Below are 56,597 nucleotides of genomic sequence, written 5' to 3' on the forward strand. Positions count from 1 at the left end.
AAGAGGAGAGAAAAAAAGAAGAAGAAGAAGAAGAAAAAAAGAAGGAGAAGAAAAAATGTAAATAAAGAAGAAGAAGGAAAAAGAGAAAAGGGAAGGTAAGGTGGGATAGGAGATGTGAATAAGAGCGCCGCCGCGGGGGTGGGCAGCGAACCGGAGACCGCCGGCAAGGACGACGAGTCCGATCTGGAGCCCTCGGCGGGTCTGCCCGAGCCCGGTGCGGCCGGCGCCGACCTGCTCTCGCCGATGGCGGATCTGCCCGGCGGGGCGACGTTCGGCTCGCTGGTGCACGCGGTGTTGGAGACCGCCGACCCGCTGGCCGCCGATCTGGCCGGTGAGCTCACCGAGCAGGTGCGCCGGCACGCGGCGTGGTGGCCCGTGGACGCGCCCGCCGAGCAGATCGGGACCGGGCTGGTACCCCTGCACGACACCCCGCTGGGGCCGCTGGCCGACGGGCTCACCCTGCGCGCGATCGGTCTGGCCGACCGCCTGTGCGAACTCGACTTCGAGATGCCTCTGGCCGGAGGCGATCTCGATGACGCGGGTTCGGTCACCCTGGCCGAGGTCGGGGCCCTGCTGGCCGGGCACCTGCCGGCCGACGACCCCCTGCGCCCCTACGCCGAGCGGCTGCGTGGCCCGGGTCTGGGGGCCTCGACGCTGCGCGGGTATCTGTCCGGATCGATCGACGCGGTGTTGCGCATCCCCGACGGGGACGGGCACCGCTACCTGGTGGTCGACTACAAGACCAACCGGCTCGGTGACACCGGCCGGCCCGCGGTGGCCGCCGACTACGGCCGACGGCAGCTGGCCGAGGCGATGATGCACTCCGACTATCCACTGCAGGCACTGCTGTATCTGGTGGTGCTGCACCGCTATCTGCGCTGGCGCCAGCCGGGCTACGATCCGGGCCGGCACCTGGGCGGGGTGCTCTATCTGTTCCTGCGCGGGATGTGCGGACCGCACACGCCGGTGCTCGATGGCCACCCCGCCGGCGTCTTCGACTGGCGTCCCCCCGCCGGGCTGGTGGTGGCGCTCTCGGAGCTGCTGGACGGAAAGGTCGTCGCGCCGTGACCGGGGCAGTGGATCGGACCGGACGGTCCGGGCTCGAGGATCCGGCCGATCGGCGGATCGCGCTGGGCGCGGGCGGTGTGCTGGGGGCGTTCAACCGGGCCGGGGTGCTGGAGGCCGCCGACGTGCACGTGGCCGCGCGGATCACCGACCGGGCCGGGGAGCCCGACGCCACGGTCGCGCTGGCGGTCGCCCTGGCGGTGCGGGCGCTGCGTGGCGGGTCGGTGTGCGTGGACCTCACGACGGTGCGTGACGAGCTGGCCTCGGGGGAGGTGGCCGGGGAGGACACGGCGGAGGCGGACGACGAGCGGCTGCGCGCGCTGCCGTGGCCCGAGCCCGGCGCCTGGCTGGACGCGCTGCGGCGCAGCCCGCTGCTGGGCTCGCCGGCGGTGCTGCGCCTCTACCGGGACCGGCTGCTCTACCTCGACCGGTACTGGCGTGAGGAACAGCAGGTCTGTGCGGATCTGTTGGGCCGCAACGTCGGTGTGGCGCCGGTGGACGAGCCGGTGCTCGAGGACGGGCTGCGGCGGGTGTTCCACCGTCCCGGATCGGAGGAGCAGCGCTCGGCCGCCCGGATCGCGGTGGCGCAGAACACCACCGTGCTGACCGGTGGCCCGGGAACGGGCAAGACGACCACCGTGGCGGGGCTGCTGGCGTTGCTGGCCGAACAGGCCGAGCTCGCCGGCCGGCGCCGGCCCCGGATCGCGCTGGCCGCGCCCACCGGCAAGGCGGCGGCGCGGCTGGGCGAGGCGGTGCACCGCGAGGTGGAGGATCTCGGCGCGGCCGACCGGGCCCGGCTCGCGGGTCTGCAGGCGGTGACGCTGCACCGGTTGCTGGGCTGGCGGCCCGACACCTCGGCGCGGTTCCGTCACCATCGCGGCAACCATCTGCCGCACGATGTGATCGTCGTCGACGAGACCTCGATGGTGTCGTTGACGATGATGGCCCGGCTGCTGGAGGCGGTGCGACCCGAGTGCCGGCTCCTGCTGGTCGGCGACCCGGACCAGCTGACCTCGGTGGACGCCGGCGCGGTGCTGGCCGACCTGGTCGACGGGCTCGGTGGTGCGGGCCGCCGCGGTCTGCGGGTGGCCGGGCTGGCCACGTCGCACCGGTTCGGCGAGACCATCGGCGAGCTCGCCGACGCGGTGCGCACCGGTGACGGCGAGCGCGCGATCGCCGCGCTCGACGCGGGCGGGCCGCACATCGAGTTCGTCGACGCCCCCGCGGAGTCCGCGGAGGTCACGGAGATGATGCGGGATATCTTGGTGCCCAAGGCTTTACGGTTGCGCGCCGCGGCGGCCGGCGGTGATCCGGCGTCCGCGCTGGCGACGCTGGATCATCACCGGTTGCTGTGTGCGCACCGGGAGGGGCCCGCCGGTGTGCGGCACTGGAACCGGCGGCTCGAGCAGTGGCTCCGCGAAGAGACGGGGGAGGCGCGGTGGAACCAGTGGTATCTGGGCCGGCCGGTGCTGGTGACCGCCAACGACTATGGGCTGGGTCTGTACAACGGTGACGCCGGTGTCACCGTGCGTGGTGACGGTGGCGAGTTGCGGGTGGTGATCGCCGGGGCCGACGGTGTGCGGGACTTCGCCACCAGCCGGCTGGCCGAGGTGGAGACCATGCACGCCATGACGATTCACAAGAGCCAGGGCAGTCAGGCCGACGAGGTGACCGTGCTGTTGCCGCCGCGGGAATCCCGGCTGGCCTCGCGCGAGCTGTTCTACACGGCGCTGACGCGGGCGCGCTCGAAGGTGCGGGTGGTCGGTTCCCGCGACGAGGTGCGTGCCGCGCTGGCCCGCCGGGCGGTGCGGGCCACCGGCCTGCGGTACCGGCTCGCCGAGGAGGTCGGCGCCGCGCCGCGGCCGGGTCTCCCGAGCACATAGTGATATCGCATGTGATGTCACGTTCGCGGAGGTGGCACGGGTTCTCCGATGGCCGTCGGGACCGGAAGGACGCCAGCGAAAGTGATGGCGTATGCGATATCACCGTCGGGGCCGGCGCCGGTCAAGCCCCGAAACAGCGCTCCTGAAACGCGCCCCCGAAACGGCACTGTGGCCCCCGCGCCGTTGCGGGGGCCACAGTCTTGGTGACGGGTCAGGCGGCGGGCGGCGCGCCGTTGAGCACCCGCTGCATGTCGGGGATCATCTGGTGCAACTGCTGTCCCCAGTAGCCCCAGCTGTGGGTGCCGTTGGACGGGAAGTTGAACACCCCGTTGCGGCCACCCGCGGCGAGGTAGTTGTCGCGGAAGGTGATGTTGGTCCGCAGGGTGAAGCCCTCCAGGAACTGGGCCGCCATCAGGTTGCCGCCGTTGGTGCCGGCGTCCAGGTCCGACGGGGTGCCGGTGCCGCAGTAGATCCAGACGCGGGTGTTGTTGGCCACCAGCCGCGGGATGTTGACCATCGGGTCGTTGCGCTTCCACGCCGGGTCCGAGGACGGGCCCCACATGCTGTTGGCGTTGAAGCCGCCGGCGTCGTTCATCGCCAGCCCGATCAGGGTCGGCCACCAGCCCTCGGACGGGTTCAGGAAGCCCGAAAGCGAAGCGGCGTAGACGAACTGGTCGGGATGCCAGATGGCGTAGGTCAGCGAGGCGCTACCGGCCATCGACAGGCCGACGACGGCGTTGCCGAAGCGGGACACCCCGCGGTTGGCCTCCAGCCAGGCGGGCAGCTCCTGGGTCAGGAAGGTCTCCCACTTGTAGGTGTAGGTCTGCCCGTTGCCCTGCGAGGGCTGGTACCAGTCGGTGTAGAAGCTGGACTGGCCGCCGACGGGCATGATGGTCGACAGGCCGCTGCCGTACATCCACTCGAAGGCGGGGGTGTTGATGTCCCAGCCGTTGTAGTCGTCCTGGGCGCGCAGGCCGTCGAGCAGATAGACCGCGTGCGGGCCGCCGCCCTGGAACTGGATCCGGATATTGCGCTGCATCGACGGCGACGGGATGTCGAGGTACTCGACGGGCAGCCCCGGACGCGAGAACGCCCCGGCCGTCGCCGAACCCCCGACGACCCCGATCAGGCCGGGCAGCGCGGCAGCCGCGACAGCGGCGACCGTCAGCCGGCGAAGGGATGCCTTTGCCGTACCGCGCAACTTCTCAACGAACTTCACGACTGCGCTCCTCCGTGTTCGTAATTACAAGCATGTGTTACCTGCGTGACGCAAGTGAACCATGTGGTTGGGCCCGGTGAGCACCGGAAAGGGCCCCGCCGCGATCGCGGTTGACTAACGATTGGGATTCACGCGGGCGGCCGATTCGTCACCGCGTTGTGACCCACCCCGGGCGTGTCGAGGGCGCGATGGAACGCTCATCGAGGTTGTCCGGGAGGGGTTTTCGCAGCATGGACCGGCCTATCAGCTGGTCCGGGCGGGGCCGGTCACAGTTCGCTGGACAGGGCCCGCTCGATGGCGCTGTCGGCACGCCGGTGCGCGGCGAGCTCGTAGCCGACCACCACCAGTACCGGGGCCAGTGTCACCACCAACAGGCAGACGGTCATCGCGATGCCCGAGGCCGCCAGCAGCACCGCCAGCGTCAGCACCGCGGCCGCCCCGGCGAACAGCAGCAGATGCAGCGCGTCGACCGAGCGCACCAGGTAGGCGTAGAGGAGCAGAATCGACAGGATGAAGACACCGACCGGGATCGCCACGGTCAGAACGGTTTCCATCGACGTGAGTTTCGAATGGTGCTCGATGTAGTAGGCCGCCACGTGCAGGCCGGCGCCGGTGGCGACCACCGCGCCGAAGATCACGATGTGCCCGTAGCCGTAACCGAAGGCCAGGTCCCGGCGGGTGTGCAGCACCTGAGCGGCGGGCACCACGAAGTAGACCCACCACATCCCGAAGGTCAGCGCGGTGCCCGCGATCGCGACCAGCGCGGCGTCGAGCGTCCAGCCCTGCTCGCCGACCACCGCCGACAGCGAGGCGACCGTGCCGACCACGCCCTCACCCAGGGCGATGATCACCAGCAGCCCGTAGCGTTCGGCGATGTGGTGGGCGTGCCAGGGGGTACGACCCTTGCGGGTTTCGGCGATCCACGGACCGGTGAACTCGACGAGCGCCAGCACGGCGTAGATCGCGAAGGTGGCCGGCACCGAGGTGTGGAGGAAGATGGCACCGATCCAGCCGATCTGGGCGACGACGATGGCCACCGCATAGGTCAGGCAGGTCGAGCGGCGCGCCGGATCCTGCCGGGCCGCGCGGAGCCACTGGAACACCATCGCCACACGCATCACCACGTAGCCGGCCACCGCGACCCGGTTGTCGACGTGCTCGCCCTCGGCGATGGAGGTGTAGACGGGCGGGATCCCCATCGCCAGGATGATCACGCCGACCATCTGCAGCATCGTGGTGAGCCGATAGATCCAGTCGTCGGTGTCGTAGGCCGAGGCGAACCAGGTGAAGTTGATCCAGGCCCAGCACACCGCGAAGGTGCTGAAGGCGAAGCCGGCGATGCCCGCGCCGACGTGGTTCTCCGACAGCAGGTGTGCCAACTGCGAGGCCGAGACCCCGAAGGCGATCACGAACGTCAGGTCGAACAGCAGCTCCAGCGGTGTGGCCGAGCGGCCGTCCTCGTGCGGGTCGCGGCCGGCCATCCGCCGCAGGCGATGGGCCGCCGTGAGGGCGGGCCCCGGGGATCGTCGCGGTTCGCTCACCGGCCCATCGTGGCCGCCCCGGGCGCTCGGGGCAACAGGCCCCGCACCCACCGGCCCGGCGGCTGCTCACCCGGCGTCGTGTTCCTCCGGATCGGGGTCCGGGGTGACCCAGGCCAGGATCATCGCCGGTGCGCAGCCACCGACCAGCATGGCCGTCAGCATCATCAGGGCGCCGGCGTAGGCGACGTCGGCGCCGTCTCCCCACCCGTAGGTCGATCCGAGGACCAGGTAGAACACCGGGATCAGCAACAGGTTCTGGGTGAGGGTCAGGCCGACGGAACGGGCACTGTCGCGCTGGGCGATCTCGTATTCGTCGAGCGCGCCGCGGGGTGCGTCGCCCCGGCGTGCGGACACGATCTGCAGCACGCTCCACGCCGGGAAGAACACCACGCACGCCGGCAGCCACAACAGCGCCGCGCCACGGTGTCCGGTCGCGCACAGGACCGCGACGGCCGCCATGAACGCGAAGGTGAGCCCCAGCGTCACCACCAGTGCGCGGCGCCGGGAGCGGGTACGCCAGCGCGGCAGGGCGCTCGACCAGATGCGCTCGTGGCGCAGGAAGCGTGCGGTGCGGAAGTCCTGGTAGCGGTCGATCACGGTGCGTCGTCCTCGGGTGGCCTGCTCAGCCATCGGAGCCTCCTCAGGTGTGTCGGCGGTAGACCTCGGCGGACAGCGGGGTGAACTCGGTGCGCGAGAACACCGCCTCGACCGGCAGGTCGAAGACGGCGCAGATGCGGAACGCCAGGTCCAGGCTGGGGTAGTGGTCGCCCCGCTCCAGCGCCCCGACGGTCTGTGGGTTCACCCCGACGAGTTTCGCCAGGTCGGCCCGGCTCATCCGCCGTTCGGCGCGCAGCACGCCGATGCGGTTGTAGATCGGGAGACTTTCCCCCCGCTTCACCGGACTCATATAATCAAGTGTTAGGAAAACCTAACGATTCGTCAAGTAGCTCTTACCTAATTGGTGACGTTGCGACGTGAGTCGGCGGCTACCGAGTGGCTGTTGAGTATGCGCCTGGCTAATCGGCTGTGGCTTTCGGCGGCCCGTGTCGCAGGGGTGGTTCAGTAGCGGAAATGGTGCCGAACGAGTAGAAGACCGCCATGACGACCCATCCGAAAGCTGGTGTCCAAGGTGATGCACATCATCGGCGCAGACGACATCGCTCGCTGGTATTGAGCGATGTTGACCTGGTAGCTGTGATCGCCGTACCGATCGCAGGCGGGCCTGTCCAGACCCTCAACTTGATGGCGCGGAGTCTGATTAGCTACGCGGAGTCTGATTAGCTAGTTGTAGCGGCGTTACTGCGCCGTTTCGGCAAGCAAGCGCTCCTTCGATGAGAAAAATAGGCTCTGACCTGTCCTTCTTTCCGAGACTGTAATTTATGTCACAATTAACGACGGAAGACAGTGCCGCCTTAGACGGCATTTAACCTCTCAACTCCCATCTTGGATGGCTCTTACTTCCCGCGTTGTGAATCTGCCCGTTGCGCTTCATCTTGGTCAGCAAGTTGGAAACCTTGTTCCGCTTCTGGCTGTCATCGAGGGCCTCACTGAGCTTGTCTTTGATCAGCGAGTCGATGTCCTTGCGTGTGGCGCTGCTGAACTTCCGCAAGTAGTCAGTAATCATCTTCGCGTAGTGCTCATCGTCCTGCGCCCGCGTCCGAATGTACTCAGCCTTGCTCGCCGTGACCGCCGCGACGTTGGCGGCGACATGCAGATGGGGCCGTCGCCCCTCAATCAACTTCGCCTGGCGCAGGTGACGGACGGCGTCGTCCGGGATAGTCAACTTTTTTTGAACACGGTCGAGCGCGAGGATGTCCGCGAACGGCAGGTTGGTATTCATGAGAAGGAGCCGAGTGTAGGCGGTATCGACCACCCCGCCATGAATGACCAACTTAACCGTGTCTTGTTGCAAGAGATCATAATCCGGCAGGGGCAGGTAGCGTCTTGCCTGGCTGTCGTTCATGCGTCGGATGCCGTAGCCCATGGTATCGATCATGTTGAGCTCAACCATTGCCTGGACCAAGAAGGGGTTGCGATAGCCGAGCGGCACCCGGGTGCTTTGAACGTAATCGTCGGGGTGCCCTTCGAAGAAGGACCCGGCATTCTGAAACAGCAGCCGGTCGGGATACTCGGTAACGACAATCCGAGAATTTCGCGAATAGTCTTGATGTGCAATGCAATTGTGCAGGGCTTCAAGAACTGATTGTTGGTCGTACTTCGACACTTCCTCTGGTAGGAGCTGGTCGTCGGGCAACAGTCTGATCCGAATGTTCCGAATGCGCTGGAACAGCTCGGTCGTATTCAGCAGGAAGGGAGGCCCAAAGTGCTCGTAGGCACTCTCCTGGCCTACGAGGTTCCACGTCATTTGCGCCGGGTTGGGAGACAGCCGCCAGGCGGACTCTGGCTTTCCCAGCAAGAGCAGGGCAGCACGTGTCATCTGGCCGTTAATCGTGAGTCTCGCTCTGTCCAAAAGTGTTTCGATCGGCCACTCAGGAACGTCGGTGTCGGAAATCCGATGGGCGTGCTTCTTGATGAATGCCTCGCGTGCCCGTCGCAGCGCGGCGGGATCGAGGTCGGCGACCGTTGCGTCGGGCACGATCACCGCCGACCAGTCTTCGACGGTCTGCGCCCGAATCTCATCCAACTTGTCGAGGGCAAGCGAAGTGAGGCTTTCGCCAGCGCGCGCGTAGTAGTGACCGTTCCATGCGATGGGGATGCCGCGTGGCGCGGCTGGTACCTCCATCAGCAAGACACGTCCCGAGGGGTGCGTCAGCTCATGTATCTCGCGGAAGGTTGAACTGGGTTCCGTGTCGGCGGCAATCTGCATTTTCAGGCTGTGCAGCCGGTCATGCTCGGGCCTGTAGCCAGTGCCCACTACGGCGCGGGTCGTGTTGTTGACCCCGAATACAAGCCACCCGGCGGGGACGCCTCGCAAGTTCCCCTCGTTGGAGAGGGCCGAGAAGTACTCGCCGACCTTGGTGGTGTTGTAGTCTCCGCTGACCTCCTTGAACTCGACTACCTCGTTTTCCCAGTCCAACAGCAGCCGATCCAACAGGGTGGACAGGTCATCGCCGGTCGCTGGGGCTGGGTTAGTCACCTCCAAATGCTACTTCGTGTCATTGGACCGTAGGGGGAGACGGTGGTGTAGTCCGCGACGGTCGAGTACTCGACCGCCGACATCTCAACGGCCAGGGCCACGGGGACGACCTGCCCCGGGTGTCCCTCCTCAGCGCACCAGCCGCCGCAGCAGCGCCGAGGCCGAGGCCACCCCCAGGATCGCGGCCGCGATCAGCACCCCCAGGTCGATCCACGGGTTCCACGGGGTGCCGATCAGCAACCCGCGCAACGCGTTGACCTCATAGCTCAGCGGGTTGACCGCCGAGAGCCAGCGCAGCCACTGCGGCATCACCTCCACGGGGTAGAGCGCGTTGGAGGCGAAGAACAGCGGCATGGTGATGGCCTGGCCGATGCCCATCAGGCGGTCCCGGTTGCGCACCAGCCCGGCCAGCGACAGCGACAGGCAGGCGAAGAACCCCGCACCGAGCAGCACCACGGCCATCGCCGCCAGGATGCGCAGCGGGTTGGCGGTCAGGTGCACGCCCATCAGGAACGCGATCACCAGCACCCCGATCACCTGGGCCATCGAGCGCACCCCGGCGGCAAAGGCCTTGCCGCTGACCAGCGCCGAGGTGGACGCCGGTGTCACCATCAGCTTGGCCAGGATGCCGGCGTCACGGTCCCAGACGATCTGGATGCCGTAGAAGATCGAGATGAACAGCGCCGACTGGGCGATGATCCCGGGCGCCAGGAACGCCAGATAGGACACCGAACCGGTGTCGATGATCCGCAGGTGGGAAAACGTCTGGCCGAAGATCAGCAGCCACAGCGCGGGTTGCACCATGCGGGTGAGCAGCTCGGTGCGGTCGTGGGAGAGCTTCTGGATCTCGACGAGGGCGTAGGTGCCCATCTGCACGGCGGTGGCCAGAAGCCGCCGCCATCCGCGCGGCGCCAGGATCAGCGGGGCGGTGGTGGTGGAGTCAGCCGGCACGGCGCGCCGCCCTTCTGGCCGAACGGATTCCGGCCAGGCCGGCCTCACCCTCGTCGGCCGACAGTCCCGCCCCGGCGTGGTGGCGGAACACATCCTCCAGGGTGGCCTGCGTGCCGACCTGGGCCTTCAGCTCGGTGGGGGTGCCCACCGCCTGCAGCCGGCCGTTGTGCATCAGCGCCACCCGGTCGCACAGCGCGTCGGCCTCCTCCATGTAGTGCGTGGTCAACAGGACCGTCATCCCGAACTCGTCCTGCATGCGCTGCACCTGGGTCCACACACCGTCGCGGGCGATCGGGTCCAGCCCGACCGTCGGTTCGTCGAGAATCAGCAGCGACGGCCGGTTCACCAGTGCCTGGGCCAGTTCCAGCCGACGGACCATGCCGCCGGAGTAGGTGCGGGCCAGGTTGTCGGCCACGTCCAGCAGGTTCATCGCCGCCAGGGCCTCCTCGACCCGCTCGTTGCGCTGCCTGCGCGGCACGGCGTAGAGCCGCGCGAACCACTGCACGTTCTGCCGTCCGGTCAGCGTGGATTCGATGGAAAGTTGTTGGGGCACATAGCCGATGTTGTAGCGGACGTCCATGGTGCGCCGCCGGGCGTCCAGCCCGAAGACGAAGACCTCGCCGGACTGCACCGGCGACAGCGTGGTCAGCACCCGCACGGCGGTGGTCTTGCCGGCGCCGTTGGGGCCGAGCAGGCCCACGGTTTCGCCGACCTCGACCCGCAGGCTCAGGTCGTCGACGGCGGTGAAGTCGCCGTAGCGGTGGGTCAGATGGCGGCAGTCGATCGCCGGTGCAGGGCTCACGGTGAATCCTCCTGCAGTAGTCGGGTCAGTTTCGCGAGCACCTCGAGCCCGCCGCGCAGCGCCGCGACGTCCTCGGAATCGAGCTGGTCGAGCGCCCCGGCCAGCGCCGCCCGCCGCGCGGCCTTGGAGGCGTCGGCGACGCGCTGGGCGGAGTCGGTGAGCCGCAGCCGGCCCACGCGCCGGTCGGCGGGGTCGCAGGTGCGCACCAGCAACCCGGCCGCCGAGAGCTTCGACACCAGCGTCGAGGCGGTGTTGGGGGCCAGCCCCAGCTCGGCGGCGGCCTCGCTCACCGAGACGTCGGGACGCCGGCCGACCAGCCGCAGCAGTTCGGCCTGCGACTCGGTCAGGCCGGACTCGTCGAAGCCCCGGCCCGTGCGCCGGACCTGCCGACGGAACCGCCCGACCGTGCCGAACAGGTCGGTGACGAGATCGGATCGAGTGCGCACCGGCCCCCACGATACCTCTGTTGCAGAGCTATCGGTGGGTGGGGGCCGCAGTGGGGCAGTCGGCAGCGCGGGAGCCCCGCCGGCTACAGCCGGTGCAGGGTGACCGCCCCGAGCGCACCCCCGGAGATCGTCGCCGTCATGTACGTGCAATGCGGCTGGCGGCGCCGGTCGGTCGGCGAGCCCGGGTTGAGCAGGCGCAGCCCGGTGTCGGTGGTGCTGTCCCAGGGAATGTGGCTGTGCCCGAAGACCAGAACGTCGGTGTCGGGGTAGCGCGCCGACATCCGGCGGTCCCGGCCGGCCTTCCCGCCGGTCTCGTGCACCACACTCACGCGAAGACCGTCCAACTCCACCTCGGCGCACTCCGGCAACCGGGCCCGCAGGTCGTCCCCGTCGTTGTTGCCCCAGCACGCCACCAGCCGGGCCGAACGCGCCTGCAGTTCGTCCAGCAGCGCGATGTCCACCCAGTCCCCGGCGTGGATCACCACATCGGCACGCGACACCTCCTCCCACACCCGTGCCGGCAGGTCACGGGCGCGCTTGGGCACGTGGGTGTCCGAGATCAGCAGCAGGTTCAGGATGGGCCTCCCCGCGCCGGCGTGTGCGGTTCGCCCTGAACCCCCAGGGCCAGCCGGATCCGGTCCTCCAGCCCGCTGCCCGAGACGAAGACCAGCTCGTCGCCGCCGCGCAGGACGACGCCGGGCGCCGGCAGCAGCACCCGCTCGGCGCGGTGCACGACGATCAGCGCACTGTTGTCCGGCAGCGCCAGGTCGGCGATCCGGCGGCCGTCGAGCTCGCTGTCGGGGGTCAGCGTGATGGACGAGAGCCCGGCGCGCCCGCCGCCGAGGCCCATCAGGGGGATGAGGTGCCCGGCGTCGATGGCGCCCTCCACCGCGGCCACCAGCGCCCGCGGCGTGCACACCGCGACGTCGACCCCCCACGCCGCGCCGAACAGCGGCTCGTCGCGGGCCTCGTTGACCCGGGCAACCACCCGGGCCACCCCGAACTCGGTCTTGGCCAGCAGCGACAGCGCGAGATTGGCCTTGTCGTCGCCGGTCGCGGCGATCACCACGTCGCAGGTCTCGATGCCGGCCTCGCGCAGCGACGTCAGTTCGCAGGCGTCGGCGAGAAACCAGTCCGCGCCGGGCACGCTGTGCGGCTCGTACTTGGCGATGTTCCTCTCGATGAGCAGCACCCGGTGACCGTAGGCGAGCAGCTCCTCGGCCACCGAGCGGCCCACCGCCCCGGCTCCGGCTATACCCACTCGCATCGGTTCGTCTCCCCGTTCCCACCCGGACCGCGCCAAGCGGCCCACGGCCAATGATGCCCTGCTTAACTACCCCGAACGGCGCACTGCCACCGATACGATCCGAACGGGGTGGAGCCGATGACGCTGGAGCAGATGTATCTCGCGCTGCTCATCGGCGGCGTGGTGCTGCTGGCCAGCATCGCCGCCACCCGGCTGGCCACCCGGGCCGGCCTGCCCAGCCTGCTGTTGTTCCTGGCCGTCGGGGTCGCCATCGGCGAGGGCGGGTTCGGGCTCAACTTCGACGACGTGAGCCTGGGCCGTGACCTGGGCACCGCGGCGCTGGTCGTGATCCTCGTCGAGGGCGGACTGACGACCCGTTTCGGTGAGATCCGCCGCGTGCTGGCGCCGGCGGCGGTGCTGGCCACCGTCGGCGTGGCGGTGAGCATGATCGTCACCGCCACCGGCGCCCACCTGCTGCTCGGGATGGACTGGCAGCTGGCCCTGCTGCTGGGCGCGGTCGTCTCCTCGACCGACGCCGCCGCGGTGTTCTCGGTGCTGCGGGTGCTGCCGCTGCCGCGGCGGGTGGCCGGGCTGCTGGAGGCCGAGTCGGGGTTCAACGACGCCCCCGCGGTGATCCTCGTGCTGATGTTCTCGGCGGCCCCGCTGGAGTTCGCCCCGCTGACCGCCGTCTTCGACATCGCCTACGAGCTGGCCGTCGGCGCGGCGATCGGCGTGATGTCCGGGCTGGTGGGCTCGGTGGTGCTGCGCCGGATCGCGTTGCCGGCCACCGGGCTCTACCCGGTCGCCATCTTCGGCCTGGCGATCGTGGCCTCGGCCGCCTCGGCGGTGCTGCACGCCAGCGGCTTCCTGGCCGCCTACCTGGCGGGGGTGGTCCTGGCCAACACCGGGCTGCCGCACCGCTCGGCCACCCGGTCCTTCGCCGAGGGACTGGGCTGGCTGGCGCAGATCTCGCTGTTCGTGCTGCTGGGGCTGCTGGTCTCGCCCGCCGAGCTGCCCGGCGAGCTGATCCCGGCGGTCGTCATCGGCCTGGTGCTGTTGCTGCTGGCGCGGCCCGTCTCGGTGCTGGCGTCACTGCTGGCCTTCCGGTTCCGCTGGCGCGACCAGCTGTTCGTCTCCTGGGCCGGCCTGCGTGGCGGGGTTCCGATCGTGCTGGCCACCTATCCGATCGTGGCGGGGGTCCCCGACAGCAACCGGTTGCTGAGCATCGTGTTCATCCTGGTGGTGGTCTTCACCCTGGTGCAGGGGCCCAGCCTGGCCCCGCTGGCCCGCTACCTCGGCCTGGCCCGCGCCGACGCCACCCGCGACGTCCAACTCGACGCCGCGCCGCTGGACGTGCTCGACGCCGAGCTGATCACGATGACGGTGCACGCGGCCTCCCGCCTGCACAACGTGATGATCATCGAACTGCGGCTGCCCGAGCCCAGCGTCATCACCCTGATCATCCGCGACGGCCACACCTTCGTGCCCCAGCTCGACACCCGAATCGCCGCCGGCGACGAGTTGATGATCGTCACCACCAGCAAGACCCGCGAGGCCGCCGAGCGCCGGCTGCGGGCGGTGAGCCGGCGCGGCCGGCTGGCGCACTGGTTCGACGAGTACGGCGAGCCCGACTGACCCTGGGGGCCGCGGGGCCACCGGCGGCTGGTTGACTTATCGCCCAGACAACCGTGGCTATCGCAGCAAGGAGGCTGGCAGTTGGCCGAATCGCCGGCGCCGGGTCCGCTCGCCGGAATCCGGATCATCGAAATCTCCAGTTTCGTCGCCGTCCCGCTGGCCGGGATGACGCTCACCCAACTGGGAGCCGAGGTGATCCGCGTCGACCCGGTCGGCGGCGCGGCCGACTACCGGCGCTGGCCGGTCACCGACGACGGCACCAGCATCTACTGGGCCGGCCTGAACAAGGGCAAGCGCTCGGTCGCGGTGGACATGCGCTCGCCGGCGGGCCAGGACCTCGTGACCCGGCTCATCGTCGAGGGCGGCGCCGGTGGGGGCATCCTGATCACCAATGTCGTCGGCCGACAGTGGCACTCCTACGACACGCTGGCCGCGCTGCGGCCCGACCTGATCCACCTGGAGGTCTCCGGGCGCGCCGACGGCGGCACCGGCGTGGACTACACCGTCAACGCCGGCGTGGGTTTCCCCCTGGTCACCGGGTCGCCGGAACAGGCCGGACCGGTCAACCACGTGCTGCCGGCCTGGGACGTCTCCTGCGGGCTCTACGCGGTGCTGGGGGTCCTGGCGGCGTTGCGCCGCCGCGACGACACCGGGGCGGGCAGCCGGCTGCGGATCCCGCTGGAGGACGTGGCGCTGGCCACCGCGGGCAATCTCGGTTTCCTCACCGAACCGATGATCAACGGCACCCAGCGGGAGCGTCTGGGCAACGCGCTCTACGGCCAGTACGGCGAGACGTTCACCAGCGGTGACGGTGTGTCGTTCATGCTGGTGGCGCTCACCGGCCGCCACTTCCGCGATCTGGCCGAGCTGACCGGAACCACCAAAGTCGTTGCCGCACTGGCCGAAGCGTTCGACGCCGACTTCACCGACGAGGGTCAGCGCTACCGCCACCGCGCGGTGCTCGGCGGGTTGTTCAGCGCGTGGTTCGCCGAACACAGCGGCGACGAGATCGCCGCGGCGCTGTCGAAGACCTCGATCCTGTGGGAGCGTTACCGCACCTTCACCGAGGTCAGCAGCGATCCCAAGGTGACGGCCAACCCGCTGTTCACCCGGCTGAACCAGCCCCGGGTCGGGGAGTATCTGGCGCCGGGGCTGCCGGTGATGGTCGACGGCGGGCATTCGGCGGCCGTGCCGGCCCCGGCACTCGGCGACGACACCGCCGCGGTGCTCGGCGAACGGCTGGGCGTCGGGGCCGAGGAACTGGCCCGGTTGTGCGGGGAAGGCACCGTGGCCACCGCGGAGGGCTGATGAGCGCACTCACCGACCTGCTCGAGCTGACCGAGGACGGCCCGGACACCTGGGTGGCCGTCGGTCACGGTCCGGCGGGAAAGCGGGCCTTCGGTGGGCAGTTCGTGGCGCAGACGCTGCTGGCGGCGGCACGCACGGTGCCCTCCGACGCCGAGCCGGCCAATCTGCATCTGCAGTTCCTGCGCGGCGGCGACGCGGTGGAGCCCGTCGGATATGCCGTGGAACGTCTCTACGACGGGCGCACCGCGATGACCCGACGGGTGCTGGCCCGGCAGAACGAGCGGGTCCTCACCGCGGCCACGGTGTCGTTCTCGCGGTCGTTGCCGGGACCCGAACACGGCCATCTCGGGCAGCTGCCCGGCGACCCCGAACGCCTGGAACGCACCGGTCCGGCCGGGCCCGCGCCCGGGCTGCCGCTCGACGAACTCGACATCCGGATCGCCGACACCGGCGAGGGTGCCGGGTTCGTGCGCCGATTGTGGTGGCGGGCAACGGTTCCGCTGCCCGACGAGGCGCTGACGCACCTGGCCGTGGCGTTGTTCGTCACCGACGTCTACATGATCGATCCCGCGCTGCGGGTACACGGACACTCCATGCGCGAGCGCACCCACCGCAGCGGCACCACCGACGCCTCGGTGTGGTTCCACCGCCGCGTCCGGGCCGACCACTGGAACCTGCTGGAGTCGAGGTCCCCGGCGGGCGCCCGGGGCCGCGGCGTCGTCACCGCCAGCCTGATCGGCGCCGACGGTGCCATCGCCGCCACCGTCGTTCAGGAGGGCCTGATCGCGGCACACACCAGCGCGGACTCCAGGGCAGACGTCAGGTAAGAGCCAACCCACAGAAAGGAACAACACGTGCGGACTTTCACGTCGGCGGCCGAGTTGATCGCCGCCAAGGGAGAGGTGCTGGGCACCAGCGACTGGGTCACCATCACCCAGGAGGCCGTCAACCAGTTCGCCGAGGCCACCGGTGACCATCAGTGGATTCACGTCGACCCCGAGCGGGCCGCCGCGGGACCGTTCGGCACCACCATCGCCCACGGGTTCATGACCCTGTCGCTGCTTCCGGTGCTGATGCACCAGATGTACACCGTCGAGGGCATCAAGCTGGCCATCAACTACGGCCTGAACAAGGTGCGCTTTCCGTCCCCGGTGCCGGTCGGGTCGAAGGTGCGCGCCACCAGCACCCTGGTGGAGGCCGAGGAGCTCGGCGACGGTGCGCTGCAGCTGACGGTGTCCACCAGCATCGAGGTGGAGGGCGCTGGCAAGCCGGCCTGCGTCGCCGAGAGCCTGCTGCGCTACATGTTCTGAGCCCGGCACCGGTAGGCGACCGGGCGCCCTCAGTAGGCACTCATGCCGAGCCGGACCGCCACCGCGAGCCCGGCCGCCCCGATCACCAGTCGCATCGGGGTGGCCGGCGCGTGGCGCACCACCACGGGGCCCAGTCGCGCGCCGAGCAGGCATCCCAGGCCCAGCGGCAGCGCCGCGGCCCACTGCACCGGCGCGGCGACGGCGAAGATCAACGCCGCGACCAGGTTGGCGACGCCCAGGATCGCGTTCTTGGACGCGTTGGCGTGCGCCAGTGTCGCGCTGCCCGCCCGCAGCAGCAGCGCCAGCAGCAACACTCCGGCCGCCGCCCCGAAATAGCCGCCGTAGACGGTGATCCCGCCGATCGCCGCTGCCTCGGCGATCTGCACGCCGCGCCGGCGTCGCAGCTTGTCCGGATGCGGGTCCGCACGCCCGCGCGGCAGCAGGATCGCCACCGACGACAGGCCCAGCAGCACCGGCACCGCCTTCTCGAAACCCTCTGCGGGAGTGGACAACAGCAGGATCGCCCCGAGCGCGCCGCCGAGTGCGGCCACGGGGGCGATCCGACGCAGCCAGGGGCCCTGCCCGCGCAGCTCGGGCCGTGAACCCCACATGGAGCCGACCCCGTTGAAGATCAGGGCCACGGTGTTGGTGACGTTGGCGGCCACCGGCGGGATCCCGATGGCCAGCAGGGCCGGATAGGTGGCGACCGAGGCCAGGCCGGCGATGCTTCCGGTGAGCCCGCCCGTGATGCCGGCGGCCAGCAGCAGCACGGCGTGCTGCCAGGTCAGCGGGTGGTTCAGAGTTCGGCCACTTCGAGTTCGAGGCGCTCGGCCAGCAGGGCCTGCGCCTCGGCCCTGCGGGTCGGCAGGTGCCCGGACGGGAACGGCGTGTCGACCGGGACGTACTCCTTGAGGGTGCGCCGCGCCACCGTCAGCTTCATGAACGGCATCTCATTGGAGACCCCGAGGGCCCCGTGCAGATGCAGCGCACGCCGGGCCACGTCGTGCAGCACCCGCGGCCGCTGTCCGCGCCCGACAGCCTGGGTATGGCAAAGCTCCCTCGCTAGGTGTTTCGCAGGTTCAACGCCGTTATGTGGACTCAGCTGGACAATGGTGCGCCGTTTACCAGCCGGTGCTCCGTCAGCATTCAAGTGTGTGTTTCATCGTGGGTTTGTCCCGTGACACCTCCTCGAACCGAGGTTATACAGCCCGGCCGCGGTTCGTCTGCACAGATATGTATTCCTGGTCAGTCAAGGAGGGTAGCTGTGGCACCATCACCCGCTTGATAAGGAGGCATCGCCCCGGTTTGTGCGTACAGCGTCGGGCGCAGCTATCTGGATCGCGCCCACGCCCGCGATCTGGAATGCAGCGGAGCGGCGCCTCGCCGTCTCGACGCCGCGTTTCACGCACTGACCGATGTTCCAAAACGTTTACAGCTGAATAACTCTCGGATCTTCGAGTAGTGTCGGCGTAGGTGTACTGCCCCGGTCTGCTCGACCGGGCTCGTGGCTATCGCTCTTGGTTGATCTCGCTCGGGAGCGCTGGTCGTACCGCGAGGGCGACACGCAGCGAGAGGTCCTCGGGGTCGATCGGTTGTCCCAGAATCTCCTCGATGCGTCGTATGCGTTGGGTCACGGTGTTGGCGTGTAGCCCCAGTCTGCGGCCACACCGTGACGGACTGCCCGAGGTCTCCAAGAAGTGCTGCAAGGTAGCCAACATCCGGTCACGGCTCTCGTGCTGCAAAAGAGGGCCCAGCCGGTCGTCCACGAAACGCCGCGCCAGATCATCACGCTGGGAGACGAGTATCTCAACTGCCACATCCGGGAAGCAGGCGTGCTTATTCGCCGGCGGAGCCACTCGGGCACTCAATAGCGCCTCGTCGTGGGTGTGTCGAAAACCCTCGATCCCGGTCCGAGGAGCGCCGAAGGCTACGCCCACGCCGGACGGAAGTTCGAGGTCACGCAGGCGGTCATACGCCGACGGAGAGATTGGCGTGAACCACCCGTGTACACCCGCCACTCCAGCTGGCACGGCGAGTTGCTGTCGGGCCAGGGCCGCGATGCGGCGGCGCACCGGCTCGCCCACTTCCCCGGCACCGCTATCGGACACCGACCATGCGACGTACCCGATGTGGGTGTCGTCGGCGCGGTAGCCAAGAGTGTCCAGCAGGTTTGTCGCGTCGGCCGAACCAGCGAGGACCCCCTTGACGATCTCGCCGCGTCGCGAGTCGCGTTCCTGCATCACTGAAATGCGGACCTGGTTGAAGGCGACGACCGTCGCACTCGTCATGGCTTGCATGTACTCGAACATGCGGATCGAACTCGCCTCCAGCTCATCCGCGTGCGACGCATACGGAAGCGAAGACTCCCGCAGGAAACGCGTGTAACCGCGCCAAATGCTGGCGTGCCCTATCTCATAGGACCGAAGAATTCCCAATAGCGAAGCGTCGGCCAGCGCCATGTACTCCACAAACTCGCGGGCGGCGCTCGGAAGGGTCACAGCCCGGTGCGGTTCGCCGAGGAAACTCGCCCGAAGAACAGCGAAGTGCGAGACGACAGACGAGCGAAGCACATCTCGTGCCCCCGGAGGGCTGCTGTGCAGCGCGGGAACCTGAGACCAGAGTTCGTCGGCGAGGTCGGCGAAACCCTCCACACCGACTTCGTCGAGCCAGTCGACGAAGGGAGGCGACGCAAGTCCCGAGTCGTTCGCCATGACCAGAGCCTATAGACCACCGGCAAGGGATATGAGTGTGATCACACCACATAGAAAAATGTCACTTGAGCACATCGACTCCAGAATGTGGCGCAAATCATGCTTGCTCTGCCCACCGACGTAAGGAGTCCGCAATGAATCACTCGATTGACCCGCTCGCCGGATTGCGCGTCGCCGTGACCATCGACGACCAGTTCCAGTGGACGGGCATTCCCTTTCCCGCCGGGCACGGACCGAAGTCCGTCAGTCAGGCAATGATCGAGGCCTTCGCCCATCACAACGTTCCCGAGGTATACGCGTTCAACAGCACCGCACCCACTGATGACGACCCCAACATCCTGAAGATCCTCGACGACTGGTGCGCCGCCGGTCACCATGTCGGAAACCACACGCATCAGCACATCAGCCTCAACTGGATCGACGCCGACACCTACCTCGGTGATGTCGACAAGAGTGAAAAGATCCTCAGTCCGTGGCTGGAGCAGGCACCGTCGCGCTACTTCCGCTACGCCTTCGCGATGGAAGGCGACACCCTAGAGAAGACCCGCCAGGTTCAGACCCACCTCACCCGCACCGGCTATCTGTCGTCACCGGTCACGCTGTGGTTCTACGACGCCCAATTCGCCGTCGCCTACCAACGCGCACTGGCACTGGCCGACGTTGACGCCCAGAAGTGGCTCGAAGACACGCTGGTGCGCACAGCCGTCGCTCAGGTCCGGGAGCAGGCCGCCGCAGCTGCCGGCGCGCTCGGGCGCTCACCCGCCCACATTCTGCTGATCCACGGCACCACGATCGCCGGAGTGACTGTCGACCGCATACTCGCAGAGCTGGCCGGGTTGGGCGTGCAGTTCATCACCTCCGAAGAAGCCATGCGCGACCCCGCCAACGCCATCGGATCGCCCCTCACAACGCGCCAGTTCCGCAACTCCTCGCAAAAGTGGGCCGAGTTCGCCGGCGTCGAGGTCAAGGACACGCCACCAGCAGTCCTCGCCGAGGTCGAGGATGTGGCGGTGCTCGACGGCCAGAGTTGGAACGAAGTGCTGGGAAACGCCACCGCTGAGTGGGCCAGGCGCATTCCGTTCACTCCCTCCCCGGCCGACTTCCACTGAATGGACGCGACAGTGAACCAATCCGCTCGGATCACCTGCGGACAGTACGAAAGTTCCGTCAGTGCAGCGCAGGAACGCGCGGCACGGATAGCCACCGCCCTCGACCGCGTCGGCGTCGGTCAAGGCGACCGCGTCGCCATCGTCATGCGAAACGAGGTGGCCTTCATCGAGCTCACGCTCGCGATAAGCCTCCTTGGTGCGGCGCCCGTCCCGATCAACTGGCACTGGACCGGTGACGACCTGGCGCACGCACTCGCAGACAGCAGCGCCAAAGTGGCCGTTGTTCACACCGATCTGCTGCCGAGCGTGCAGGAGCGGGCCGGGGATGACGTCATCATCGTCGAGGCCGGCGTCCCCGCTGAGGTCGTTCGGGCCTATGGCCTCCCAACACCCGAGGTCACCGGCAAACTGCCACTGCTTCAGCAGTGGAGCACCTCGCCCGAGCCGTGGTTGCAACCGGCGTTGCCCGCCCCGATGAGCGTGATCTACACCTCGGGAACAACCGGGCGCGCCAAGGGAGTCCTACGCAATCCCATCAAGGACGAGGACCGGCCCGCCGTCGTCTCCACCGTCGCCGAACTCTTCCATCTCAAGCCCGGTGGAACCACCGTGATCCCGGCACCGCTCTACCATTCAGCGCCCAACGTGCACGCGATGTTCGCGGTGGCCATGGGAATGAACGTTCACCTGATGACCAAGTTCGACGCCGAAGAGTTGCTTCAACTCATCGAAAGACATCGGGTCGAGACCCTGCAGGTGGTTCCCACCATGCTCAACAGGCTTCTGCAGCTCCCCCCGCAGAAGCGTGCGGCCTACGACCTGTCGTCATTGACCGCCATCGTGCACGCCGCCGCACCGTGCCCACCGCACGTCAAAGCGGCGATCATCGATTGGCTCGGGCCGATCGTCCACGAGTACTACGGGGGTGCGGAGATCGGAGCCTTCACCGCGTGCGACTCCGGCGAGGCACTGTCCCACCCGGGAACGGTCGGTCGACCGATTGGTGACGCGGACATACGCATCCTCGATGAACACGGTGCCGAGGTACCCGAAGGGACGGATGGACAGATTTATGGACGCTGCTTCACCGGTTGGCCCGATTTCACCTACATCGGCGATGACGCGAAACGTCGCGCGATGGAATGTGACGGCTACCTGAGCCTGGGCGACGTCGGTCACCTCAAGGACGGGTACCTGTATCTCAGTGATCGATTGAACGACATGGTCGTGTCCGGTGGTGTGAACATCTATCCCGCCGAGATCGAGAGCGCTCTGCTGGAGCTGGACGGCGTCGGCGACGCCGCCGTCTTCGGGATCCCAGATCCGGATTTGGGTGAGGTGATCGCTGCGTACATAGAGCCAACCCCGGGTGCGGACCTCGACGCTGAGGACATCCGCGCGCACGTCGCAGCACGCCTAGCTCGCTACAAAGTCCCACGGGAAGTGGTCGTGGTCGACTCTCTACCGCGGGAAGACACCGGCAAACTATTCAAACGCCGGTTACGCGAGCCCTATTGGCGAGACATGGCGGAGCTGACCGCGATGGAAGCACGATGACATCCCTCGTTCGCCGGGAAACCCCGGCACCCGGGGTCGCCCGACTCGCCCTCAATCGTCCCGAGCGACGAAATGCCCAAAATCCGCAGATGCTCTATGACCTCGACGCTGAGTTCGTAAGCGCCGCAGCAGACGACGGCGTGAAAGTCATCATTCTGGCCGGGACCGGGCCCGACTTCTCGTCCGGACACGACGTCAGCGAACGTGACTCGCCGATCCCAGGAGATCCCGTCGCGACACTCGGTGCCGGCCTGACGACGCCGGGAATAGAGGGTCGGCATGCCTTCGAATGCGAGGCCTATCTTGGTCTGTGTCGGCGATGGCGTGATCTGCCAAAACCGACGATTGGGCAAGCCCATGGCCGCGCCATCGCCGGCGGGCTCATGCTGCTGTGGCCGATGGATCTGATAGTCGCGGGCGAGACGGCAACATTTGCCGATCCCGTCGTCGCCTTTGGTCTCAATGGGGCGGAGTATTTCTCCCACATGTGGGAGGTCGGACCGCGTAAGGCCAAGGAGATGCTGTTCACCGGTGCCGCGCTGACGGCACAAGAGGCCCACGAGCGCGGCATGGTCAACCACGTTGTTCCAGACGGACAACTTGACCAGTTCACCGTGGACCTCGCGACGCGCATAGCCGATATGCCGGCCTACGGCCTGCGGCTCGCCAAAGCGAGCATCAATGCCGCACTCGATGCCCAGGGCTACGGAGTGGCCATCGATGCCGCGTTCGCCCAGCACATGTTGGGACACGCCAACAACTTGGCCAAACACGGCGACATCATCGACCCCGCTGGTGTCGAGGCAATCCGTGGACTTGCACGCCGCAGCCAGAACCGACGCTCCTCTGGCGAGTAGCGACTGGACTCGCACCCCGGCTCGCTCAACCCAACCACCTCACGAGACACCCCAACAACGTCTCGCAAAACACATCCACCAGGAGAGCCTGTGCCGAATCCCTCTGCCGCCATGTTTGATATCGATCCCGGTAACAGAGCAGGGTCAATACCCGATCAGCTCGAACAGTGGCTGACCCGATACGGCTCGCCGAGCGCGAACGCCACCGAGCTGCTTCTTGACCAGCACAACCCGGCTGCCACTGCATTCATCGAGCTGCACCTTGATGGCGACTCGCTGATGGCAGAACATCTGGCCTATGGTGATCTTGGCGACCGGTCCAAACGTCTGGCATCTGCGCTGGCGGCGAGGGGAGTCGGCCGCGGAGACGCCGTCGGCGTGCTCATGGGTAAGCGCAGCGAGCTGGTCGTCACGCTCCTGGCGATCTTCCGGCTCGGAGCTGTACACCTGCCGTTGTTCACCGCATTCTCGACTCCGGCAATCGATATCCGACTCCGCGCGGGGAAAGCAAGAGTCGTTGTTACCGAGCCAACGCAGGCGCTCAAGCTGACGGGCATCGACGGACTCACCACGATCGTCGCTGGGGAACAGTTCGACTCCCTCGTGGCGGAGAACGAGCCCATGACAGAGTCGGTGACGGTCGGCGGTGACGGAGCGCTGATCCTATTGTTCACCAGCGGTACCACTGGCTCACCCAAAGGAGTGGTGGTGCCGGTGCGTGCGCTGGCCTCGATCGTCAGCTACATGCGTTGGGGACTCGACGTCGCTGACACCGACGTGTTCTGGAATGCCGCCGATCCAGGGTGGGCCTACGGACTGTATTACGGCATCGTCGGACCGCTGGCCATCGGAGTGCCGAATTATCTGCTGCGTGAGCAGTTTTCCGCCTCACTTACCACCCGAGTTCTCGTTGAACTCAACGTCACCAACTTCACCGCAGCTCCCACTGTGTACCGGGCACTCTGCAAAGAGCGGACCGACGTCGACGGCGTTTCGCTGCGGTGCGCGTCATCTGCCGGAGAGCCGTTGACGGCGGACGTGACGCAGTGGGCTGAGCAGGTGCTGGGCACTGAGGTGCGCGATCAGTACGGACAGACTGAACTGGGCATGGTGGTGAACAACCATTGGGCAGATGGGCTACGCCGTCCGCTGACTCCCGGCTCGATGGGCCAGTCAATGCCTGGCTTCACCATGGGCGTTGTCGACGGTCGGATCGCAGTCAATGTGCCGGAAAGCCCGTCGATGTGGTTCAGTGGTTACCTCGACGCGCCCGAGCAGACGGCTGCTCGTTTCGTCGATGACGGACGGTGGTATCTGACCGGCGACACCGGGAGTATCGATGACGCCGGCAATTTCTACTTCTCCGCACGCGACGACGACGTGATCATCATGGCCGGCTATCGCATTGGCCCGTTTGAAGTCGAGAGCGTTTTGACCACCCATCCGTCGGTCGCGGAAGTTGCGGTGGTCGGGCGACGGGACGAGCTTCGCGGTGAGGTCCTCGAAGCATTCGTTGTACTCAACGATACGTCCGTGGACACGGAAGCGTTGAAAGCTGAACTGCAACAACTAGTTAAGAATCAGTTTGCAGCACATGCCTATCCACGCGATGTGCACTTCGTCGCCGCGCTGCCGAAAACGCCGAGCGGCAAGATTCAACGTTTCGTCTTGCGTCAGCAGATGGATGTTCAGCAAAGCGGCCATAGAGCTCCGACCGAAGGTCGGTAACACCGCCTGCGGTTTTCGAGGTTGCGGTCTAACCGCAGCCCAGCCGCCCAAACGGCGACGCATCCCAGGGCACACACGCGCAAAACTGACCGATGCTCTCCCGCTTCAGCTACAGACCTCGAGTATGACTACGCCCGTTCTAGAGCACGTCCCAAACCTCACGCGAGAGCCGAGTTCCGCGCGACCGTGAGCAGGCACAGCCTCACACTCCTTCCCGCCCTCCTGCCAATCAAGCAGGCATCTGAGGCGCTACGTCCAAACCCACACGAAAGGCTGGTGACTCTGGTGAAGCACCTTGGAGTCGAGCAAATTTCTCGAACATCGCACCAACGAACGTCTTGGCTGGCGACCTTTCTGGCCGCCTTTGCCTTAATTGTCCCTGTCGCACAGAATATCCCCGTCGCACATGCCGACGAGAGTCGATACGAGCAATTCTATACCCCTCCTGACCCGCTTCCGGATGGCCAGAATGGCGACCTGATCCGCACAGAGCCTACACGTTTGGTACTCGAGCCTTCTGGACAGCTCGGCACATTTCTCGGTATCGGGACCCGAATCATGTACCGCAGTAGTGATGCACAGGGTAAACCCGTCGCAGTGACCGGCACGTACATCGAGCCGGACAACCCGTGGCCGGGCAAGGGTGCGCGTCCGCTAATTGCTTACGCGACAATCCCTTACGGGATGGGTGAGCAATGCGCACCATCGCGGATGTTCAATCAGGGCATCCACGCATCCCTGCAAACGGGCTTCGACCTGATGTTCAACGTCGAAGAGGGGTGGATCGCGACGCTACTTGCCCGCGGATTCGCCATAGTTGTCACCGACGGCGTCGGGGCGGGTGTGCACGGCTCGATGTCACCGCAATTGTTGAACCGCGTCGCCGGCGGCACCGCATTGATCGATGCCGCCCGCGCGGCGATGAAACTGCCGGGAACGTCCCTGGACCCGCATGGTCCAGTCGCATTCTGGGGATGGCTTTCCGGCGGTCACGCCGCGTTGTCGGCCGCCGAGCTGGCGGGATCATACGGACCAGAACTCGACGTGGTTGGCACTTATGCGGCTTCTGCACCTACCGATTTGGCGACCGTTCTGGCTCCCATGGACGGAAATTACCTTGCAGGAGCAACCGGCTACGTCTTGCGCGGCATCTTCGCGTCCTATCCAGAACTGGAACAGCCAATCCGAGACACCTTGACCCCACGCGGTCGGGAGATGCTCGACAACACCGGACGCCAGTGCCTGCTGCAAACCGGAATCGACTACATGTTCCGCCATTTCGACGGCTGGTTCAAGAACAACATCTACGAGGCCGTTGCCGTCGATCCGTTCAAGAGTCTGCTTGCCGCGCAACGTATCGGCAACCTCAAACCATCCGGTCCGGTCTACTTCGAGCACAATCGTTGGGATCCCTTCGCTCCGTACATGTCAGTGCGTCAAACCGCCGCGGACTGGTGCGCGAAAGGTGCCGACGTGACCCTCTGGACCAACGAACAACCTCCGTTATTCAACAAACTCGATGTCAACTCACTGCTATCGCCGTTTGTCGACGGTGAACGAAGCATGAGCTGGCTGACCGACCGGTTCAACCACGTAGCGACGACACCCAACTGCCACGAGATCGAAGCACCGCCTCTGGACGAAGAAAGCCACACGCCATGACGCTGCAACACAGCACTGCCGGTTGTGGGGTCTGCCGCGCGGACGAGTTGGCTCCCCCAGCGTGGGCAGGCTGGAAGATGGTCGGTGCCTCCGGGGCTGTGTTCGCGACACCGCTGCAGTCTCGGCGGCTGTCGGGCTGACACCCAACACTAGGCCCGGCCGGGCTGGTCACGCCCCTGCCCTTTCGTGTCCGTGACACATCAGGTAGACCTGTCTCATGAAGACTCACCTGAACTGCCCGTGCGGCGAGGCCATTGTCGGCACCGACGAGGACGACCTGGTGGAGAAGACCCAGCAGCACCTGGCGGCCAACCATCCCGGCCACGAGTACTCCCGCGACGAAATCCTGTTCATCGCCTACTGAGCCGCGCCGCGCCGGTCACCCGTCAGCAACGGGTGATCAGCGCCGAACGCCGCCCGCTGGTGGCCGCGAACTCGGCCACCAGGTGCGCGACCGCCGCCGGCGCCTCGGCATGGGGCAGATGCCCCACCCCGGACAGCACGGCCAGCCGGCTGCCCGGCATCGACCGGTGGGCGGCGTATCCGCGCGACACCGGAATGATGACGTCGTCCTCTCCCCAGATCAGCAGCACCGGCATCTGAGCGGTCAGCCGGCGGCGGTGTGTCGCCGCGACGGACTGGGCACGGTTCTCGACCACCGAACGCAGGGTCTGCAGGCTGGCATACCGGGTGTCGCCGTCGGCCAGCGAGGCGTAGGTGTTCCACAGCTCGGCGCCGCGCGGGAAGTGCAGACCCACCGTGGACAGCCACGTCCCGACGGTGTTCCCGGCGCGCAGCACCACCGTGGGCGCCAGCACGGGCAGCGCCCACTCGGCGCCCGGCGCCGACAGCAGCCGCAGCGGCCAGCTCAGGTCAGACTCCAGGCCACCGGAACCGATCAGCACCACCCGCTCGCAGCGGTTGCGGTGCTGATGGGCGAACTGCATGGCGATCCCGCCGCCCAGGGACTGCCCGACGACCGTCACCCGCTCGATGGCCAGCTCGTCGAGCAGATCGCGCAACCACACCGCCAACGCGCCCAGCGAGTAGTCGGTGCGGGGCTTGTCGGAGCGGCCGTGCCCGAGCAGGTCGGGCGCGATCACCCGGAAGTCGCCGGCCAGCCGGTCGGTGACGGCCCGCCAGGAGTCGGAGCTTGCGGCCATGCCGTGGATGAGCAGCAGCACCTCACCGTTGCCGGCACCGCTGTCGCTGCCGCTGTCGCGGTAGGCGACGCGGTCGCCGTGCAACTCCAGGAAGCGCACGTCGGCGGAATCGGTCGATGTCACTGGGGCGATCTTCTCGGTGTCGATCTTCTTGGTGTCGATCCCTGAGTTGTCCATGGCGATATGCCTCCAGAACTGTCGGCACCCCCGTTCACTCCGACGATAGTCGCCGCCCGGAGGCCCGGAGTTACTCGCGGGTAACAACAGTGCGTGCGGCTGCGGAATCCCGTGCGGCCGACCAGTGCATATAACGATTCGGTCACCGTCTGCCGGGATCCGCCCAGCCTCATCATCGGCGAAATTCTGAGAACTCTTAGGAAACGGGGCCCGCTCTGACCGGAATCTCAGCGATCGGTTCGAAAGAGAGTTCGACATCACAGGCGCCGCCGGTAACACTTCGCCGTGGCGCCACCGCGGGCCTGATGCCCTGTCCGACTTCGGTTTGCGTGCTATTCGGCGCGGGTACCTTCGGTCCAGGGACGGGGATGTACCGCGATCGAGTGATCGCTGTCTGTGAGGAAATACAACCAATGAAGATGAGTGGTAACACCCTGCGCCGGGGTCTCGGCGGCGCGTTCGCCGGCTGCCTGCTCGGGGGTGCAGCGGCCGGTCTGCTCACGGCGCCGACGGCCGCGGCCCAGCCGTGCGACGCCAGCGCGGCGATCGGCACGATCAGTTCGGTGGCCGGCCAGGCCAGCCAGTACCTGAGCACCCACCCCGGCGCCAATCAGGTGCTGTCGGCGGCGACCGCGCAGTCGCCGGAGGAGGCGCGTGCCTCGGTGCGGGCGTACTTCACCGCCAACCCGGGCGAGTACCTGGAGCTCAAGGGCATCACCGCCCCGCTGGGCACGCTGCAGGGCCAGTGCGGCACCGCCGGGGTGCCGATGAACCTGGTCAACGCCTTCAACGAGTTCCAGGCGGGCTGAGTCGGGCCGGGGTCACCCGGGGATCGCCTCGGGTGACTCCGGCAACACCTGCCCACCGTCGACGGTGATGGTCTGACCGGTCACGTAGGCCGCCTCGTCGCTGGCCAGGAACGCCGCGGCATAGCCGATGTCCTCGGGCCTGCCCAGCGCCCCGACCGGGATCGACCGGGCCATCTGCGCCAGGTAGTCCTCGCCGAGATCGGCGAGCCCCTCGGTGAGCACGTTGCCGGGAAGCACCGCGTTGACCGTGACGCGGTGCGGCGCCAGTTCGATGGCGGCGGTGCGCATGAACCCCAGCTGGGCCGCCTTCGACGCGCCGTAGTGCGACCAACCGGGAAAACCGGTGATGGGCCCGGTGATCGACGAGGTCAGCACCACCCGGCCGCGGCCGGAGGCGATCAGCGCGTCCAGACAGGCCTGCACGCTGAACACGGTCCCCTTCAGGTTGACGTCGAACACCTCATCGAGCTGCTCGGGCGTCATCGTCTGCAACGGGGCCTCGGGGAAGATACCGGCGTTGGCGCACAGCACGTCGATGCCGCCGAAGGCCCCGACGACATCGGCGGCCATCTGCCGGCACGAATCAGGCTGGCGCACATCGGCGCTGACGCCGATCACCGACCCGTCGCCGAGCTTCTCCAGGTCCGCCACCGATGCCGCGAGGTCGGCCGCGGAGCGGGCGACCACCGCGACGTTGGCGCCGGCGCCGGCGAACACCGAGGCGATGCCGCGCCCGATGCCCTTGCTGCCCCCGGTGACGATCACGGACCTGCCTGCCACATCGAACATGGCCCTCAGTGTGCTGCAGACCCGGCCGGACGGCAGCGCGACGCCGCGATGATGCAAGATCGGCGGTATGGCAACCGGGGTGCGCGTCGAGGTCGACGACGCCGGGGTGGCGGTGGTGACCCTCGACGGGGCCGGCCGGCTCAACGCGTTCTCCGCGGGCACCGCCGACGCGCTCGGCCGGGCCTACCGGCGATGCGATGTCGATGACGACGTCCGCGCGGTGATCCTCACCGGGGCGGGCCGGGGCTTCTGTTCGGGGGCCGATCTCTCGGCGGGATCCTCGGCCTTCGCCCGGCCCGACGAGGCGTTCAGTGCCTCACCCGTGGTGCCGCCGGCCTGGCGGGTGCGCAAGCTGGTCATCGCCGCGGTCAACGGCCCGGCGATCGGCATCGGCCTCACCCTGGCGCTGCAGTGCGATGTGCGGCTGGTCGCCGAGGACGCGCCGCTGGCGATCCCGCAGGTGCGCCGTGGCACGATCGCCGACTGCCAGGCCCACTACACGCTGCGCCAGTCCGTGGGGCTGGCCACCGCGGCCGATCTGCTGCTGACGGGGCGCACCATCACCGGCGCCGAGGCGGCCCGGCGCGGCATCGCGACCCGGGCGCTGCCAGCCCCGGAGGTGCTGCCCGCGGCGCTGGAGCTCGCCCGCGACGTCGCGACCCAGGCCAACCCGGCCTCGGTGGCGCTGAGCAAGCGCCTGCTGTGGGCCGACCTGGACCCCGAGGCGGTCGCCGCCGAGGAGACCCGGGCCCACCGGTTCCTGATGGGCAGCCCCGACGCCGCCGAGGGCGCCGCGGCGTGGCGGGAACGGCGGGCGCCGCGCTGGACCCTGCGGGCCGGGCAGACCGGAGACCCGGCATGACGGGCCGGCCGAGCACCGACGAGGTTCTGCGCGGGATCGATCTGCGCGGTCGCACCGCGGTGGTCACCGGGGCGTCCTCGGGGCTGGGCCTGGAGACGGCCCGCGCGCTGGCCGCGGCCGGCTGCACGGTGATCGCGGCGGTCCGTGACCCCGAGCGGATGCGGCGGGCGCTGAACGCGGCCGCCGGGGACGACCCGGCCGACCGGGGAATCGGGGTGGTCGAACTCGACCTGGCCGACCTCGATTCGGTGCGCTCGGCCGCGGCCGCCATCGCCGCCGGACACCCCGTCATCGACCTGCTGATCAACAATGCCGGGGTGATGGCGCCGCCGCTGACGCGGACCGCGCAGGGCTTCGAATTGCAGCTCGGCACAAACCATCTGGGGCATTTCGTGCTGACGGTCGGGCTGCTCGACCGGCTGGGCGCCGGTGCCCGCATCGTGAACCTGAGCAGCCGGGGGCATTTGATGAGCGGAATGCGCTGGGCCGACCCGCATTACCGCGACGAGAGCGGTTACGACAAGTGGCAGGCCTACGGCCAGAGCAAGACCGCCAACGTGCTGTTCACGGTCGAGCTGGAACGACGGTTCGCCGACCGGGGGATCCACGCCTTCGCCGTGCATCCCGGGGTGGTGGCCACCGACCTGGCCCGACACCTGGGCCGCGAGGACTTCACCACGGTGCTCAGCGGCCTGGCCGTCGCCGATGTGCGCCACGGCGCCGCCACCACCGTGTGGGCGGCCACCAGCGTGGAGCTGCAGGGACGCGGCGGGCTCTACCTGGAGGACTGCCGGGTGGCCGGGCCCGCATCCGGCAGCCAGGAGGGCGGTGGCGGGGGATATGCGCCGTACGCCATGGACCCCGACGAGGCGGCCCGGCTGTGGTCGTGGTCCGAGGAACAGGTCAGGCGCTCCTGACGGTGTTCCGGCGGATCGCGTGAACCCCCGGTCACGCAGTGCCGCCGATGGGGCACAATCGCTCCCATGGACAGCGACTACGACGATCCCGGCCCCGACAACACCCTGGGCCCCAGCGAATCGCTGGACTCCGATGAGGTACGCAACGACGACGGCGACGTCGTGGTGGACCCACCCGACCGCTGGATCGACGCCGACGAGGACGAGTCCCTCGACGAGCGCCTGGCCGCCGAGGAACCCGATGTTCCGCCGCGCGGCGAGGCCCCCGCACGACCGTCACGCCGCCATCTCGGGCAGGTCGACGGCACGCCGGAGGACGGCGACTCGTTCTTCAACGTCGTGGACGACGAATAGGGCCTGAGTCGTGGACGACGAATAGGGCCTGAGTCGTGGACGACGAATAGGGCCTGAGTCGTGGACGACGAGTAGGGCCTGAGTCGTGGACGACGAATAGGGCGGCAGCTAGGCCCGGGTGTCGCGCAGGGTGGTGCGGAACTGCATCACCCGGTACGGCCAGCCCCGCGCGGTGTGCCAGTGCGAGACGAGCAGCCCGACGCCGCCGCGCACGTCCAGCCGGGACCCGGGCAGCAGATAGCCCCCGTAGAGCTGGGCCACCCGGCAGCCGGCGTGGTGCTCGTCGGCCCAGCCGCAGCCCCGGACGGGCTTCTGCACCGGGATCCCGGCCGGATCCGAGGTCGGCGCGCTCAGGGTGCGGTAGCCCAGGGCGTACTGCGACGACAGGAACCCGCCCAGCACCCACGTGTGTGCCGCCAGGCGACGAAAGCTCAGTTCACCCCAGGTCTCCCCGGGCGGCGTCACCGGTTCGGGTTCGACACCCCACTGCCAGCGTCCGTCCGCGCGGCCCCAGCCCTGGTAGCCGTCGCGGTCGCCGATCCGTGCCGGCCGCACCCGGCGCACGATGATGCCCTTGTCGCGCTGGAAGCCCGTCGAGACGACGTAGACCCAGCCGTCGTCGGGGTCGTGGTCCCAGGACCACAGCTGGGCGTGCCCGTCGTGCAGGGCGGCGGCGAACTTCGCGGTCTCGCCCATGTGCTCCCAGGTGACCCCGTCGTCGGCCGAGGACCAGATCTCGGTCCACAGCACGGTGCCCAGACCCCGGTTGACGATCACGTGCAGGTAGAGCATGTCGTCGACGCGCAGCAGGTCCGAGGGCAAGACGGTGCTGATCCCGCCCCGCGCCCAGTGCGGTCCATGGTCGTGGACGTAGAACCGCAGCTGACGCGCGTAGTCGGGGTCCGGTCCGCCGGCGCGTTGCCACCGGATCGGGGTCCGCGCGTCTCCGCTGCCGATCAGCACGACCGGGGATCGCCAGTCCCCGCGGCCGACCCGGCGCCCGGAGAAGGTGTCGCCGAACGCCGCGACCAGGTTGCCGTCGGGGGCGCGGACCGCCGCGCCCAGGTCGGTGGCGGTGACGCCCCACCGGTCGGTGATGCCCGGCCCGGTGACGTCGGCCAGTTTGCCGTCGGCGGTGGAGTCGGCCGGCAGCGCGGCCTGGGCGTACGGGTCGAACGCGCGGACCCGGGCCCAGGCGGCGGCCAGCCGGGACGTCACGGGGTCAAGGCGATCTTGATGCAGTCGGCGGTGCGCGCGGCGACGGCGGCATAGGCGTCGGCGGCGTCGGCCAGGGCCATCGAGTGGGTGAAGATGCCGCTGGTGTCCAGCCGGCCGGACTGGATGAGCGGGATGAGTTCGGGCCAGGTCCGCTGGATGGGTGCGGTGGTCATGCGCAACGTCACACTGCGGACCAGGCTCAGCAGCGCGGGGAACGGGAACGGGTTGAGGTCGTGCACCCCGACCACCGAGACGGTGCCGCCGGCGCGCACACAGCTGAGCGCGTCGGTCATGGTGGCGTCGTTGCCGACGGCGTCGATGACCGCGGCCGCACCGCGGCCACCGGTGGCCTCCATGACCGTTCCGAGCGCTGGCGGGGCCAGCGGTGTGGCCCCGCACACCGCCGCGCGTTCCCGCCGGCCCTCCACGGGATCCACCGCGAACACCTGACCGGCGCCCTGCGCGATCGCGCTGCGCACCGCGCACAACCCGACGGCCCCGAGCCCGAACACCACCACGGTGCCGCCCGGCGGGATGTCGGCGCGGCGCGCGCCGGCCCAGCCGGTGACCAGGTTGTCGGTCAGCAGCAGCGCTTCCTCGGTGTCGATGCCCTCGGGGATCTTGAGCAACTGGAAGTCGGCGGCGGGCACCGCGAGCAGTTCGGCCTGCGCCCCGCCGAGCATCCCGGAGCCGAAGATCTGCGGCCCGGACAGGCAGGTGACCGGATCGCGGGTGGCGCAGCCCTCGCAGCGTCCGCATCCGCTGACCGAGGACACCAGCACCAGGTCGCCGACGTCGACACCGCGGACCTCGGGTCCGGTCTCCACCACCGTCCCGACGGCCTCGTGGCCCAGCGCCACCGGCTCCGGGAGCGGATAGTCGCCCTCGTAGAAGTGCAGGTCGGATCCGCAGATGGCGGCGGTGGTGACCTGCACGACGGCACCGTCCGGGCCCGGCAGCGCCGGGTCGGGCCGGGTGTCCACGCTGATCTTGCCGGGGGCCTCGATCACCACGGTGCGCATGCGGCTCCTGTTCGTCTCAGTCCATCACGAAATCGCCGGCCTCCGGCGCGCGGGTCCACGTCCAGAAGTCCACGAGACGCCACGGGCTCAGCGAGTGCACCTTGCCCTCCTCGTCCTTGTAGAAGCTGTGTTTGATGCTGGGTTGACTCCACACCATCGTCGACAGTTCGGCCTGGCTTCGTTCATACCAGTCGTCATAGCGCTCCCGGCGCGGCGTCATCGCCGACTTGCCGCCGGCGATGAGCATGTCCAGGCAGCCCATGATGTAGCGGACCTCGCACTCGGAGTGAAAGATCAGGCTGCCGCCGCTGGCCAGATTGGTGCCGGGGCCGTAGAGCAGGAACAGGTTCGGGAAGTCGGGAACCGTGATGCCCAGGTAGGCGGCGGGCCGGCCGTTCCAGTAGTCCTTGAGTTCGGTCCCGTTGCGCCCGCGGATCTGCAGCGAGGACACCATGTCGTTGACGCGGAAGCCGGTGGCGTAGACGAGGACGTCGGCCCGGTGGCGGGTGCCGTCGGTGGTGACCACCGCGTCGGCCTCGATGTGGTCGATCGCGGTGCGGACCAGCTCGACGTTGTCGCGCCGCAGCGTCTGCAGCCAGCTGCCGTCGTCCTGCAGGGTGCGCTTGCCGGTGGCCGGATAGTCCGGCAGCACCTTGTCGAGCAGCTCCTGGTCGCCGTCGAGCTGGCCGGCGATCCAGTCGGTGAACATCATCCGGGCCAGGTCGTTGGCCTCGCTGACGGCGCGCTGCTGGTCGGGCCAGTCGGGGTCGACCCTGGCCGCGGCCAGCCCGGTGTCACACCCGGGCCAGAACAGCAGGAACCGGTACCACCGGCCGTAGAACGGCAGGTGCTTCAGCGCCCACCGGACGCCGGGCCCCACCGCGGCGTGGTAGTTGGGGTTGGGGAACATCCACTGTGCGGTGCGCTGGAAGACGGTCAGCTGGCCCACCTCCTCGGCGATGGCCGGGGCCACCTGGAATCCGGAGGCGCCGGCGCCGATCATCGCGACGTTCTTGCCGGCCAGCTCGACGTCGTGGTCCCAGCGCGCGGTGTGGAACGCCGGGCCGGCGAAGCTCTCCGCGCCGGGGAAGTCGGGGATCAGCGGCGTGTTGAGCTGGCCCACCGCGCAGATCACCGCCCGCGCGGTCAGGGTCTCCCGGCTGCCGTCGGGGTTGGCGACCAGCACCCGCCAGATCGCCGCGGCCTCGTCCCAGTCGGCGCTGAGCACGGTCGTGCAGAAGCGGACGTGCTCGTCGATCCGGTGCCGGCGCATCACCGTCTCGAAATAGCGTTGCAGCTCGGGCTGGCGGGCGAAGAACTCGCTCCAATGGTCGTCGGGTTCGAAGCTGTAACAGTAGAAGTGGTTGCCCACGTCCACCCGGGCGCCCGGATAGGTGTTCTCCCACCAGGTGCCGCCGACGCCGGCGTTCTTCTCCAGCACGGTGTAGGGGATCCCGGCCTGCTGCAGCCGGATCGCGGCCAGCAGTCCCGACTGGCCGCATCCGATGACGATCACCGGGAACGCGGCGCGCGCCTGCGGCGAGGAGGCCGGGGAGGCCGAGGAGGCCGAGGAGGCCGAGGAGACGTAGTCGGTGCCGCGCGCGTCGCGCCCGTCGAGTTCCATCTCCTCCAGCATCATCGGGACGTACTCGTCGGGGACCTCGGCGCAGACCAGCCACTCCATCATCGTCTTGAGCAGCTGCGGGCTGACCGGCTCGGGCTCGGGGCAGCCCCGGTCGCGGTAGTCGCGGATGATGCCGGCGGCCAGTGACCGGGCCGCGGCCTTGTCCTCCTCGGACATGTAGCCCTGGACCTCGTTGAGGAACAGGCCGGCGGGCCGCAGCGGGCCGTCGAGCAGGCCGGCGTCGCCGCTCATGTGCACGCACGACAGCAGCAGCGCGGGCACCGAGACGTCCTCGAGCGCCGCGTCGATGTCGGCGTCGGAGCTGGTGAACGGTTCACCGGCGTGCGGGTTGCGCATGGCACCTCCCAGGCAGACTCCGCGCAAGGTTAGCGACGGCCGCCGGGGTGTGTAGGCAGATCTCGCAAAGTGTCTACTGACCGGATCCGGGACTGCGGTGCCTCACGGCGACGACGACTGCAGCACGACGGTCGAGCGTGCCGCCACCGGCAGCGTGGAGCCCGCGACGAACAGCCTGCCGTTCTCGTCGTGCGGCTCGGCGGTGTCGATGACCTTGGTCCACGCCGGGGCGAACGGCCGGGGTGGCAGCGTGAAGTCGAGGGGTTCGTGGTGGGCGTTGAAGCACAGCACGAACGAGTAGTCGGTGACCCGGTTGCCCCGGGTGTCGAGATCGGGAATGCCCTGGCCGTTCAGATAGACCGCGACGGTCTTGCCGAACCCGGCGTCCCAGTCCTCGTCGGTCATCTCCGAGCCGTCCGGCCGGAACCAGGAGATGTCGGGCAGCCGCTGGGAACCGCGGTGCCGGACCGGGCGGCCGGTGAAGAATCGGCGCCGGCGGAACACGGGGTGCTCGGCGCGCAGTGCCGCGACCCTCTGGGTGAACTCGAGCAGCTCGCTGTCGGCCCGCTCCCAGTGCATCCAGGTCAGCTCGTTGTCCTGGCAGTAGCCGTTGTTGTTGCCGTTCTGGGTGCGGCCCAGCTCGTCGCCGTGGCTGATCATGGGCACGCCCTGGGACAGCAGCAGGGTGGCGATGAAGTTGCGCTGCTGCAGGGCGCGCAGCTCGTTGATCGCCTGGTCGTCGGTGGGGCCCTCCACGCCGCAGTTCCACGACCGGTTGTGGCTCTCGCCGTCGTTGTTGTCCTCGCCGTTGGCCTCGTTGTGCTTGTCGTTGTAGGACACCAGGTCCCGCAGGGTGAACCCGTCGTGTGCCGTGACGAAGTTGATCGAGGCCACGGGCCGCCGGGCGGTGCTCTCGTAGAGGTCGGCCGACCCGGTCAGCCGGGATGCGAACTCGCCGAGGCTGGCGTACTCGCCCCGCCAGAAGTCACGGACCGTGTCGCGGTACTTGCCGTTCCACTCCGTCCACTGCGGGGGGAAGTTGCCGACCTGGTAGCCGCCGGGGCCGATGTCCCACGGTTCGGCGATCAGCTTCACCTGGCTGACGGTCGGATCCTGTTGTACGAGTTCGAAGAAGCTGGACAGCCGGTCGACGTCGTAGAACTCCCGGGCCAGGGTGGCGGCCAGGTCGAAGCGGAAGCCGTCGACGTGCATCTCGGTCACCCAGTAGCGCAGCGAGTCCATGATCAGCTGCAGTGCGTGCGGGTGGCCGACGTTGAGGCTGTTGCCGGTGCCGGTGTAGTCCATGTAGTACCGCTTGTCGTCCTCGACGAGCCGGTAGTAGGCGGTGTTGTCGATCCCGCGCATCGACACCGTGGGCCCGAGGTGGTTGCCCTCGGCGGTGTGGTTGTAGACAACATCGAGGATCACCTCGATGTTGGCCTCGTGCAGCGCCCGGACCATCGCCTTGAACTCCTGCACCTGGCCGCCCGGTGACGTGCTGCTGGAGTACTTCGAGTCCGGGGCGAAGAACCCGATGGTGTTGTAGCCCCAGTAGTTCGACAGACCCTTGTCGATCAGCGTGGAGTCGTTGGCGAAGTGGTGCACCGGCATCAGTTCGATCGCGGTGACGCCCAACGACTGCAGATGCTCGATGATCACCGGGTGCGCGATCGCGGCGTAGGTGCCGCGGTACTGCTCGGGGATGTCGGGATGTGTCTGGGTGAGGCCCTTGACATGTGCCTCGTAGATGATCGAATCGGCGTACTCGTGCTGGGGTGGGCGGTCCACCCCCCAGTCGAAGTAGGGGTTGATGACCACCGACTTGGGCATGCAGGCCGCCGAGTCGTCGTCGTTTCGGCTGTCCGGGTAGCCGAAGTCGTAGCCGAACAACGGCTGACCCCAGTCGAAGTTGCCGTAGATGGACTTCGAGTACGGGTCCAGGAGCAGCTTGTTGGCGTTGCATCGCAGCCCCGCCGACGGGTCATGGGGGCCGTGCACGCGGTAACCGTAGAGCTGGCCGGGTTGGATACCGGGCAGGAACGCATGCCAGACGAAACCGTCGACCTCGGGCAGGGTGACTCGCGTCTCCCGGACCTCGCCGTTGTCGTCGTCGAACAGGCAGAGTTCGACGCGGTCGGCCGCCTCGCTGAACACCGCGAAGTTGGTGCCGAACCCGTCGTAGGTGGCGCCCAGCGGGTAGGCCTTCCCAGGCCAGACCTCCTGGTCGGGCGATGGTGCGGAAACGGTCATCGACCGGACCGCATCGCCGGGCCCGTCGCTCGGTTCGTCACAATCGTCACTTCTCGGGTCACATCTCGGGTCACTTCTCGGCTCAACTCCTCGTCATCGGACGCTCAAACAACCTAGACGACTTCGCTGTCGGGGCGCACGCAAAGGCGTGGCGGCGCATCGGCAGGTACCCCGACTCGGTGGTCGGCCAAACATGCCCCTGGACGGGGCGCCGGGGTGGGCCCCGTTCAGGGGGTGCTGTGCCAGCCCTGCACTCCGAGCACGATCATCCGCAGCTGCTTGATGGCCAGCCGTTTGATCTCGGCGAGCGCGTCGGGGTTGTGGGCGTCCTCGATCAGCTCGGCAATGGAGATCATCGCGTTGACGAACAGGCTGGCCAGGATGTTCAGATCCTCGGTGCTCCAGCCGTTCAGTTCCGGAAAGCGGGCCAGGTCGGTCGCCAGTTCCGAAGCGATCAAACGGATTTCGGTACGAATGGCATAGCGCAGCACTGACATGCCGCTGGAGCGCTCGCGGCCGATGAAGCGCCAGTGTTCGCGCTGTTCGGCGACGCTGGCAACCAGGATGTCCACCGAGGACTCGATCACCCGGCTGGTGTCCAGCTTGCCAGCGCGCGCACCGCGCAACATGTCGCGCAGGGAGCGGAACGACTCGTCGATGAGCACCAGCCCCAGTGCCTCCATCGACTCGAAATGCCGGTAGAAGGCGCCCGGGACGATGCCGGCCTCCCTGGTCACCTCACGCAGGCTCAATCCGGCATAGCTGCGTTCGTCGACGAGTTTGAGGGCCGCCTCGATGATCGCGCGCCGGGTGGCCTCCTTGCGCTCCTCGCGGGTGGCCGATTCCCGGCCCCTGCCGTGCACCGGCCGGGTGGAATGGCGCGACGACCGCGATCTGGGAGTACGGGCGTTCACTGTGTGAACCGTACCACAGCCTGGGTGAATGCCTTGACTTGGTGGAGTTTCTCTTCACACAGTGTACACATGTTCACTGAAACTCTGAGCCACGCGATGCGGTTCACGGTGCTGGGTACACCGCTGGTGGACCTGCTCACCGGCCCACACGGCCTGGACCGCTACACCGAGCTCGTGGAACCGACATGGTCCCGGGCCGAAGCGCGCGCCAGGGTCGTCGACGTGCGCCGCACGACACCGCGCACCGTGACGCTGACCCTGGTTCCCAACGCGGCCTTCGGTGGCTTCACCGCGGGCCAGCACCTCGCGGTGTCGGTCGAGATCGACGGGCGCCGCCGCACCCGGTGCTACTCGCCGGCGGGAGCACAGCGCGATCCGCGGATCGAGCTGACCGTCGGGCGCCACGACCACGGCCTGGTCTCCCGCTACCTGCACGACCGCGCCCGCCCGGGCATGGTGCTCGAATTGGGCGAGGCGGCAGGGGAGTTCGTGCTTCCGGCGAAACGTCCGGGCCGCATCCTGTTCGTCTCCGGCGGGACCGGCATCACCCCGGTGATGTCCATGCTGCGGTCGCTGCGCGGCGAAGGGCACACCGGCGAGATCGCGTTCGTGCACTATGCCCGCTCCGCCGCCGAGGCCTGCTATCGCGACGAGTTGGCGGCGATGACCGGGGTGCGGGTGTTGCACGGATTCACCCGCGCCGCCGGGGACGGCGACCTAGGGGGTCACTGCTGCGCAGAGCACCTCGGCGCGGCCATGCCCGACCCGGATGCGGTCTACGTGTGTGGGCCGCCGGCGCTGGTGGAGGCCGTCACACGCGTGCACCCGGACGCGTACTCGGAGACCTTCGTGCCCCCGGCGTCCCTTGCCTCGCCCCGGGGCCTGCCCGAATCCTGCGGCGGGGCCATCAGCTTCGCCGACAGCGCGGTCACCGTCGAGGACGACGGGCGTCCGCTGCTGGAGCAGGCGGAGGCGGCCGGTCTGCGGCCGAAAAGTGGATGCCGGATGGGTATCTGCCACACCTGCACGCGGCGCAAGACCACCGGCACCGTCGAGAACCTGATCACCGGCGCGGTGTCGTCCGCCGACGGCGAGGACGTGCAGTTGTGCGTGTCCGCCGCCCGCGGCGACGTCTCGATCGCGCTCTGACCGACACCACACCAATGGAGTAGAGATGACCACCTCACCGATCACCCTGACACCCGAGCAGGCCGACGCGTTCGGCCGCGAACTCGACGCGATCCGCGACCGCGTCCTGGCCGACCTGGGCGAAGTCGACGCCGACTACATCCGCAACGTCGTCAAGGCGCAACGCGCCCTTGAGGTCGGCGGCCGCGGACTGTTGTTCCTCGGTTTCCTGCCGCCGGCATGGCTGGCCGGTACCGCGATGCTCGCGGTGTCGAAAATCCTGGACAACATGGAGATCGGCCACAACGTGATGCACGGCCAGTACGACTGGATGGGCGACCCGGCGTATGCGGGCAACCGCTTCGAATGGGACACCGCCTGCCCGGCCGACCAGTGGCGGCACTCGCATAACTACATGCACCACACCTACACCAACATCGTCGACATGGACCGCGACATCGGCTACGGGATTCTGCGCATGAGCCCCGACCAGCGGTGGAGCCCCTACTTCCTGGGCAACCCCGTCTACGCGTTCCTGCTGATGGTGCTTTTCCAGTACGGCGTCGCGTTGCACGAACTGGAGACCGAACGCATCCGGTCGGGCGAGATCAGCGTGGCCGACAAGCGCGAGGTCCTCGCCGAGATCTGGGGTAAGACGCGCAAGCAGGTACTCAAGGACTATGTGGCCTTCCCCCTGCTGGCCGGGCCGGTCGCCCCGTTCGTGCTGGCCGGGAACCTCTCGGCGAATCTGATCCGCAACGTGTGGGCGTTCATGATCATCTTCTGCGGCCACTTCCCGGACGGCACCCAGGAATTCGCGATCGAGGACACCCGCCGGGAGAGCCGGGGGATGTGGTATTTCCGCCAGGTCCTCGGCTCGGCGAACCTCACCGGGGGCCGGCTGTTTCATCTGTTGTCGGGCAACCTGTCCCACCAGATCGAACACCACCTGTTCCCGGACATCCCGGCCCGGCGCTACGCCGAGATCGCCGGCGAGGTGCGCGAGGTGTGCGGGCGCTACGGGATTCCGTACAACAGTGGCCCGCTGCCCCGCCAGTTCGCGACCGTGGTGCGCAAGATCGTCCGGCTGGCCCTGCCGGGCCGGTCGCAGCCCGCACCGCGCGAGCGCGCCGAGGCTCGGGAGCCCGTCGCGGTGGGCGCCTAGCCCAGTCCGAAACCCAGGCCGCTTTCGGGGTGCGCCGACGGGTGGGGCCCAGCATGGCGTTCTCCGACGTCGACGGTGACGAACTCACCCACGCCAACACCCTCAACGCGTCGGTGCAGGAGCTGGCCGCCGGGCTGGGGATCGCCGTGGCCGCGCTGCTGCTGACCGTGCTGACCTCCTACGCCTGGACGTTCGCCGTGCTGGGCGCGCTGATGGCGCTCACCCTCGTCGAGACCGTGCGCCTGCCCGGCGACGCCGGGTCCCACGTCAGCGGACGCGCCTGAGCGGGTGGCCGCGGCGGTCCTAGAGTGAAGACATGGCCCGCACCTACGCCACGGCACGACACGTCGACCTCACCGGGCTGCTGGACTTCGTCCGGCCCCGACACAAGATGGTGCTCACCACCTTCCGGTCCGGCGGTGGCCTGCAGAGTTCACCGGTCACCGGCGGGGTGGACGAGCAGGGGCGGCTGGTGATCTCCAGCTACCCCCAGCGTGCCAAGAGCACCAATGCGCGCCGCGCCGGAACGGCCAGCGTCGTCGTGCTCTCCGACGAGTTCAACGGCCCCTACGTCCAGATCGACGGCGACGCGGAGGTCATCGACCTGCCCGAGGCGCTGGAACCGCTGGTCGACTACTACCGCGCGATCGCCGGTGAACATCCGGACTGGGACGAGTACCGCCAGGCGATGGCCCAGCAGGGCAAGTGCCTGATCCGGATCACCCCGCGCAGCTGGGGGCCGGTGGCCACGGGCGGATTCCCGCCGGAGCGCTAGCCCCGGCCGCCGGTCGGGTTCGTCAGGCCCGTTCCCGGGCCTGCTGGTGGGCCCCCGGGTATCCGCGGCTGACCAGTGCCGCGCAGGCGGCCACCGCCGTGTCGGCGATGCCGCGGATGTCCTCGCCGTCTTCGAGGGAGTAGGCGGTCAGCTCGCGCAGGCCGCCGAGCAGGATGAGCGCCAGAGGCCGGGTGATCCCGGGCAGGCCGGCCTCGCGGAAGCCGGGGCTTCTCGTCAGATCCATCAGCATGTCGATCAGGCGCTGGGTCTCGCGGCGCTGCGTGGGGCGGGCGGCGTCGCCGAGCGCGGGGAATTCCCGGATCCAGGTCAGCCAGATCGTCGGACGCGCCGCGACGGTCCGGACGTAGGAGTCGATGGCCTGTTCGATCTGGGTGTGCCAGTGGCCGTGCGGATCGACGGCGGCGCGGATCGCCTCGACCATCCTGGCGTTCTCGATGTCGAGCAGGTCGAGCAGGCATTCGTTCTTGCCGGCGAAATGCGCGTAGAAGGTGCGCTTGGAGGTCTTGGCGTGCCGCACGATGTCGGCCACCGTGGTGTCGCGGTAGCCACGCTCGGCGATCGACTCGGCCAGCCCGTCGAGCAGGCGTTCGCGAAACGGATCCGCGCCGGCGGGGCGGGGGACGTCGACGCCGGGGGAACCCATGGGGGTCAGTTTCCTCCTCCACCCTTGCCGGATCGCGGTACCAGCCGGTACCGTACCCGGTAGAGCGTGGTACGGCGAAGTACCACAGAGCCTTGGGAGGTATCTCCGATGAGTGAAGCGACGATCGACCGGCCGCTTGAGACCGCCGAGCGCCCCGTCCGGCTGCCACCCTCCCCACCGGTGCCTAAGTTCCTGCAGGCCGTCGGCTACGCCGCCCTGCGCCGGCAGCTGATCCGGCGGCTGACGGGAATGTACGGTTCGGCCTTCACCCTGAGCACGCCGGTGTTCGGGCCGATGGTGGTGGTCACCGACCCCGCGCTGGCCAAGCAGGTGTTCACCGCACCCACCGAGGTGCTGGGCAACATTCAGCCCAACCTGAGCCGCATCCTCGGGCCGGGTTCGGTGTTCGCCCTGGAGGGCTCCGAACATCGTCGCCGCCGCAAGCTGCTCACCCCGCCGTTCCACGGCAAGGCGATGCGGAACTACGAAGCCATCGTCGAGGAGGAGACGCTGCGCGAGATCTCCTCCTGGCCCGAGGGGCGCGAGTTCGAAACCCTCGAGCCGATGATGCGGATCACCATCGACGTCATCCTGCGCGCCATCTTCGGTGCCATCGGAGCCGAACTGGACTCGCTGCGCCGGATCCTGCCGCCCTGGGTGACGCTGGGGTCCCGGCTGGTGGTGCTGCCGAAACCCGGCCGCGATCTGGGCCGCTGGAGTCCGTGGAACCGGCTGGCCGGGTACCGGCGCGAGTACGACGAGGTGGTCGAGGCGCTGATCGACCAGGCCCGCTCCGACCCGCAGCTCGAGGAGCGCACCGACGTGCTGGCGCTGCTGGTGCGCAGCACCTACGAGGACGGCACCCCGATGACGCCCAGCGAGATCGGCGATGAGCTGCTGACGCTGCTGGCCGCCGGGCACGAGACCACGGCCTCGACGCTGGCATGGTTCTTCGAGCGTGTGTCGCGGCATCCCGCGGTGCTCGAGAAGCTGGTCGCCGAGGCCGCCACCGACGACAACGAGTACCGGCAGGCCACGATCCTGGAGGTGCAGCGCAACCGCACGGTGATCGACTTCGCCGGCCGGCGGGTGCTGTCGCCGACCTTCGAGCTCGGGGAATGGACCATCCCGCAGGGCTATTCGATCTCGGTCGGGATCGGGATGGCCCACCGGGATTCGGAGGAGTTCCCCGATCCGGAACGGTTCGACCCGCAGCGCTTCGTGGGCGAGCGGCCCAACACCTTCGCCTGGATCCCGTTCGGCGGTGGCACGCGCCGCTGTGTCGGTGCGGCGTTCGCCAATATGGAGATGGATGTGGTGGTGCGGACGGTGTTGCGCCACTTCGTCATTCAGGCCACGTCGGCGCCCGGGGAGAAGTGGCACTCGCGGGGTGTGGCGTTCACCCCCAAGCGCGGTGGCCGGATCACCGTGCACCGCAGGACTGCCTGACCGGTCCGCGACCGGGCCGGTCTAGCATCCAACGCGTGACCGATTCGATCGTCGACATGATGAACGCCAATCTGGCCTCGACCATCCCCGCCGCCCACCAGATGGGGGTGAAGGTGGTGGAGGCCAGGCCGGGATTCGCCGCCGTCACCGTGCCGGTCGAAGGTAACGGCAACCACTTCGGGGTGATCTATGCCGGCGTGCAGTTCACCGCCGCGGAGATCCTCGGCGGCATTCTGGCCCTGTCCAGCTTCGACGCGGCCACATACTTTCCGCTGGTGAAGAACGTCGACATCGCTTTCGTGGGCATGGCCACCACGCAGTTGCGCGCCGAGGCCTCACTCGATGAACAGACCATCGCCCGGGTCCGCGCGGAGGCCGAGGACCGGGGCAAGGCCGACTACCCCGTCGACGCCGTGGTGACCGACGCCGACGGTAAAGTGGTGGCCCGCACGCACGGGCTGTACCAGCTGCGGGCCCACCGTGCCTAGCTCTACCTAGCTGGTGGGCTACACGGTCTCGCGCTTGGGCAGTTTCCAGCCCGGGCGGGGGAAGTGGCAGGTGTAGCCGTTGGGGTAATGCTCCAGGTAGTCCTGGTGTTCCGGTTCGGCCTCCCAGAACTCCGATGCCGGCGTGACCTCGGTGACCACCGTGCCCGGCCACAGCCCCGAGGCGTCGACGTCGGCGATGGTGTCCAGCGCGACCCGCTTCTGCTCGTCGTCGAGGTAGAAGATCGCCGAGCGGTAGCTGGTGCCGACGTCGTTGCCCTGGCGGTTCCTGGTGGTCGGATCGTGGATCTGGAAGAAGAACTCCAGCAGCGCCCGGTAGTCGGTCTGCGCCGGGTCGTATTTGATCTCCAGCGCCTCGGCATGGCCGGGATGGTTGCGGTAGGTCGGGTGGTCGTTCTGGCCGCCGGTGTAGCCCACCCGGGTGCTCACCACCCCCGGCTGCTTGCGGATGAGGTCCTGCATGCCCCAGAAACAGCCGCCGGCCAGGATCGCCATCTGATGGTCGGTCATTGCATCTCCTCGGATCTGATGTTCGTGCCGCCTACAGCCATCTTCCACGCCTAGCTGTCCGGGCCGCCGAACAGCGCGCGGTATGCGCCGTATCCCTGGGCCTCCAGGTCGTCGAGATGGACGAACCGCAGCGAGGCGGAGTTGATGCAGTAGCGCAACCCGCCCCGGTCGCGGGGTCCGTCGGTGAAGACATGGCCCAAATGGCTGTCGCCGTGGGCCGAGCGCACCTCGGTCCGCAGCATCAGGTGACTGAGGTCGCGTTTCTCGACCACGTTGCCCGCGTCGACGGGCCGGGTGAAGCTCGGCCAGCCCGAGCCGCTGTCGAACTTGTCGACCGACGCGAACAGCGGCTCACCGGAGACCACGTCGACGTAGATGCCCGGCTCGTGGTTGTCCCAGTACTGGCCGGTGAACGGGCGCTCGGTGCCGTCGCGCTGGGTGACCCGGTACTGCTCGGGCGAGAGTGCGTCGATGGCGGTGGGATTCCTGTGATAGGTCACCCGGCCGGCGGGTGTGGAGTCGGTCATGGGTCTCCTTCCGTGCGAACTGCTATCCGGATAACCTCAACCGCTCTTCAGATAGTTCCGACCGGCTCCCCCACCAAGCCCTCGACAAATCCTTGTAGAACGTGTTCTAGTTTCTGGTGTGACGACCAGGGTTTTCACGCGCGACGAACTCGCCTCGGCCTTCGCGACCTTCGAGCAGACCGTCGCCCGCGCCGCCGAGACCAAGGACTGGGACCGCTGGGTGGAGCACTACACCCCGGATGTCACCTACATCGAGCACGCCGCGGGCACCATGCACGGCCGTGACGAGGTGCGCACCTGGATCCGCCGCACCATGTCGACGTTCCCCGGCAGCCACATGACCGCGTTCCCGTCGCTGTGGTCGGTGATCGACGAGCCGACCGGCCGGGTGATCTGCGAACTGGACAACCCGATGCGCGACCCCGGCGACGGCACGATCATCAGCGCGACCAACATCTCGATCGTCACCTACGCCGGCGACGGACTGTGGCGCCAGCAGGAGGACGTCTACAACCCGCTGCGCTTCGTGCAGGCCTCGATCGCCTGGTGCCGCAAGGCGCGCGAGCTGGGCACCCTCGACGACGAGGCCGCCGCCTGGTTCGACAAGTACGCCCACCACGATGGGGGCGGTCGGTGAGCGCCGCACCCAAACTGGTCATCGGCGCCAACGGCTACCTGGGCTCACACGTCACCCGCCAGCTCGTCGAGGCCGGCCACGACGTGCGGGTGATGGTGCGGGAGGGCGCCAACACCGTCGGCATTGACGACCTCATCGACAACCCCCGGGTCACCCGCTACGTCGGGGACATCTTCGACCTCGACACCGTCCGCGAGGCGATGACCGGATGCGACGTCGTCTACTACTGCGTGGTGGACACCCGTGCGTGGCTGCGGGATCCCGCGCCGCTGTTCCGGACCAACGTCGAGGGCCTGCGCGGCGTGCTCGACGTCGCCGCCGACTGCGCGGCGGCCGGCACGCTGACCAAGTTCGTGTTCACCAGCAGCTACTCGACGGTGGGCCGGGCCCGCGGCAGGGTCGCCACCGAGGACGACCTCATCGACCGGCGCGGGCTGACCGCCTACGTGCGCTCCCGGGTCGAGGCCGAGGACCTGGTGATGCGGTACGTGCGCGAGCGCGGGCTGCCGGCCGTGGCGATGTGCGTCGCGAGCACCTACGGTGCCGGCGACTACGGCATGACCCCGCACGGTGCACTCATCGCCGGCACGGTGTTCGGCAAGCTGCCGTTCGTGCTCGACGGGATCGCGCTGGAGGCGGTCGGCGTCGACGATGCCGCCGCGGCGCTGATCCTGGCCGCCGAGCGCGGCCGGGTCGGTGAGCGCTACCTGATCTCGGAGAAGATGATCAGCAACCGCGAGGTGATCACCATCGCGGCCGCCGAGGTGGGGGTGCCGCCGCCGCGGCGTTCGGTGCCCGTGCCGATCCTCTACGCGATGGGCGCCCTGGGGACGCTCAAGGCCCGGCTGCGCGGGACCGACGAGCGCCTGACGCTGGAGTCGGTCCGGCTGATGCGGGCCGAGGCCGACGTCGACTGCGGCAAGGCCCGCCGGGAACTGGGCTGGCAGCCCCGCCCGGTCGAGGAGTCCATCCGCGAGGCCGCCCGGTTCTGGGACCGGATGCGCGCGGCGCGGCGCACACGCGCAGCGGCGCGCGGCGATTAGCCGTCCAGCCCGATGACACCCCGTTCGTTCGGAAGGGTGGTGGCCGGTTGCGTTCGGCGACGTGGGCGTCGTTGAGGGCGCGTTCGGTGGTGATGCGGTGGTGTCGGGCCTGGGCGCGGGTGCGTTTTCGCCGCGGCATCATCAGGGTGCGTCCCGGCCCGGGCCGCGGAGGCAACCCGCGTCCACCCGGTGATCGCGGCCACCAGGGCGGCGTCGTCGGCGTCGGTCAACGCCTCGGGCCCCGGCAACGATCCATCGAACATGTGTTCGAGTCTAGCGTGGGGGACTGACGCGAAACCGGTGGCCGTCCGGTCCCACCGACCGCCATCGGCGCCGGTGGTGCAAAGATCATCAGCGTGTCCCCGACGGTCAACGGTCGCGTGTCGCACTGGTTCTCCGAACTCCCCGAGCCGCGCGCACCGCTGCCGGGTGATATCGACGCCGACGTCTGCATCGTCGGCGCCGGGTACACCGGCCTGTGGACCGCCTACTACCTGAAACGGGCCGCCCCCGAGCTGGAGATCGCCGTGCTGGAGGCCCGGTTCGCCGGGTTCGGCGCGTCCGGCCGCAACGGTGGCTGGCTGTCGGGGCTGGCCCCGGGGCATCGCCGGCTGTTGGCCCGCGAGCACGGGCGCGGCGCGGTGATCGACTGGCAACACGCGCTCAACGCCGCCGTCGACGAGGTGATCGACGTCGCCGCCCGCGAGGGCATCGACGCCGACATCGTCAAGGGCGGCGCCCTGGACATCGCCCGCAACCCCGCCCAGGCGGCCCGGCTGCGCGCCGAGTACGAGGACGACAAGGAGTGGGGCAACACCGACGCGGTACTGCTGTCCGCCGAGGAGGCACGCGCGCGCATCACCATCGGCGACATGGTGCTGGCCACCTACACCCCGCACTGCGCCCGGATCCAGCCGGCGAAGCTGGCCCGCGGGCTGGCCGACGTGGTGGAGCGTGCCGGGGTCGCGCTCTACGAGCAGACACCGGTCACCGAGATCCGGCCCGGGCACGCCGTCACCGACCGCGGTGTGGTCCGTGCGCCGACGATCCTGCGCGCCACCGAGGGTTTCACCACCAGGCTGCCCGGCCTGAAACGGCGCTGGCTGCCGATGAACAGCGCGATGATCGCCACCGAGCCGCTCCCGGCGCAGGTGTGGGAGTCGATCGGCTGGGAGGGTAGGGAGACCCTCGGAGACACCGCCCACGGCTTCTTCTACGCCCAGCGCACCGCCGATGACCGCATCGCCATCGGCGGGCGTGCCGTGCCCTACCGCTACGCCTCGGGAATCGACCGCGACGGTGCGCTCGGCCAGGACACCATCGACTACCTGGCCGGTGTGCTGCACACCCTGCTGCCGCAGACCCGCGCCGCGGGGATCGCCCACGGCTGGTGCGGGGTGCTGGCCGTGCCGAGGGACTGGTCGGCGGGGGTGGACCTGGACCGCTCGACCGGTCTGGGCTGGGCCGGCGGCTACGTCGGTCACGGGGTGACCGCGACCAACCTCGCCGGCCGCACCCTGACCGACCTGGTGCTGCGCCGCGACACCGCGCTGACCCGGATGCCGTGGGTGGGGCACCGGTCGCGGACCTGGGAACCCGAGCCGCTGCGCTGGCTGGGTGTGCGCGGGATGTACCAGGCCTACAAGCTGGCCGACCGCCATGAGGGCTCCGGGCGCCCGAGCACCTCACCGATCGCGGTCGCGGCCGACTGGATCGCCCGCCGGCCCTGAGCGCCGGCCGGCGCGCCCACAGACCCCATCGACTCAGAACTCAGGCCGCCCGGAACGCCGAAGTGACCGGCACGGTGTCTGAATGAATGGGCCCGCCGGGCCGCTAGCCCGTCTCGGCGCGCTGTTTGAGGCGCTGCAGGGTGACCCGGATGTGCTCGACATTGGCCGAGGAGCGGTCGTGGACGCCGGTGGCGTACCCCGCGACGCGGCGGAACCAGCCCGGTCGCCGGTCCCAGGTGCTCTCCGTGACGCGCGCACCGGCGCTGGTGTCGCTGGTGTCGCCGATGTCGCTGATGTCGTAGCGCCAGTGCGCGATGGGCAACGACAGGTAGTCCACGTCGAAGGCGAACACCCGTCCGGGCTGCGCCTCGGCGACCGTGCACGTCGTGGTCCAGCGGTGGCTGCCGTTGCGGTTGGTGCCCTTGAACACGGAGCCGGGACGCGCGCCGTCGCCCCTGGTCCAGCGCATCGTGGCGGTCTCCTCGGCCAGCTCGGCCAGCGTCGCCAGGTCGGTGATCAATGCGTAGATGCGATCCGGGGCGGCGTCGACGTCGATGTCGACCGAGCCGTCCGGTGCGCGGTTCGGGGTCATCAGCCGATGATAGGGAATGCGGCGCGACGTTCGTTGTTGCTTCTGTCATGGCCCAACGCCCCGTGCTCCAGCCCTCGCCCGAACACCCGATCACCGTCGAGGAGACCCGCGGTCGCGTGCAGGTCAGGGTCAACGGGGAAACCGTCGCCGAGAGTTCCCGTGCGCTGACCCTGCGGGAGTCCGAATACCCACCGGTGCAATATCTTCCGCTCGATGACGTGGTCCACGGGCGGCTGGCGCCCAGCGGGCACCAGACGTACTGCCCGTTCAAGGGCGAGGCGGGCTACTACCACGTGACGACGGCCGACGGCGCGGTGGTCGAGGACGCGGTGTGGACCTACCGCGATCCCTATCCGGCCGTGGCGCCGATCGCCGGCTACGTCGCGTTCTACCCCGGCAAGGCCGACATCACCATTGCGGCGGGTTGACCGCCTCCGGCTGCACCACCTGGCCGAACGCCTTGTCGAACAGGCGGGTGTCGCCGTACTCGCGCAGCGAGACGATGAAGCCGTCCCGGGTCTCGAAGACGAACGCGATCGGGGTGTCGTAGTGCACCCCGGCGCTGGTCTGCCCCTCCGGCTGCGCCTCGATCAGCACGTTCTCGCCCTCGTTGAGGCAGCTGATCAGATCGAAGTCGAGCTCGATCATCGTGCTCAGCCGATCGGCGAAAGCGCGCAGCCCGGCCTTGTCCCAGGTTCGGCGGGTGGCGTTGTTCCAGTACGTGAAGTCCTCGCTGAGCAGGGCAAAGCCCTCATCGAGGTCGCCGTCGGCGCTGAGGCTCTGCATGAACATCCATGCCAGCTCCGCCTGGGGGTCGTCGAACGGCGTTGTCATCCTCGTCATCCTGGCTGGTGGGACTGTGGCAGTCAACGCGGACTAGCGTGTCCGGGATAGAGACGGTACGAACCTCCGACCGCGTCGTGACCTTTGCGGGGCCGGCCAGCCCCGGGGCGACGCTGGCACCGCTGCGCCGCGGTCCCGGCGACCCGACCTTCCAGATCGACGCGGACCGGGCGATCTGGCGGACCAGCCTGCTGGAATCCGGCGCGGTGACGGCCCAGATCACCCGGGTGGGACCGGCCGCCGTGCGCGGCCGCGCCTGGGGCGACGGCGCCGACGAATTCGCCGACCTGCTGCCAGGTCTGCTCGGCTTCGATGACGACTGCTCGGACTTCGATCCGGTGCACCCCGTCGTGGCGCAGGCCTGGCGCAGGGTCCCGCATCTGCGGCTGGGCAGGACGCGCCGGGTGGTGGAGGCCCTCGTCCCGGCGGTCATCGAGCAGCGGGTGCCCGGCGCCGACGCTTTCCGGTCGTGGCGGGTGCTGGTGACCCGGTTCGGTACCGCGGCCCCGGGCCCGGCGCCGGCCCGGATGCGCGTCCCGCCGGCCCCCGAGGTGTGGCGGCGCATCCCGTCCTGGGAGTTCCACCGGGCCAACGTGGACCCCAACCGGGCCCGGGCCATCGTGAGCTGCGCGCAGCGGGCCGCCTCCCTGGAGCGGCTCTCGAACCGTCCGGCGGCCGAGGCGCGCGCGGCGCTGACGTCGCTGCCGGGGGTCGGGGTCTGGACGGCCGCCGAGGTCGCACAGCGCGCCTGGGGCGATGCCGATGCGCTGTCGGTGGGCGACTACCACATTCCCAAGATGATCGGCTGGACGCTGGCCGGTCACCCCGTCGACGACGCGGGCATGCTCGAACTGCTCGAGCCGATGCGACCACACCGGCACCGGGCGGTCCGGCTGCTGGAGGTCAGCGGGTTGGCCAGGGAGCCGCGTTTCGGCGCCCGGCTCCCGGTGCAGAACATCAGCGCCTTGTAGCCGCTCTGCGGCGCCGCAACGGCACGCGAGACGATTACCGCCCCGCACTTGTGGGTATGGGATGTGCCGACGACAACTGATCTGAAGCATCGTAGGGAAGGAGCAGTTGATGACGAACTTCACGATTCCCGGCATGACCGACAAGCAGGCCGCGGAGGTTGCCGAGCTGCTGCAGCGCCAGCTGAGCACCTACAACGATCTGCATCTGACGCTCAAGCACATCCACTGGAACGTGGTGGGTCCCAATTTCATCGGCGTTCACGAGATGATTGACCCGCAGGTCGAGCTGGTGCGTGGCTATGCCGACGAGGTCGCCGAACGCATTGCGACCCTGGGTTTCTCGCCGCAGGGCACCCCCAGTGCCATCATGCGCGACCGCGACTGGGACGACTACTCGGTTGGTCGTGACACCGTGCAGGCTCATCTGGCGGCGCTCGACCTGGTCTACAACGGTGTGGTGGCCGACATCCGGAAGGGCATCAAGGAGACCGAGGAGGTCGACCCGGTCACCCAGGACATCCTTATCGATCAGGCTGCCGAGCTGGAGAAATTCCAGTGGTTCGTGCGTGCCCACCTGGAGAACGCCGGCGGCAAGCTGGTGCACGAGGGTGAGCCGACCGAGAAGGCGGCTGCCGGCAGCGCGCGCGGCAAGTAGCTCCGGCCGCCCACTCGCTCGGACCCGCGCCCGCAACGGGCGGCGGGTCCGAGGCGGCTGTCAGGTATCCAGCGCCGCGTCACGCACGGGCCGGTCGGCGAGTTCCTCGGCGCGGCCGAACAGATACGGGTAGGCGATCCCGGCGATCGCCGCGCCGATCAACGGCGCCACCCAGAACAGCCACAGCTGCGCGGGTGCGCCGTCACCGTTGAAGAATGCGACACCGGTGCTGCGTGCCGGGTTGACCGAGGTGTTCGAAATCGGGATCGAGATCAGGTGGATCAGCGTCAGTGTGAGACCGATCGCCAGCCCCGCAAAACCTTTCGGGGCGCGGTCGTCGGTCGAGCCGAGGATCACCAGCAGGAAGACCGCGGTCAGGACGACCTCGGCCAGCAGGACGGCCGCCAGTGGGTAGCCGCCGGGAGAGTGCTCGCCGAACCCGTTGGCGGCCATGTTTCCTGCCGCCTGGAACCCGGGTTTGCCGCTGGCGATCGCGTAGATCACCAGGCCGCCAAGCAGCCCGCCGATCACCTGCACGAGCCAGTACAGCGGCACCACCTTCCACTCCACGCGCCGGGCCAGAGCGGCCCCCAGCGTGACCGCCGGATTGAAGTGGCCTCCGGAGATCGTGCCGAACGCGTAGACGCCGGTGAGCACAGTCAGGCCGAAAGCCAAGGCGACGCCGAGGAATCCGATTCCGACCGAGACGTCGCCGGAGAGGAATTTCGCGGCGAAAACGGCGCTGCCGCAACCGCCGAGCACCAGCCAGAAAGTGCCTACCGTCTCGGCAGACAGTCGATGAAACATGGTGGGAGACTTCATTGGCCACCGCCTTTGCGGGAAAGGTCATGATGCGCAACCACGGTCGCACAGGGTGCGACCTTCGCAAGGGTCCGTAGCCGAATCGTTCCCGGAAGGAAACCGAAACGCCTGCTAGACGTCGGGGTTGATCGCCGTCCTGGGTGGTTCACCCGACGGCAGCCCGGCGCGTTCGGCCGCGGCGGCCTCGCGGTTGAGCCGCTGCGACTGGTAGATCGACACCGTGGTGGTGTTGATCAGCATGTAGGCGATGCCGACCCCGATCATGGCGGCCGGGATCACCGAGAACGAGCCGGTCATCTCGGCGACCATGATCATCACGGCCAGGGGCGCGTGCGCGACGCTGCCGAAACAGGCCATCATCGCGACGATGATGAACACCGCGGGCCCGGTGGGCAGCGCGGGCGCCGCGAACAGCTCGGCCACCCGCCAGACCGCGGCCCCGACGAACGCGCCGATCACGATGCCGGGCCCGAAGATGCCGCCCGAGCCCCCCGTGCCGATCGACAGCGAGGTGGCGAGGATCTTGGCGAACGGCAGCAGCACCACGATCCACAGCGGGATCGCCATCAGGGTGTCGGGCTGGGAGGCCAGCTGCACCCACCCGTACCCACTGCTGAGCACCTGCGGAATGAGCAGGGCCAGCAGCCCGACGAGCAGGCCGCCGATGGTGGGCTTGAGTACGGCGCCGGCCGGGATGTGCAGCCGGTTCGACAGCGAGACGGTGCCGTAGAACATGCGCGCGTAGAGGTAGCCGACCCCGGCCGAGATCACGCCGACCACCAGGAACCAGGGCAGCTCGTCGGCCTCGAACTTGTAGTCGGGGGCCATGAAGCCGAACACCGGCTGGAAACCCATGATCGAGCCGAACACCGCGTAGGCGGTCCCCGAGGTGATGAAACCGGGAATCAGCGAGCGGTAGTCGAAATCGGCCCGGTAGACGATCGAGGCCGCCAGCACCGCGCCGCCCAGCGGGGCACTGAAGATGGCGCCGATGCCCGAGCCGATCCCCAGTGACACCGCCACGCGGCCGTCGGCGTCGTCGAGGTCGAGCAGGCGGGTCACCATCGAGCCGAAGCCGGCCGAGATCTGGGCGGTCGGCCCCTCCCGTCCGGCCGACCCGCCGGAGCCGATGGTCAGGGCGCTGGCGATGAGTTTCACCAGCACCACCCGGGCGCGGATGTGCCGGGGGTCGGTGTGGACGGCCTCGATGGCGTTGTCGGTGCCGTGTCCCTTGGCCTCCGGCGCGATCGCGTGCACCAGCAGCGCCGAGATCAGCGCGCCGCCGGTGGTGACCAGCGGGATCGCCCACGGGCGGGAGAAGCCCGGTGAGCCGGGGTTACCGCCGTCCGAGGCCGCGGTGGGCACGTCGTAGCCGCCGAGAAAGCCCAGCAGGAACTCGGTGGCCCCGCGCAGCGCGAGGTAGAAGGCGACGGCGCCGAGGCCGGCGATGATCCCGATCGCCACCCCGAGGATCAGCCATTTGCGCAGGTAGCCGGAGTCACGGACGAATCTGCCGAGCCATCCACCCGCCTTGGCTTGGGTCGGTTGGGCATCGGGCACGGTGTGCGATGTTACTGAAGGACGTTTCCTAGGGCGCGGCCGCGGTGATCCGGTGCTCGACCTCACCGATGTCGTCGAGCACCAGCCGCAGCGTGTCGCCGGGGCTCAGCCACTGTCCGGTCTCCATGCCCGAGCCGCCGGCCAGGGTGCCCAACCCGAACAGTTCGCCCGCCAGCAGCTGCTCGTCGCGGGAGGCGTGCGCGAGCACCTCGCCGACCGACCAGCGCAGCCCGGCGCTGTCGACGGTGCCGACGGTGCGCCCGTTGATCCGCACCGACCCGGTCAGGCTGTCCATTCGGGGCAGGATCTCGTCGGCGGTGACCGCGGTGGCCGACATCGAGCTGAGAAAGTGCTTCGACTTCTGGGGGCCCAGGCCGGAGGCCATCTCGTCGCGCTGGACGTCGCGCGCGCTGAAATCGTTGAGCAGGACGAACGCGGCCACGGCGGCCTCCGCCTCGGCGGGCGAGGCGTTGAGCAGCGGGGCACCCAGGACGAAGGCGACCTCGAGCTCGAAATCCAGGCCGCGGGTGTAGCCCGGGAACGCGACGGGAGTGCCGGACGGGACGATCGTCATCGCGTTGGACATGTAGTAGATGGGCTGCCGGTAGAACAGCTTGGCCGGCCGGAAGGCCGGGAAGCTGCGGCCCGTGAGCCTCTCGAACGCCGCGGTCGCGCGGAAACTGGCGGGATAGAAGCGGCGCAGCATGCCGCGGGCCGCGGCGATGTTGTGCTGCTCGCTGAGCAGGAAATCGCGGAACGACAGCGGTGAGAAGGGCAGCAGCGCCCCGGAGTGCCCGCTCCGGTGCTCGTGGCGGTCCGCGGTCGCCAGCTCCCACTCCGCGGTGAACGGGGAAGGCCCCCACGGTGGGACGCCCGGCAGCGGGCGCCAGGCGTCCCCGTCGAGGTACTGGGTCTCTAGCGCGGCGGTGCCGCGCACGCGGCGAAGTCTCATCCGCTCAGGCGTCGAGATCCTTCTCCACCAGCGCGACGATCTCGGCCAGGGTGGCCTCGTTCTCGGCGGCGACGGTGACCTCGGCACCCTTGCCGGCCCCCAGGGTCATGATCATCAGCGCCGACCCGGCGTCGACGGGCTCACCACCGTCCATCGACAGCGTCACCGGAACCCCGGCGTTGACGACGGCCTCGGCGATGATGGCGGCGGGGCGGGCGTGCAGTCCCACTTCGGACCCGACCACCACGGTCTTGGTGTGCATTTCTCACTTGCTCCCTTCGGTGTGACGGCGTGCGCCGGTTCTTCTCATGCGGTGGCCAGGGCGGGTTCTTCCGCCGCGGCCGGTTTGGCGCCGATGAACTGCTTGGCGGCCAGGACTGTCATCGCTCCGGCGATGGTGCCGGCGAGGATCGCGAGCACGAAGCCCAGCTTGTGGTCGATGGCGAAGAGCACGAAGATGCCGCCGTGCGGGGCCCGTGAGGTCGCACCGAACGCCATGCTCAGCGCGCCGGTGACCGCGCCGCCCACCATCATCGACGGGATCACCCGCAGCGGGTCGGCCGCGGCGAACGGGATGGCGCCCTCGGTGATGAAGGAGGCGCCCAACAACCATGCGGGGCGGCCGTTCTCGCGTTCCGGTTCGCTGAAGAGCCGGGGCCGAACCACCGTGGCCAGGGCCATCGCCAGCGGCGGCACCATGCCCGCGGCCATCACCGCGGCCATGATCTGGAACGACGCCATGGTGCCCGCGGCCAGCCCGGCGGTGGCGAAGGCGTAGGCGGCCTTGTTGACCGGCCCGCCGAGGTCGAAGCACATCATCAGTCCCAGGATGACGCCCAGGGCCACCGCGGAGGCTCCCGACATGCCGTTGAGCCAGTCGGTCAGGCTGGTGTTCACCCAGGCCAGCGGCCGGCCGACGAAGAAGAACATGATCAGACCGACGACCAGGGTGGCGAACAACGGCACGATCACCACCGGCATCAGGCCGCGGAACCATTGCGGCACTTTGATGTTGCTGATCCACAGGGCGGCGAAACCGGCGATGAGACCGCCGACGATACCGCCGATGAATCCGCCGCCGACGAACATGGCCACCGCGCCGGCGGTGAAGCCCGGCGCGATGCCGGGCCGGTCGGCGATGGCGAAGGCGATGTAGCCGGCCAGCGCGGGGACCAGGAAACCGAACGCCAGACCACCCAGGGAGAACAGCACCGCACCCAGGTACTGGGTGAACCCGCCCGGGGGCAGGTCGGTCAGGGAGTTGTTCAACGCGATGATGTTGCCCAGCGAGCTCGTCTCCCCGTCGGGGGTGTTCCCGATCTCGTAGCCGGCGAACAGGAATCCCAGGGCGATGAGCAGACCACCCGCGGCGACGAACGGGATCATGTAGCTCACGCCGGTGAGCAGGATCTGACGGGTCCGGGTGCCCCAGCCGACGCCGCCGGAGGACCCGCCGGCCCCCGACGCCTCGGCACCGCCCCCGGC

Annotated in this window: 55 protein-coding genes and 3 pseudogenes; 28 read left to right on the top strand and 30 right to left on the bottom strand. The window is 68.6% G+C overall.

Going from position 1 to position 56,597, the window contains the following annotated elements; translation table 11 throughout:
* Positions 1-108: 108 nt before the first annotated feature.
* Both CSR00_RS15730 and recD read left to right on the top strand, forming a co-directional pair.
* Positions 109-1,068: pseudogene (locus CSR00_RS15730) on the top strand (PD-(D/E)XK nuclease family protein); the annotation flags it as partial.
* Between the two features lie 62 nt (positions 1,069-1,130).
* Complete coding sequence (gene recD / locus CSR00_RS15735; protein ID WP_099023401.1) at positions 1,131-2,948, top strand: exodeoxyribonuclease V subunit alpha; 1,818 nt, start codon at positions 1,131-1,133, stop codon at positions 2,946-2,948.
* A 211-nt stretch (positions 2,949-3,159) separates the two neighbouring features.
* Here the strand turns inward: recD and CSR00_RS15740 are convergent, their stop codons facing one another.
* From CSR00_RS15740 to CSR00_RS15785, 10 genes are all read right to left on the bottom strand, one after another.
* Positions 3,160-4,167, bottom strand: a complete 1,008-nt coding sequence (locus tag CSR00_RS15740) for an esterase family protein (protein WP_099023354.1) — start codon at positions 4,165-4,167, stop codon at positions 3,160-3,162.
* Between the two features lie 266 nt (positions 4,168-4,433).
* Positions 4,434-5,648, bottom strand: a complete 1,215-nt coding sequence (locus CSR00_RS15745) for a low temperature requirement protein A (RefSeq protein ID WP_099023355.1) — start codon at positions 5,646-5,648, stop codon at positions 4,434-4,436.
* A 126-nt stretch (positions 5,649-5,774) separates the two neighbouring features.
* Positions 5,775-6,338: a hypothetical protein gene (locus CSR00_RS15750; RefSeq protein ID WP_099023356.1), complete on the bottom strand. Its 564-nt coding sequence runs from the start codon at positions 6,336-6,338 to the stop codon at positions 5,775-5,777.
* Between the two features lie 10 nt (positions 6,339-6,348).
* Entirely contained in the window at positions 6,349-6,615 is a 267-nt protein-coding gene (locus tag CSR00_RS15755; protein ID WP_099023357.1) for a helix-turn-helix transcriptional regulator, read from the bottom strand.
* 516 nt (positions 6,616-7,131) lie between these two features.
* Positions 7,132-8,805 carry an RNA-binding domain-containing protein gene (locus CSR00_RS15760; RefSeq protein WP_099023358.1) on the bottom strand — a complete coding sequence of 558 codons (1,674 nt, stop codon included), beginning with the start codon at positions 8,803-8,805 and terminating at the stop codon, positions 7,132-7,134.
* Positions 8,806-8,934: 129 nt separating this feature from the next.
* Positions 8,935-9,675, bottom strand: coding sequence for an ABC transporter permease (locus CSR00_RS15765; RefSeq protein WP_245906119.1), 741 nt, complete (start codon positions 9,673-9,675; stop codon positions 8,935-8,937).
* A 70-nt stretch (positions 9,676-9,745) separates the two neighbouring features.
* On the bottom strand, positions 9,746-10,558 hold the full coding sequence (locus tag CSR00_RS15770) for an ATP-binding cassette domain-containing protein (RefSeq protein WP_099023360.1): 813 nt from the start codon (positions 10,556-10,558) through the stop codon (positions 9,746-9,748).
* Positions 10,555-11,004 (bottom strand): MarR family winged helix-turn-helix transcriptional regulator, encoded by a 450-nt coding sequence (locus CSR00_RS15775; protein ID WP_099023361.1) that lies wholly within the window; start codon positions 11,002-11,004, stop codon positions 10,555-10,557. Before CSR00_RS15775 ends, CSR00_RS15770 begins: the two co-directional genes overlap by 4 nt.
* An 83-nt stretch (positions 11,005-11,087) precedes the next feature.
* Positions 11,088-11,579: a metallophosphoesterase family protein gene (locus tag CSR00_RS15780; RefSeq protein WP_099023402.1), complete on the bottom strand. Its 492-nt coding sequence runs from the start codon at positions 11,577-11,579 to the stop codon at positions 11,088-11,090.
* Positions 11,576-12,271 (bottom strand): potassium channel family protein, encoded by a 696-nt coding sequence (locus CSR00_RS15785; RefSeq protein ID WP_099023362.1) that lies wholly within the window; start codon positions 12,269-12,271, stop codon positions 11,576-11,578. The genes CSR00_RS15780 and CSR00_RS15785 overlap by 4 nt, the downstream gene beginning before the upstream one ends.
* Before the next feature lie 117 nt (positions 12,272-12,388).
* Between CSR00_RS15785 and CSR00_RS15790 the strand changes: the two genes are divergently transcribed.
* The 4 genes from CSR00_RS15790 to CSR00_RS15805 all read left to right on the top strand — a co-directional run bounded on the left by CSR00_RS15790 (position 12,389) and on the right by CSR00_RS15805 (position 16,503).
* Positions 12,389-13,885, top strand: coding sequence for a potassium/proton antiporter (locus CSR00_RS15790; protein WP_099023403.1), 1,497 nt, complete (start codon positions 12,389-12,391; stop codon positions 13,883-13,885).
* Between the two features lie 81 nt (positions 13,886-13,966).
* The gene (locus tag CSR00_RS15795; protein WP_099023363.1) at positions 13,967-15,193 is read left to right on the top strand and encodes a CoA transferase; all 1,227 of its coding nucleotides are present in this window, start codon (positions 13,967-13,969) and stop codon (positions 15,191-15,193) included.
* The gene (locus CSR00_RS15800; RefSeq protein WP_099023364.1) at positions 15,193-16,020 is read left to right on the top strand and encodes an acyl-CoA thioesterase; all 828 of its coding nucleotides are present in this window, start codon (positions 15,193-15,195) and stop codon (positions 16,018-16,020) included. The genes CSR00_RS15795 and CSR00_RS15800 overlap by 1 nt, the downstream gene beginning before the upstream one ends.
* 27 nt (positions 16,021-16,047) lie before the next feature.
* Positions 16,048-16,503 carry a MaoC family dehydratase gene (locus CSR00_RS15805; protein WP_099023365.1) on the top strand — a complete coding sequence of 152 codons (456 nt, stop codon included), beginning with the start codon at positions 16,048-16,050 and terminating at the stop codon, positions 16,501-16,503.
* Positions 16,504-16,532: 29 nt separating this feature from the next.
* On the opposite strand, the gene CSR00_RS15810 is transcribed toward CSR00_RS15805, so the two are convergent.
* From CSR00_RS15810 to CSR00_RS15820, 3 genes and pseudogenes are all read right to left on the bottom strand, one after another.
* On the bottom strand, positions 16,533-17,273 hold the full coding sequence (locus CSR00_RS15810) for a sulfite exporter TauE/SafE family protein (RefSeq protein ID WP_407662455.1): 741 nt from the start codon (positions 17,271-17,273) through the stop codon (positions 16,533-16,535).
* A gap of 26 nt (positions 17,274-17,299) precedes the next feature.
* A pseudogene (locus CSR00_RS15815) lies at positions 17,300-17,521 on the bottom strand (acyl-CoA dehydrogenase family protein); the annotation flags it as partial.
* A gap of 490 nt (positions 17,522-18,011) precedes the next feature.
* On the bottom strand, positions 18,012-19,214 hold the full coding sequence (locus CSR00_RS15820; protein WP_099023367.1) for a PucR family transcriptional regulator: 1,203 nt from the start codon (positions 19,212-19,214) through the stop codon (positions 18,012-18,014).
* 176 nt (positions 19,215-19,390) lie between these two features.
* On the opposite strand from CSR00_RS15820, the gene CSR00_RS15825 reads away from it, so the two are divergent.
* From CSR00_RS15825 to CSR00_RS15850, 6 genes are all read left to right on the top strand, one after another.
* Positions 19,391-20,323, top strand: coding sequence for a polysaccharide deacetylase family protein (locus tag CSR00_RS15825; RefSeq protein WP_176562086.1), 933 nt, complete (start codon positions 19,391-19,393; stop codon positions 20,321-20,323).
* Entirely contained in the window at positions 20,324-21,880 is a 1,557-nt protein-coding gene (locus CSR00_RS15830) for an AMP-binding protein (protein ID WP_099023369.1), read from the top strand.
* Positions 21,877-22,737 (top strand): enoyl-CoA hydratase, encoded by an 861-nt coding sequence (locus tag CSR00_RS15835; RefSeq protein WP_099023370.1) that lies wholly within the window; start codon positions 21,877-21,879, stop codon positions 22,735-22,737. Before CSR00_RS15830 ends, CSR00_RS15835 begins: the two co-directional genes overlap by 4 nt.
* Positions 22,738-22,848: 111 nt before the next feature.
* Positions 22,849-24,465, top strand: coding sequence for an AMP-binding protein (locus CSR00_RS15840; RefSeq protein WP_099023371.1), 1,617 nt, complete (start codon positions 22,849-22,851; stop codon positions 24,463-24,465).
* A gap of 342 nt (positions 24,466-24,807) precedes the next feature.
* Positions 24,808-26,127: a lipase family protein gene (locus CSR00_RS15845; protein ID WP_176562087.1), complete on the top strand. Its 1,320-nt coding sequence runs from the start codon at positions 24,808-24,810 to the stop codon at positions 26,125-26,127.
* Between the two features lie 217 nt (positions 26,128-26,344).
* Positions 26,345-26,491, top strand: coding sequence for a DUF1059 domain-containing protein (locus CSR00_RS15850; RefSeq protein WP_099023372.1), 147 nt, complete (start codon positions 26,345-26,347; stop codon positions 26,489-26,491).
* 22 nt (positions 26,492-26,513) lie between these two features.
* Here CSR00_RS15850 and CSR00_RS15855 read toward each other — a convergent pair whose 3' ends face one another.
* Positions 26,514-27,467, bottom strand: coding sequence for an alpha/beta fold hydrolase (locus CSR00_RS15855; protein ID WP_099023373.1), 954 nt, complete (start codon positions 27,465-27,467; stop codon positions 26,514-26,516).
* A 419-nt stretch (positions 27,468-27,886) separates the two neighbouring features.
* On the opposite strand from CSR00_RS15855, the gene CSR00_RS15860 reads away from it, so the two are divergent.
* Positions 27,887-28,276, top strand: coding sequence for a heme-binding protein (locus CSR00_RS15860; RefSeq protein WP_407662456.1), 390 nt, complete (start codon positions 27,887-27,889; stop codon positions 28,274-28,276).
* Between the two features lie 12 nt (positions 28,277-28,288).
* Here CSR00_RS15860 and fabG read toward each other — a convergent pair whose 3' ends face one another.
* Positions 28,289-29,065, bottom strand: a complete 777-nt coding sequence (gene fabG, locus CSR00_RS15865; RefSeq protein WP_099023375.1) for a 3-oxoacyl-ACP reductase FabG — start codon at positions 29,063-29,065, stop codon at positions 28,289-28,291.
* Between the two features lie 67 nt (positions 29,066-29,132).
* On the opposite strand from fabG, the gene CSR00_RS15870 reads away from it, so the two are divergent.
* The 3 genes from CSR00_RS15870 (at position 29,133) to CSR00_RS15880 (ending at position 31,198) form a co-directional block, all read left to right on the top strand.
* On the top strand, positions 29,133-29,927 hold the full coding sequence (locus CSR00_RS15870) for an enoyl-CoA hydratase/isomerase family protein (protein WP_099023376.1): 795 nt from the start codon (positions 29,133-29,135) through the stop codon (positions 29,925-29,927).
* Positions 29,924-30,844, top strand: coding sequence for an SDR family NAD(P)-dependent oxidoreductase (locus tag CSR00_RS15875; RefSeq protein ID WP_099023377.1), 921 nt, complete (start codon positions 29,924-29,926; stop codon positions 30,842-30,844). Before CSR00_RS15870 ends, CSR00_RS15875 begins: the two co-directional genes overlap by 4 nt.
* A 66-nt stretch (positions 30,845-30,910) precedes the next feature.
* Positions 30,911-31,198, top strand: a complete 288-nt coding sequence (locus tag CSR00_RS15880; RefSeq protein WP_099023378.1) for a hypothetical protein — start codon at positions 30,911-30,913, stop codon at positions 31,196-31,198.
* A 108-nt stretch (positions 31,199-31,306) separates the two neighbouring features.
* Here the strand turns inward: CSR00_RS15880 and CSR00_RS15885 are convergent, their stop codons facing one another.
* The 5 genes from CSR00_RS15885 to CSR00_RS15905 all read right to left on the bottom strand — a co-directional run bounded on the left by CSR00_RS15885 (position 31,307) and on the right by CSR00_RS15905 (position 38,583).
* Entirely contained in the window at positions 31,307-32,350 is a 1,044-nt protein-coding gene (locus tag CSR00_RS15885) for a glycoside hydrolase family 183 protein (protein WP_099023405.1), read from the bottom strand.
* 62 nt (positions 32,351-32,412) lie between these two features.
* Positions 32,413-33,438: an alcohol dehydrogenase catalytic domain-containing protein gene (locus CSR00_RS15890; protein WP_099023379.1), complete on the bottom strand. Its 1,026-nt coding sequence runs from the start codon at positions 33,436-33,438 to the stop codon at positions 32,413-32,415.
* 16 nt (positions 33,439-33,454) lie between these two features.
* Positions 33,455-35,419 carry a flavin-containing monooxygenase gene (locus CSR00_RS15895; RefSeq protein WP_099023380.1) on the bottom strand — a complete coding sequence of 655 codons (1,965 nt, stop codon included), beginning with the start codon at positions 35,417-35,419 and terminating at the stop codon, positions 33,455-33,457.
* A 102-nt stretch (positions 35,420-35,521) separates the two neighbouring features.
* Positions 35,522-37,669: a glycogen debranching protein GlgX gene (gene glgX / locus CSR00_RS15900; RefSeq protein ID WP_099023381.1), complete on the bottom strand. Its 2,148-nt coding sequence runs from the start codon at positions 37,667-37,669 to the stop codon at positions 35,522-35,524.
* A 227-nt stretch (positions 37,670-37,896) separates the two neighbouring features.
* Positions 37,897-38,583 (bottom strand): TetR family transcriptional regulator, encoded by a 687-nt coding sequence (locus CSR00_RS15905; protein WP_099023382.1) that lies wholly within the window; start codon positions 38,581-38,583, stop codon positions 37,897-37,899.
* Positions 38,584-38,652: 69 nt separating this feature from the next.
* On the opposite strand from CSR00_RS15905, the gene CSR00_RS15910 reads away from it, so the two are divergent.
* The 4 genes and pseudogenes from CSR00_RS15910 to CSR00_RS15925 all read left to right on the top strand — a co-directional run bounded on the left by CSR00_RS15910 (position 38,653) and on the right by CSR00_RS15925 (position 41,651).
* Entirely contained in the window at positions 38,653-39,732 is a 1,080-nt protein-coding gene (locus CSR00_RS15910) for a ferredoxin reductase (RefSeq protein ID WP_099023383.1), read from the top strand.
* 25 nt (positions 39,733-39,757) lie between these two features.
* The gene (locus tag CSR00_RS15915) at positions 39,758-40,876 is read left to right on the top strand and encodes a fatty acid desaturase family protein (RefSeq protein WP_099023384.1); all 1,119 of its coding nucleotides are present in this window, start codon (positions 39,758-39,760) and stop codon (positions 40,874-40,876) included.
* A 50-nt stretch (positions 40,877-40,926) separates the two neighbouring features.
* A pseudogene (locus CSR00_RS15920) lies at positions 40,927-41,160 on the top strand (MFS transporter); the annotation flags it as partial.
* 32 nt (positions 41,161-41,192) lie between these two features.
* Positions 41,193-41,651, top strand: coding sequence for a PPOX class F420-dependent oxidoreductase (locus CSR00_RS15925; protein ID WP_099023385.1), 459 nt, complete (start codon positions 41,193-41,195; stop codon positions 41,649-41,651).
* A 22-nt stretch (positions 41,652-41,673) separates the two neighbouring features.
* On the opposite strand, the gene CSR00_RS15930 is transcribed toward CSR00_RS15925, so the two are convergent.
* The gene (locus CSR00_RS15930; protein WP_099023386.1) at positions 41,674-42,315 is read right to left on the bottom strand and encodes a TetR/AcrR family transcriptional regulator; all 642 of its coding nucleotides are present in this window, start codon (positions 42,313-42,315) and stop codon (positions 41,674-41,676) included.
* A gap of 108 nt (positions 42,316-42,423) precedes the next feature.
* Between CSR00_RS15930 and CSR00_RS15935 the strand changes: the two genes are divergently transcribed.
* Together CSR00_RS15935 and CSR00_RS15940 are read left to right on the top strand one after the other, a co-directional pair.
* Positions 42,424-43,764, top strand: a complete 1,341-nt coding sequence (locus CSR00_RS15935) for a cytochrome P450 (RefSeq protein WP_099023387.1) — start codon at positions 42,424-42,426, stop codon at positions 43,762-43,764.
* A gap of 35 nt (positions 43,765-43,799) precedes the next feature.
* Positions 43,800-44,252: a YiiD C-terminal domain-containing protein gene (locus CSR00_RS15940; RefSeq protein WP_328514718.1), complete on the top strand. Its 453-nt coding sequence runs from the start codon at positions 43,800-43,802 to the stop codon at positions 44,250-44,252.
* Positions 44,253-44,270: 18 nt separating this feature from the next.
* On the opposite strand, the gene msrA is transcribed toward CSR00_RS15940, so the two are convergent.
* Together msrA and msrB are read right to left on the bottom strand one after the other, a co-directional pair.
* Positions 44,271-44,780, bottom strand: a complete 510-nt coding sequence (msrA, locus tag CSR00_RS15945; RefSeq protein WP_099023388.1) for a peptide-methionine (S)-S-oxide reductase MsrA — start codon at positions 44,778-44,780, stop codon at positions 44,271-44,273.
* Between the two features lie 50 nt (positions 44,781-44,830).
* Positions 44,831-45,307, bottom strand: coding sequence for a peptide-methionine (R)-S-oxide reductase MsrB (msrB, locus tag CSR00_RS15950; protein WP_099023389.1), 477 nt, complete (start codon positions 45,305-45,307; stop codon positions 44,831-44,833).
* Between the two features lie 118 nt (positions 45,308-45,425).
* On the opposite strand from msrB, the gene CSR00_RS15955 reads away from it, so the two are divergent.
* The 3 genes from CSR00_RS15955 to CSR00_RS15970 all read left to right on the top strand — a co-directional run bounded on the left by CSR00_RS15955 (position 45,426) and on the right by CSR00_RS15970 (position 48,717).
* On the top strand, positions 45,426-45,944 hold the full coding sequence (locus tag CSR00_RS15955; protein WP_099023390.1) for a nuclear transport factor 2 family protein: 519 nt from the start codon (positions 45,426-45,428) through the stop codon (positions 45,942-45,944).
* On the top strand, positions 45,941-46,987 hold the full coding sequence (locus CSR00_RS15960) for an NAD-dependent epimerase/dehydratase family protein (protein WP_099023391.1): 1,047 nt from the start codon (positions 45,941-45,943) through the stop codon (positions 46,985-46,987). Before CSR00_RS15955 ends, CSR00_RS15960 begins: the two co-directional genes overlap by 4 nt.
* A 356-nt stretch (positions 46,988-47,343) precedes the next feature.
* A complete protein-coding gene (locus CSR00_RS15970; protein ID WP_099023392.1) occupies positions 47,344-48,717 on the top strand; it encodes an NAD(P)/FAD-dependent oxidoreductase in 1,374 nt (457 codons plus the stop codon).
* 103 nt (positions 48,718-48,820) lie between these two features.
* Here the strand turns inward: CSR00_RS15970 and CSR00_RS15975 are convergent, their stop codons facing one another.
* A complete protein-coding gene (locus CSR00_RS15975) occupies positions 48,821-49,309 on the bottom strand; it encodes an SRPBCC family protein (RefSeq protein ID WP_099023393.1) in 489 nt (162 codons plus the stop codon).
* Positions 49,310-49,356: 47 nt separating this feature from the next.
* On the opposite strand from CSR00_RS15975, the gene CSR00_RS15980 reads away from it, so the two are divergent.
* Entirely contained in the window at positions 49,357-49,737 is a 381-nt protein-coding gene (locus tag CSR00_RS15980) for a DUF427 domain-containing protein (RefSeq protein ID WP_099023394.1), read from the top strand.
* On the opposite strand, the gene CSR00_RS15985 is transcribed toward CSR00_RS15980, so the two are convergent.
* The gene (locus tag CSR00_RS15985; RefSeq protein WP_099023395.1) at positions 49,718-50,143 is read right to left on the bottom strand and encodes a nuclear transport factor 2 family protein; all 426 of its coding nucleotides are present in this window, start codon (positions 50,141-50,143) and stop codon (positions 49,718-49,720) included. The two genes, CSR00_RS15980 and CSR00_RS15985, sit on opposite strands and share 20 nt — an antisense overlap.
* A gap of 56 nt (positions 50,144-50,199) precedes the next feature.
* On the opposite strand from CSR00_RS15985, the gene CSR00_RS15990 reads away from it, so the two are divergent.
* A complete protein-coding gene (locus tag CSR00_RS15990; RefSeq protein WP_099023407.1) occupies positions 50,200-51,123 on the top strand; it encodes a DNA-3-methyladenine glycosylase family protein in 924 nt (307 codons plus the stop codon).
* A 109-nt stretch (positions 51,124-51,232) separates the two neighbouring features.
* Positions 51,233-51,778 (top strand): Dps family protein, encoded by a 546-nt coding sequence (locus CSR00_RS15995; RefSeq protein WP_099023396.1) that lies wholly within the window; start codon positions 51,233-51,235, stop codon positions 51,776-51,778.
* A gap of 60 nt (positions 51,779-51,838) precedes the next feature.
* On the opposite strand, the gene aqpZ is transcribed toward CSR00_RS15995, so the two are convergent.
* The 5 genes from aqpZ to CSR00_RS16020 form a co-directional block, all read right to left on the bottom strand.
* A complete protein-coding gene (gene aqpZ, locus CSR00_RS16000; protein ID WP_099023397.1) occupies positions 51,839-52,600 on the bottom strand; it encodes an aquaporin Z in 762 nt (253 codons plus the stop codon).
* A gap of 111 nt (positions 52,601-52,711) precedes the next feature.
* On the bottom strand, positions 52,712-54,160 hold the full coding sequence (locus tag CSR00_RS16005) for a chloride channel protein (protein WP_099023398.1): 1,449 nt from the start codon (positions 54,158-54,160) through the stop codon (positions 52,712-52,714).
* 28 nt (positions 54,161-54,188) lie between these two features.
* Positions 54,189-55,112 (bottom strand): fumarylacetoacetate hydrolase family protein, encoded by a 924-nt coding sequence (locus tag CSR00_RS16010; RefSeq protein WP_099023399.1) that lies wholly within the window; start codon positions 55,110-55,112, stop codon positions 54,189-54,191.
* 4 nt (positions 55,113-55,116) lie between these two features.
* The gene (locus CSR00_RS16015; RefSeq protein ID WP_099023400.1) at positions 55,117-55,374 is read right to left on the bottom strand and encodes an HPr family phosphocarrier protein; all 258 of its coding nucleotides are present in this window, start codon (positions 55,372-55,374) and stop codon (positions 55,117-55,119) included.
* Between the two features lie 44 nt (positions 55,375-55,418).
* On the bottom strand, positions 55,419-56,597 hold a 1,179-nt coding region (locus CSR00_RS16020; RefSeq protein ID WP_141564374.1), incomplete at its 5' end, for a PTS fructose transporter subunit IIC.

It is taken from the genome of Mycolicibacterium palauense (assembly GCF_002592005.1).
Lineage (GTDB): Bacteria > Actinomycetota > Actinomycetes > Mycobacteriales > Mycobacteriaceae > Mycobacterium > Mycobacterium palauense.

Excerpts from the sequence above, each read along its gene's own strand:
- CSR00_RS15745 (WP_099023355.1), bottom strand. The coding sequence starts at position 5,648 with ATGGCCGGCCGCGACCCGCACGAGGACGGCCGCTCGGCCACACCGCTG.
- CSR00_RS15750 (WP_099023356.1), bottom strand. The coding sequence starts at position 6,338 with ATGGCTGAGCAGGCCACCCGAGGACGACGCACCGTGATCGACCGCTAC.
- CSR00_RS15755 (WP_099023357.1), bottom strand. The coding sequence starts at position 6,615 with ATGAGTCCGGTGAAGCGGGGGGAAAGTCTCCCGATCTACAACCGCATC.
- CSR00_RS15765 (WP_245906119.1), bottom strand. The coding sequence starts at position 9,675 with ATGGGCACCTACGCCCTCGTCGAGATCCAGAAGCTCTCCCACGACCGC.
- CSR00_RS15785 (WP_099023362.1), bottom strand. The coding sequence starts at position 12,271 with ATGCGAGTGGGTATAGCCGGAGCCGGGGCGGTGGGCCGCTCGGTGGCC.
- CSR00_RS15790 (WP_099023403.1), top strand. The coding sequence starts at position 12,389 with ATGACGCTGGAGCAGATGTATCTCGCGCTGCTCATCGGCGGCGTGGTG.
- CSR00_RS15800 (WP_099023364.1), top strand. The coding sequence starts at position 15,193 with ATGAGCGCACTCACCGACCTGCTCGAGCTGACCGAGGACGGCCCGGAC.
- CSR00_RS15820 (WP_099023367.1), bottom strand. The coding sequence starts at position 19,214 with ATGGCGAACGACTCGGGACTTGCGTCGCCTCCCTTCGTCGACTGGCTC.
- CSR00_RS15830 (WP_099023369.1), top strand. The coding sequence starts at position 20,324 with ATGGACGCGACAGTGAACCAATCCGCTCGGATCACCTGCGGACAGTAC.
- CSR00_RS15835 (WP_099023370.1), top strand. The coding sequence starts at position 21,877 with ATGACATCCCTCGTTCGCCGGGAAACCCCGGCACCCGGGGTCGCCCGA.
- CSR00_RS15840 (WP_099023371.1), top strand. The coding sequence starts at position 22,849 with ATGTTTGATATCGATCCCGGTAACAGAGCAGGGTCAATACCCGATCAG.
- CSR00_RS15850 (WP_099023372.1), top strand. The coding sequence starts at position 26,345 with ATGAAGACTCACCTGAACTGCCCGTGCGGCGAGGCCATTGTCGGCACC.
- CSR00_RS15855 (WP_099023373.1), bottom strand. The coding sequence starts at position 27,467 with ATGGACAACTCAGGGATCGACACCAAGAAGATCGACACCGAGAAGATC.
- CSR00_RS15860 (WP_407662456.1), top strand. The coding sequence starts at position 27,887 with ATGAGTGGTAACACCCTGCGCCGGGGTCTCGGCGGCGCGTTCGCCGGC.
- fabG (WP_099023375.1), bottom strand. The coding sequence starts at position 29,065 with ATGTTCGATGTGGCAGGCAGGTCCGTGATCGTCACCGGGGGCAGCAAG.
- CSR00_RS15870 (WP_099023376.1), top strand. The coding sequence starts at position 29,133 with ATGGCAACCGGGGTGCGCGTCGAGGTCGACGACGCCGGGGTGGCGGTG.
- CSR00_RS15875 (WP_099023377.1), top strand. The coding sequence starts at position 29,924 with ATGACGGGCCGGCCGAGCACCGACGAGGTTCTGCGCGGGATCGATCTG.
- CSR00_RS15880 (WP_099023378.1), top strand. The coding sequence starts at position 30,911 with ATGGACAGCGACTACGACGATCCCGGCCCCGACAACACCCTGGGCCCC.
- CSR00_RS15890 (WP_099023379.1), bottom strand. The coding sequence starts at position 33,438 with ATGCGCACCGTGGTGATCGAGGCCCCCGGCAAGATCAGCGTGGACACC.
- CSR00_RS15895 (WP_099023380.1), bottom strand. The coding sequence starts at position 35,419 with ATGCGCAACCCGCACGCCGGTGAACCGTTCACCAGCTCCGACGCCGAC.
- glgX (WP_099023381.1), bottom strand. The coding sequence starts at position 37,669 with ATGACCGTTTCCGCACCATCGCCCGACCAGGAGGTCTGGCCTGGGAAG.
- CSR00_RS15910 (WP_099023383.1), top strand. The coding sequence starts at position 38,653 with ATGTTCACTGAAACTCTGAGCCACGCGATGCGGTTCACGGTGCTGGGT.
- CSR00_RS15915 (WP_099023384.1), top strand. The coding sequence starts at position 39,758 with ATGACCACCTCACCGATCACCCTGACACCCGAGCAGGCCGACGCGTTC.
- CSR00_RS15925 (WP_099023385.1), top strand. The coding sequence starts at position 41,193 with ATGGCCCGCACCTACGCCACGGCACGACACGTCGACCTCACCGGGCTG.
- CSR00_RS15930 (WP_099023386.1), bottom strand. The coding sequence starts at position 42,315 with ATGGGTTCCCCCGGCGTCGACGTCCCCCGCCCCGCCGGCGCGGATCCG.
- CSR00_RS15935 (WP_099023387.1), top strand. The coding sequence starts at position 42,424 with ATGAGTGAAGCGACGATCGACCGGCCGCTTGAGACCGCCGAGCGCCCC.
- msrA (WP_099023388.1), bottom strand. The coding sequence starts at position 44,780 with ATGACCGACCATCAGATGGCGATCCTGGCCGGCGGCTGTTTCTGGGGC.
- msrB (WP_099023389.1), bottom strand. The coding sequence starts at position 45,307 with ATGACCGACTCCACACCCGCCGGCCGGGTGACCTATCACAGGAATCCC.
- CSR00_RS15975 (WP_099023393.1), bottom strand. The coding sequence starts at position 49,309 with ATGACCCCGAACCGCGCACCGGACGGCTCGGTCGACATCGACGTCGAC.
- CSR00_RS15980 (WP_099023394.1), top strand. The coding sequence starts at position 49,357 with ATGGCCCAACGCCCCGTGCTCCAGCCCTCGCCCGAACACCCGATCACC.
- CSR00_RS15985 (WP_099023395.1), bottom strand. The coding sequence starts at position 50,143 with ATGACAACGCCGTTCGACGACCCCCAGGCGGAGCTGGCATGGATGTTC.
- CSR00_RS15995 (WP_099023396.1), top strand. The coding sequence starts at position 51,233 with ATGACGAACTTCACGATTCCCGGCATGACCGACAAGCAGGCCGCGGAG.
- aqpZ (WP_099023397.1), bottom strand. The coding sequence starts at position 52,600 with ATGAAGTCTCCCACCATGTTTCATCGACTGTCTGCCGAGACGGTAGGC.
- CSR00_RS16010 (WP_099023399.1), bottom strand. The coding sequence starts at position 55,112 with ATGAGACTTCGCCGCGTGCGCGGCACCGCCGCGCTAGAGACCCAGTAC.
- CSR00_RS16015 (WP_099023400.1), bottom strand. The coding sequence starts at position 55,374 with ATGCACACCAAGACCGTGGTGGTCGGGTCCGAAGTGGGACTGCACGCC.